At 59.1% G+C, this 57671-nt stretch carries 49 protein-coding genes, 2 rRNA genes, 5 pseudogenes and 1 riboswitch (2 of these 57 cut by a window edge); of the genes and pseudogenes, 27 read left to right on the top strand and 29 right to left on the bottom strand.

Annotated features, from left to right (window positions below):
- Window positions 1-954, bottom strand: the 5' end (the start) of a protein-coding gene (arcB, locus tag WE862_RS07950) for an aerobic respiration two-component sensor histidine kinase ArcB (protein WP_042031791.1). The gene continues 1359 nt to the left of window position 1, outside the view; only the first 954 of its 2313 coding nucleotides appear in the window; it begins with the start codon at window positions 952-954; its stop codon lies beyond the left edge, outside the window.
- Between the two features lie 197 nt (window positions 955-1151).
- Between arcB and WE862_RS07945 the strand changes: the two are divergent.
- Window positions 1152-2151: pseudogene (locus WE862_RS07945) on the top strand (DUF2860 family protein).
- Window positions 2152-2219: 68 nt separating this feature from the next.
- Here WE862_RS07945 and WE862_RS07940 read toward each other — a convergent pair.
- The 4 genes from WE862_RS07940 to WE862_RS07925 all read right to left on the bottom strand — a co-directional run bounded on the left by WE862_RS07940 (window position 2220) and on the right by WE862_RS07925 (window position 5167).
- Window positions 2220-2921, bottom strand: a complete 702-nt coding sequence (locus WE862_RS07940; protein ID WP_033114911.1) for a DUF3334 family protein — start codon at window positions 2919-2921, stop codon at window positions 2220-2222.
- Window positions 2922-3010: 89 nt separating this feature from the next.
- Window positions 3011-3457, bottom strand: coding sequence for an HIT domain-containing protein (locus WE862_RS07935; RefSeq protein WP_042031793.1), 447 nt, complete (start codon window positions 3455-3457; stop codon window positions 3011-3013).
- A gap of 71 nt (window positions 3458-3528) precedes the next feature.
- Window positions 3529-4161, bottom strand: a complete 633-nt coding sequence (locus tag WE862_RS07930; protein ID WP_042031794.1) for a DUF2057 domain-containing protein — start codon at window positions 4159-4161, stop codon at window positions 3529-3531.
- A 106-nt stretch (window positions 4162-4267) separates the two neighbouring features.
- Window positions 4268-5167, bottom strand: a complete 900-nt coding sequence (locus WE862_RS07925; protein WP_042031795.1) for a LysR family transcriptional regulator — start codon at window positions 5165-5167, stop codon at window positions 4268-4270.
- Between the two features lie 97 nt (window positions 5168-5264).
- On the opposite strand from WE862_RS07925, the gene WE862_RS07920 reads away from it, so the two are divergent.
- On the top strand, window positions 5265-5867 hold the full coding sequence (locus tag WE862_RS07920; protein ID WP_042031796.1) for a short chain dehydrogenase: 603 nt from the start codon (window positions 5265-5267) through the stop codon (window positions 5865-5867).
- Window positions 5868-5985: 118 nt separating this feature from the next.
- On the opposite strand, the gene WE862_RS07915 is transcribed toward WE862_RS07920, so the two are convergent.
- From WE862_RS07915 to dapA, 3 genes are all read right to left on the bottom strand, one after another.
- A complete protein-coding gene (locus tag WE862_RS07915) occupies window positions 5986-7089 on the bottom strand; it encodes a phosphoribosylaminoimidazolesuccinocarboxamide synthase (RefSeq protein WP_042031797.1) in 1104 nt (367 codons plus the stop codon).
- A gap of 159 nt (window positions 7090-7248) precedes the next feature.
- A complete protein-coding gene (bamC, locus tag WE862_RS07910) occupies window positions 7249-8373 on the bottom strand; it encodes an outer membrane protein assembly factor BamC (RefSeq protein WP_042031798.1) in 1125 nt (374 codons plus the stop codon).
- Entirely contained in the window at window positions 8366-9253 is an 888-nt protein-coding gene (dapA, locus tag WE862_RS07905; RefSeq protein ID WP_041210403.1) for a 4-hydroxy-tetrahydrodipicolinate synthase, read from the bottom strand. The genes bamC and dapA overlap by 8 nt, the downstream gene beginning before the upstream one ends.
- 204 nt (window positions 9254-9457) lie before the next feature.
- Between dapA and WE862_RS07900 the strand changes: the two genes are divergently transcribed.
- The 3 genes from WE862_RS07900 (at window position 9458) to WE862_RS07890 (ending at window position 11141) form a co-directional block, all read left to right on the top strand.
- The gene (locus tag WE862_RS07900) at window positions 9458-9991 is read left to right on the top strand and encodes a glycine cleavage system protein R (protein WP_041210402.1); all 534 of its coding nucleotides are present in this window, start codon (window positions 9458-9460) and stop codon (window positions 9989-9991) included.
- A gap of 21 nt (window positions 9992-10012) precedes the next feature.
- Window positions 10013-10477: a thioredoxin-dependent thiol peroxidase gene (gene bcp, locus WE862_RS07895; RefSeq protein ID WP_042031799.1), complete on the top strand. Its 465-nt coding sequence runs from the start codon at window positions 10013-10015 to the stop codon at window positions 10475-10477.
- 163 nt (window positions 10478-10640) lie between these two features.
- Window positions 10641-11141, top strand: a complete 501-nt coding sequence (locus WE862_RS07890) for a YfbU family protein (protein ID WP_041210400.1) — start codon at window positions 10641-10643, stop codon at window positions 11139-11141.
- Between the two features lie 60 nt (window positions 11142-11201).
- Here WE862_RS07890 and yfbV read toward each other — a convergent pair whose 3' ends face one another.
- A complete protein-coding gene (yfbV, locus tag WE862_RS07885) occupies window positions 11202-11642 on the bottom strand; it encodes a terminus macrodomain insulation protein YfbV (protein ID WP_042031801.1) in 441 nt (146 codons plus the stop codon).
- A gap of 304 nt (window positions 11643-11946) precedes the next feature.
- Between yfbV and WE862_RS07880 the strand changes: the two genes are divergently transcribed.
- The 5 genes and pseudogenes from WE862_RS07880 to WE862_RS07860 all read left to right on the top strand — a co-directional run bounded on the left by WE862_RS07880 (window position 11947) and on the right by WE862_RS07860 (window position 18663).
- Window positions 11947-13149 carry an acetate kinase gene (locus WE862_RS07880; RefSeq protein ID WP_040065015.1) on the top strand — a complete coding sequence of 401 codons (1203 nt, stop codon included), beginning with the start codon at window positions 11947-11949 and terminating at the stop codon, window positions 13147-13149.
- 55 nt (window positions 13150-13204) lie between these two features.
- A pseudogene (pta, locus tag WE862_RS07875) lies at window positions 13205-15386 on the top strand (phosphate acetyltransferase).
- A 338-nt stretch (window positions 15387-15724) separates the two neighbouring features.
- Entirely contained in the window at window positions 15725-16045 is a 321-nt protein-coding gene (locus tag WE862_RS07870; RefSeq protein WP_042031805.1) for a ComEA family DNA-binding protein, read from the top strand.
- 95 nt (window positions 16046-16140) lie between these two features.
- Window positions 16141-17052: a UTP--glucose-1-phosphate uridylyltransferase GalU gene (gene galU / locus WE862_RS07865; protein WP_033114924.1), complete on the top strand. Its 912-nt coding sequence runs from the start codon at window positions 16141-16143 to the stop codon at window positions 17050-17052.
- 213 nt (window positions 17053-17265) lie between these two features.
- Window positions 17266-18663, top strand: coding sequence for a peptide MFS transporter (locus WE862_RS07860; protein WP_042031806.1), 1398 nt, complete (start codon window positions 17266-17268; stop codon window positions 18661-18663).
- An 88-nt stretch (window positions 18664-18751) separates the two neighbouring features.
- Here WE862_RS07860 and WE862_RS07855 read toward each other — a convergent pair whose 3' ends face one another.
- Window positions 18752-19723: a response regulator gene (locus WE862_RS07855; RefSeq protein ID WP_041210394.1), complete on the bottom strand. Its 972-nt coding sequence runs from the start codon at window positions 19721-19723 to the stop codon at window positions 18752-18754.
- Between the two features lie 239 nt (window positions 19724-19962).
- Between WE862_RS07855 and WE862_RS07850 the strand changes: the two genes are divergently transcribed.
- The 3 genes and pseudogenes from WE862_RS07850 to WE862_RS07840 all read left to right on the top strand — a co-directional run bounded on the left by WE862_RS07850 (window position 19963) and on the right by WE862_RS07840 (window position 22345).
- Entirely contained in the window at window positions 19963-20652 is a 690-nt protein-coding gene (locus WE862_RS07850) for a DnaT-like ssDNA-binding domain-containing protein (RefSeq protein ID WP_042031807.1), read from the top strand.
- 68 nt (window positions 20653-20720) lie between these two features.
- Window positions 20721-21575: a DnaA ATPase domain-containing protein gene (locus tag WE862_RS07845; protein ID WP_041210392.1), complete on the top strand. Its 855-nt coding sequence runs from the start codon at window positions 20721-20723 to the stop codon at window positions 21573-21575.
- 134 nt (window positions 21576-21709) lie between these two features.
- Window positions 21710-22345 (top strand): annotated as a pseudogene (locus WE862_RS07840) (SDR family oxidoreductase).
- Window positions 22346-22455: 110 nt separating this feature from the next.
- Here WE862_RS07840 and WE862_RS07835 read toward each other — a convergent pair.
- The 4 genes from WE862_RS07835 to WE862_RS07820 all read right to left on the bottom strand — a co-directional run bounded on the left by WE862_RS07835 (window position 22456) and on the right by WE862_RS07820 (window position 27305).
- Window positions 22456-23652 carry an ABC transporter permease gene (locus WE862_RS07835; RefSeq protein WP_042031811.1) on the bottom strand — a complete coding sequence of 399 codons (1197 nt, stop codon included), beginning with the start codon at window positions 23650-23652 and terminating at the stop codon, window positions 22456-22458.
- A complete protein-coding gene (locus WE862_RS07830; RefSeq protein WP_042031812.1) occupies window positions 23652-24806 on the bottom strand; it encodes an ABC transporter permease in 1155 nt (384 codons plus the stop codon). The genes WE862_RS07835 and WE862_RS07830 overlap by 1 nt, the downstream gene beginning before the upstream one ends.
- Window positions 24806-25810 (bottom strand): HlyD family secretion protein, encoded by a 1005-nt coding sequence (locus tag WE862_RS07825; RefSeq protein WP_082035484.1) that lies wholly within the window; start codon window positions 25808-25810, stop codon window positions 24806-24808. Before WE862_RS07825 ends, WE862_RS07830 begins: the two co-directional genes overlap by 1 nt.
- 73 nt (window positions 25811-25883) lie before the next feature.
- Window positions 25884-27305, bottom strand: coding sequence for a TolC family protein (locus WE862_RS07820; RefSeq protein ID WP_042031813.1), 1422 nt, complete (start codon window positions 27303-27305; stop codon window positions 25884-25886).
- 290 nt (window positions 27306-27595) lie between these two features.
- Here WE862_RS07820 and dusB point away from each other — a divergent pair, with 290 nt between their 5' ends.
- The 6 genes from dusB (at window position 27596) to WE862_RS07790 (ending at window position 32580) form a co-directional block, all read left to right on the top strand.
- A complete protein-coding gene (dusB, locus tag WE862_RS07815) occupies window positions 27596-28561 on the top strand; it encodes a tRNA dihydrouridine synthase DusB (protein WP_033114933.1) in 966 nt (321 codons plus the stop codon).
- Between the two features lie 25 nt (window positions 28562-28586).
- Window positions 28587-28883, top strand: coding sequence for a DNA-binding transcriptional regulator Fis (gene fis, locus WE862_RS07810; protein ID WP_005309538.1), 297 nt, complete (start codon window positions 28587-28589; stop codon window positions 28881-28883).
- 111 nt (window positions 28884-28994) lie between these two features.
- Window positions 28995-29876, top strand: coding sequence for a DMT family transporter (locus WE862_RS07805; protein ID WP_042031814.1), 882 nt, complete (start codon window positions 28995-28997; stop codon window positions 29874-29876).
- A 258-nt stretch (window positions 29877-30134) separates the two neighbouring features.
- Window positions 30135-30953 carry a DUF3100 domain-containing protein gene (locus tag WE862_RS07800; RefSeq protein WP_005339140.1) on the top strand — a complete coding sequence of 273 codons (819 nt, stop codon included), beginning with the start codon at window positions 30135-30137 and terminating at the stop codon, window positions 30951-30953.
- On the top strand, window positions 30950-31399 hold the full coding sequence (locus WE862_RS07795; RefSeq protein ID WP_042031816.1) for a hypothetical protein: 450 nt from the start codon (window positions 30950-30952) through the stop codon (window positions 31397-31399). The genes WE862_RS07800 and WE862_RS07795 overlap by 4 nt, the downstream gene beginning before the upstream one ends.
- Window positions 31399-32580, top strand: coding sequence for a M20 metallopeptidase family protein (locus WE862_RS07790; protein ID WP_042031818.1), 1182 nt, complete (start codon window positions 31399-31401; stop codon window positions 32578-32580). The genes WE862_RS07795 and WE862_RS07790 overlap by 1 nt, the downstream gene beginning before the upstream one ends.
- A gap of 90 nt (window positions 32581-32670) precedes the next feature.
- On the opposite strand, the gene WE862_RS07785 is transcribed toward WE862_RS07790, so the two are convergent.
- The 8 genes from WE862_RS07785 to WE862_RS07750 all read right to left on the bottom strand — a co-directional run bounded on the left by WE862_RS07785 (window position 32671) and on the right by WE862_RS07750 (window position 39635).
- Window positions 32671-33630: a LysR substrate-binding domain-containing protein gene (locus WE862_RS07785; protein ID WP_042031819.1), complete on the bottom strand. Its 960-nt coding sequence runs from the start codon at window positions 33628-33630 to the stop codon at window positions 32671-32673.
- A 135-nt stretch (window positions 33631-33765) separates the two neighbouring features.
- Window positions 33766-34392, bottom strand: coding sequence for a LysE family translocator (locus tag WE862_RS07780; protein ID WP_042031821.1), 627 nt, complete (start codon window positions 34390-34392; stop codon window positions 33766-33768).
- A gap of 104 nt (window positions 34393-34496) precedes the next feature.
- A complete protein-coding gene (ilvN, locus tag WE862_RS07775) occupies window positions 34497-34991 on the bottom strand; it encodes an acetolactate synthase small subunit (protein WP_005311605.1) in 495 nt (164 codons plus the stop codon).
- Window positions 34991-36709 carry an acetolactate synthase 3 large subunit gene (locus tag WE862_RS07770; protein WP_042031822.1) on the bottom strand — a complete coding sequence of 573 codons (1719 nt, stop codon included), beginning with the start codon at window positions 36707-36709 and terminating at the stop codon, window positions 34991-34993. The genes ilvN and WE862_RS07770 overlap by 1 nt, the downstream gene beginning before the upstream one ends.
- 379 nt (window positions 36710-37088) lie before the next feature.
- Window positions 37089-37241 carry a hypothetical protein gene (locus WE862_RS07765; RefSeq protein WP_104015791.1) on the bottom strand — a complete coding sequence of 51 codons (153 nt, stop codon included), beginning with the start codon at window positions 37239-37241 and terminating at the stop codon, window positions 37089-37091.
- A 37-nt stretch (window positions 37242-37278) separates the two neighbouring features.
- A complete protein-coding gene (locus WE862_RS07760) occupies window positions 37279-38388 on the bottom strand; it encodes an MJ1255/VC2487 family glycosyltransferase (RefSeq protein ID WP_042031823.1) in 1110 nt (369 codons plus the stop codon).
- Window positions 38385-38888: a phosphatase PAP2 family protein gene (locus tag WE862_RS07755; RefSeq protein ID WP_042031824.1), complete on the bottom strand. Its 504-nt coding sequence runs from the start codon at window positions 38886-38888 to the stop codon at window positions 38385-38387. Before WE862_RS07755 ends, WE862_RS07760 begins: the two co-directional genes overlap by 4 nt.
- A gap of 126 nt (window positions 38889-39014) precedes the next feature.
- A complete protein-coding gene (locus tag WE862_RS07750; protein WP_033114941.1) occupies window positions 39015-39635 on the bottom strand; it encodes a TetR/AcrR family transcriptional regulator in 621 nt (206 codons plus the stop codon).
- Window positions 39636-40043: 408 nt separating this feature from the next.
- Between WE862_RS07750 and leuA the strand changes: the two genes are divergently transcribed.
- From leuA to WE862_RS07725, 5 genes are all read left to right on the top strand, one after another.
- Window positions 40044-41606 carry a 2-isopropylmalate synthase gene (leuA, locus tag WE862_RS07745; RefSeq protein WP_042031825.1) on the top strand — a complete coding sequence of 521 codons (1563 nt, stop codon included), beginning with the start codon at window positions 40044-40046 and terminating at the stop codon, window positions 41604-41606.
- Window positions 41603-42688, top strand: a complete 1086-nt coding sequence (gene leuB / locus WE862_RS07740; RefSeq protein WP_042031826.1) for a 3-isopropylmalate dehydrogenase — start codon at window positions 41603-41605, stop codon at window positions 42686-42688. Before leuA ends, leuB begins: the two co-directional genes overlap by 4 nt.
- 33 nt (window positions 42689-42721) lie before the next feature.
- Window positions 42722-44119 (top strand): 3-isopropylmalate dehydratase large subunit, encoded by a 1398-nt coding sequence (gene leuC / locus WE862_RS07735; RefSeq protein ID WP_042031828.1) that lies wholly within the window; start codon window positions 42722-42724, stop codon window positions 44117-44119.
- 12 nt (window positions 44120-44131) lie between these two features.
- Window positions 44132-44731: a 3-isopropylmalate dehydratase small subunit gene (gene leuD, locus WE862_RS07730; protein ID WP_042031829.1), complete on the top strand. Its 600-nt coding sequence runs from the start codon at window positions 44132-44134 to the stop codon at window positions 44729-44731.
- Between the two features lie 118 nt (window positions 44732-44849).
- The gene (locus WE862_RS07725) at window positions 44850-45776 is read left to right on the top strand and encodes a hypothetical protein (protein WP_042031830.1); all 927 of its coding nucleotides are present in this window, start codon (window positions 44850-44852) and stop codon (window positions 45774-45776) included.
- Here WE862_RS07725 and WE862_RS07720 read toward each other — a convergent pair.
- A complete protein-coding gene (locus WE862_RS07720; protein WP_041210374.1) occupies window positions 45761-46051 on the bottom strand; it encodes a PilZ domain-containing protein in 291 nt (96 codons plus the stop codon). The two genes, WE862_RS07725 and WE862_RS07720, sit on opposite strands and share 16 nt — an antisense overlap.
- A gap of 89 nt (window positions 46052-46140) precedes the next feature.
- A riboswitch (TPP riboswitch) is annotated at window positions 46141-46231 on the top strand.
- Window positions 46232-46278: 47 nt separating this feature from the next.
- Between WE862_RS07720 and thiB the strand changes: the two are divergent.
- The 3 genes and pseudogenes from thiB to thiQ all read left to right on the top strand — a co-directional run bounded on the left by thiB (window position 46279) and on the right by thiQ (window position 49559).
- A pseudogene (thiB, locus tag WE862_RS07715) lies at window positions 46279-47257 on the top strand (thiamine ABC transporter substrate binding subunit).
- On the top strand, window positions 47254-48876 hold the full coding sequence (gene thiP / locus WE862_RS07710) for a thiamine/thiamine pyrophosphate ABC transporter permease (RefSeq protein WP_042031832.1): 1623 nt from the start codon (window positions 47254-47256) through the stop codon (window positions 48874-48876). The pseudogene thiB and the gene thiP overlap by 4 nt, the downstream one beginning before the upstream one ends.
- Window positions 48863-49559, top strand: a pseudogene (gene thiQ, locus WE862_RS07705) (thiamine ABC transporter ATP-binding protein). The gene thiP and the pseudogene thiQ overlap by 14 nt, the downstream one beginning before the upstream one ends.
- A gap of 79 nt (window positions 49560-49638) precedes the next feature.
- Here thiQ and WE862_RS07700 read toward each other — a convergent pair.
- The 6 genes from WE862_RS07700 to WE862_RS07675 form a co-directional block, all read right to left on the bottom strand.
- The gene (locus WE862_RS07700) at window positions 49639-51009 is read right to left on the bottom strand and encodes a PhoH family protein (RefSeq protein WP_041210371.1); all 1371 of its coding nucleotides are present in this window, start codon (window positions 51007-51009) and stop codon (window positions 49639-49641) included.
- 206 nt (window positions 51010-51215) lie between these two features.
- Window positions 51216-51899: an NrdJb gene (locus WE862_RS07695; RefSeq protein WP_042031833.1), complete on the bottom strand. Its 684-nt coding sequence runs from the start codon at window positions 51897-51899 to the stop codon at window positions 51216-51218.
- Between the two features lie 10 nt (window positions 51900-51909).
- The gene (locus tag WE862_RS07690) at window positions 51910-54057 is read right to left on the bottom strand and encodes an adenosylcobalamin-dependent ribonucleoside-diphosphate reductase (protein WP_042031834.1); all 2148 of its coding nucleotides are present in this window, start codon (window positions 54055-54057) and stop codon (window positions 51910-51912) included.
- 211 nt (window positions 54058-54268) lie between these two features.
- Window positions 54269-54718 (bottom strand): pullulanase, encoded by a 450-nt coding sequence (locus WE862_RS07685; RefSeq protein ID WP_042031835.1) that lies wholly within the window; start codon window positions 54716-54718, stop codon window positions 54269-54271.
- A gap of 306 nt (window positions 54719-55024) precedes the next feature.
- Window positions 55025-55139: ribosomal RNA gene (rrf, locus tag WE862_RS07680) — 5S ribosomal RNA — on the bottom strand.
- Window positions 55140-55221: 82 nt separating this feature from the next.
- Window positions 55222-57671, bottom strand: a 23S ribosomal RNA gene (locus WE862_RS07675); it runs 439 nt beyond the window's last position.

Genomic DNA, 57671 nt, shown 5'->3' with positions numbered 1-57671 from the left:
GCGCTGGCTCGGGTCGAGTGGGGTATCCATCAGCATCCGGCTCAACCCCACAATGCCGTTGAGCGGGGTACGCAGCTCGTGGCTGATGGTGGAGATGAAGGTGGTCTTGTCGCGGCTCGCCTTCTCCAGCTTGTCCTGATACTGCTTGCGTTCGGTGATGTCACGGCCAAAGCCGAGCAGGCCGAGTCGCTTGCCGAAGCGGTCGAAGAAGGGCACCTTGCGCAGCTCGAAGTAGGCCTTGCGACCATCGGGATACTCCAGCCACTGCTCATAGGTGAGCGGCTCGTTGCTGGCAAAGACCTGGCGGTCGGTCTCCACCACCTTGTTGGCGATCTCCTGCTTGTAGACATCGAACGGGGTAAGGCCAATCAGCTCGCTCTCAGCCTTGCCGGTCAGCTCCTCCATGGCGCGGTTGCAGCCGGAGAACTGCTCATCTTCATTGCGGTAGTAAACCAGATCCGGGGAGCAGTCGATAAAGGAGCGCAGCAGAGCGGTGCGCTCTCCCAGATGAAGCTGGGCCTTTTCCCGCTGGAACACCTCGTTCTCCAGATCCTCGATGGCCTGCAGACGCAGACTCTCGGCCCGGTTGGTCTCGGCGATCTGGCTGTTGAGGCGGCTGATGTTCTCCTGCAGCTGATTGTTGAGCTCGAGATCCCGCTCGCGCATATCCTGCAGCTTGCGCACCATCCGGCTCAGCCGCTGGCGGGAATCCTCCAGCTGATCCACCACGATGGAGAGAAAATAGACCGCCCAGGGGGTGACCAGCAGACCAAAAAACACCGAGCGCACGAAATCGATGACATCGATGCTGCCCCGCAAAAACAGGGTGACCCCCATCTGGATGGCGACCGCCAGCACTATGATGCCGGTGGCCAGAAACATGCTGAAACGCACCAGCCCCAGCTTGGTCATCAGATCGACGTAGTATTGCGCCCAGGATTTAATCTGCTTCATCTTGTTGTTTTCTCCCCGATATTCGCCGGACAGAATACCAGCACAACGCGCTTAACTCTTGTGTGATAAGCCAATAATTGGATATTCCTGTATCATATGTGACCATTGCACTCGCCCGGGCAATATCAAGGTGACATCAGCAGCACGAACATCCCGGGCTTTACACCTCAACAGTTTGATATATCAGGAGTCTTTTGATGCGCAATCTCACCTTGCTGGGCCTCGGCCTGCTTGCGAGCCACGCTGCATATGCCGATCTGGGCGAAATTCCGCGCCAGTCCGGATGGTCCGGCTTCCTGCTGGGCGGCGTCAGCGCCACCAGCTACAAGTCCAACTTCTATGCTGGCGACGACAACCACAGTCGCATCAACGATCTGGGCTCACCGGATAGCGAGAACAAGCTGACTCCGCTGATCAACGCCGATATCCGCTACACCTTTGCCGATACCCGCACCCAGATCTTCCTCGGTAACCTCATTCAGGATGCCATCCGCTTCGACTTCACCCAGCAGTTCGGTCTGCGTCAGGAGATGGGCGACAAGGGGATCGTCGCTACCTCGCTGGTATTCAACGCCATGCCGGTAGAGCTGTGGAGCGATCCTTTTGCCACCGGCGTGGATCGCAGCTCCTCCGACCTGAAATCCAAAGGGGCGCGTTTCGCCTGGGACAAGATCTGGGGCAGCAACTTCAACGGCAGCATCACCGCCCGCAGCATCGATATGGATGATGAGCAGAGCGGCCAGCAGTATGACCGGGTTCATGGCACTCACTACGCATCCATGCTGGTTCGCAATGGCAAGATGTATGACATGCAGCTCTCCTACAAGTGGACCTTCGCCGACGGTCAGGCTCTGGAACCTGCGCTGATCTACAAGCAAGCCAACCTCGATGGCAGCGCCGAGAGCTTCGAAAACACCGGCCTGCAACTGACCTATGCCAAGCGCGGTCCCCAGCTGGTTCATCGTCAGCAACGTCTATGCAGGTAAGCGCAAGTATGACGAAGCCAACCCCATCTTCGGCCAGCGCGCCGATGCGGACGAGTTCGCCATCAACGGCACCTTCTTCTGGCACAGTCTGTTCGGGGTGAAACCGCTCAGCGCGACCTTTACCCTCTCCTATGCCAACGCCAGCTCCGATATCGGCTTCTACGATACCGAAGCGAGTCGCGTCAGCACCGGTCTGCTCTACAACTTCTAACCTCAGCAAAGCAGCGATAAAAAAGGCCACCCCATGGGTGGCCTTATCATTGCTGCCGTAAACCGGCTTCAGATACCGAGCGAGTCGAGCAGATCATCGTGGTCGTTGCTGGCGGCTGGCGCTGCTGCAGGCGCCGGTTTGGCTGCGTCTTGCTTGGCCTGAGCTATCAGGGCATCGGGATCCAGCTCCTCGTGCTCCATCCCCTCATTGTGGATGCGAATGAACTCGGTTTTGTCCATCGCCAGCTCCAGATAGAAGATGTTGTTGCGAGCGGTGAAGAAGGTGACGCGGCGGGACTCCGGGCTGTCGAGATTGGTATCGACGCTCAGCATCACCTGCTTGTTGAGGGCCAGCATCTTCGGCTGGTTCTGGGTGATGTGAGTCTGCAGATCGCGGCCCACCTTCACGGTGAAGCTGCCGACGATCTGGTTCATCAGCTCGCCCATCACGTTGCTCACCTCGTCCGAGGTGTGGGAGATGGCGAGATCCTCCTTGGAGAGCCCCATGCTCAGCATGTAGCTCTCATAGAGCTCCATGGCGGCAGCGGCGGAGAAGTTGATCACCACCAGACCGGAGAAGCCGCCATCGAACAGCACGAAGCAGCCGATATCGGGCTTGAGGCAGGTCTTGCTGATCCGCTGCACCATACCGGAAAAACGTACCTGACTCATGGTCGCGGCACTCAATACGTCGGTTACCGAGTTGCACAGACTGAGCAGTACATCCTCAGTCGTCAACACGACGTCATCATCGGATCTTGTAACTATCATGTGTCCTTCCTGAACATCGAGAATGGGCTTATCTATACCATAACTCTAACAGATGGCGCGGCCAGAAGACTGAAATAGCGACACGCCTCTCAGTTGACTCCGTTATCAGCAACCACAGGGGTGAAACCGCTCAGCTTGGCGAGCCGGGCACGCCATGTATCGGCCTGCTGCGCCAAAACTTGTGGCTCATAAGGAACGACCGGATGAGCTCCCCAGATGGGGCCAGGCCAGGCGGCATCGGTGGCGAAACGGGCGACATGATGAATGTGCAGTTGCGGCACCAGATTGCCGAGCGCGCCGATGTTGATCTTGTCCGGACTGAGGGCCTGCTCCATCAGCGCCGCGACGGCGCAAGACTCCTGCATCAGCTGTTGCTGCTGTTCCGGTGCCAGATGGTGGATCTCGCGCAGGTTGGCCACTCGCGGCACCAGAATCAGCCAGGGGTATTGACTGTCTTTGGCCAGCAGGACGCGGCAGAGCGGCAGATCGCCAAGCCAGCAGGTATCGGCCTGCAGGCGGGAATGCAATTCAAACATGAACACCTCGTTGAGTACGATGAAGAGGGCATCCGACAGGGATGCCCACGTTACTGCAACGGGCGGCAAACTTAAAGCTGCGGCACGGCCCAACTGATAAAGCGCTTGCGAAGGGCCGGGTCTGCCTTGAGGAACAGCTGCTGCAATTGCCCTTCCAGCTCGCCGGCTGCCACAACAGGTTGAGAGCCGCCAGAAACTGCATTGATTGACGGAGCCGCAACCACTCCCGCCGTCAGGGCCGCCTTGCCACCACTGCGGTTGTATTCAGCCAGTTTCCCGTTCCAATCCACCCCAAGCAGCATGCCGCTGGTCACCAGTGCATCCTGCTGGATGGCAAGTCCCCGGCCACTCTCCTGCAACGCCACTGCGGGCGATTTGGCATAGGCCTGCATCCCCTGCTCATCGGCCGGTACGCTCGCCACCAGTTGCAACCGCTGGTTGCTCGCCTGATAGCGCACCACCTGCGGCTCGGAGCGAACCTGCCGATCATTCTCGCTGCTGCTGCGGCTGGGGATGACCCCCTCGAAACGCACCAGCAGTTGCTGCTCCCCATCGCTCAGGGTGGCGTGCTGCTCATCCTGCAGCGTGCCACTACTCACCGCGAGGATGCGGAAATTCTCCGGCACGCTCACCTCGACCGCCGCCTGCACGCTGGCGATGCCGCACAGCAGCGCCAATCCCGCCCATCTCCAATGCTTGTTCATCGCTTCTCGCTTCCTGATGCCGACAATGGGCGCAGGGTAGCAGCCGAAGATGACAGAAAAATAACGAAGCCGGGCCCCATCAGCGCAGCCGGAGCGATACCTCCTCTTACAGCAGATAACGGGGATGATCGGCAAACCACTGGGCCAGCACCTGCTTGAACAAGCGGATCTTGCGTGGCACCCGCCGCTGCTGGGCATGCAACACATGAAGCTGGTGCAGACCGCTCTGCCAGTCATCGAGCACGGTCACCAGCTCTCCCGCCGCCAGCAGGGCATCCACCGCCACCAGCGGGCATTTGGCATAGCCCATGCCTGCCCGGGCCAGCTCAATGACGGTGCTGTATTGATTGGCCCGCACCCTGCCCTGCACCAGAATGTGGGTCTCTTCGCCCTTGCGGCTGAAGTGCCACTGCTCCCAGGCCGGATTGCTCCCCATGGGCAGGCAGGATAGCCCCCCCAACTCATAGGGCGTTGCCGGTTTCCCCTCCCTTGCTACCAGAGCAGGACTGGCCACCACCACATCCTTAAGCCGGCCAAGGGGGAGTGCGACCAGATTGTCCGGCACCTCATTGATGGCGCGCAGGGCGATGTCATTCTCGCCCTGGCTCATGTCGACCACCTGATTGGTGAAGTTGAGCTCGACCGCCACCCCGGGACAGAGCGCGGCAAAGCGAGCGATCAGTTCGCTCACCATGCGATCGCCGGTGCTGATCGGGCAGGTGAAACGCAGTCGTCCGCTATCCTCTTCGGTCAGCGCCTGAATATCCTGCTCCGCCTGCCGCGCCAGCGCGAAGATCTCGCCCGCCTGCAGATAGAGAGTCGACCCCGCTTCGGTCAGACTGAGCCGGCGGGTGGTACGTTGCAGCAGCTGGGCGTTGAGGGAGGACTCCAGCGCGCTGACGTGGCGACTCAGCATCCCCTTGCTGACCCCCAGTGCATCGGCGGCGGCAGAGAAGCTGCCCCGCAAAACCACCTCATAAAAGCTGGCCAGATGGGCGATATCCATTATTAACTCCAATATGGAAACAATGGGTTTATTTTACGCGCTTTTTCTCTTTTTTTGTTGCACTAGAATCAACACATCCCAACCAGGAGTGACAGAGATGAAGATTGTGATTGTGGGTGCGTCCGGCACCATAGGTTCTGCCGTCAGCGAATTGCTTGCCAGGGATCATCAGGTGATCCGGGTCGGCCACAGCCAGGGGGATGCCACGGTCGACATGCGCGATCCCGCCTCAATCAAGGCGCTGTTCGCCGGGCTGGGCCAGTTTGATGCGCTGGTAGTGGCCAGCGGCAACGTGGCCTTCAACGCCCTGACCGAGATGACCGATGAAGAGTGGCAGGTCGGGCTGCAAAGCAAGCTGATGGGCCAGATCAACCTGACCCGTGCCGCTATCCCCCACCTGAGCGACAAGGGCTCCATCACCCTGATCAGCGGTATTCTGAGCGAGGAACCCATCAACTGGGGCACCAGTGTCACCACTATCAATGGCGCGATCGAGCACTTCGTCAAAGCGGCCGCCTGCGAGCTGCCCCGCGGCCTGCGCATCAACGTAGTGAGCCCGACCGTGCTGGCGGAGTCGATGGACAAATACGCCGACTTCTTCCCGGGCTTCGTGCCGGTGCCCGCCGCCAAAGTGGCGCAGGCCTACAAGAAGTCGGTGCTGGGTATCCAGACCGGCCAGGTGTTCAAAGTCATTGGCTGATCGCCACACCCGGACAGAAAATAAAACGGGCCCCGCAATGGGGCCCGTCTGTTTCTCTGGGTCTCTTCTTCATCATCGGCAAACGTTTGTTTCCTGATGGCAAAAAAGAGCGCAACCCTTAGTCGATCAGACCGTACTGCGCACGCAGGATATCAATGATCTCCTGCTTCGGGTTGGCCGACAGCTCCAGCTTGTGGCCGATGATCTTCTCGGCGATCCCGACGTAGGTGCTGGAGATATCCATCATCACTTCGGTCGGCAGCTTGTTGTCGCGGGCCAGGGCGAAGCGTTCCGGCATGCGGTTCTTGTTGAGCAGGATGTCCGGATCCGGGAAGTGGTTGAGCAGCCACTGACGGAAACCCTCTTTCGACTTCTCGACGATCTGGCCGTCGCGCAGGGCGGCGCCATCCCAGATGCGGGAGCTGTCGGGGGTACCCACTTCATCCATGTAGATGAGCTTTTCGTTGCCGGCGGCATCGTGGACGTAGCCAAACTCGAACTTGGTATCGACGAACACCTGATCCAGCTCGGCCAGCGCGTCGCTGATGACGTTGAAGCCCTCTTTGAGCAGCACTTCGTAGCGGTCGATATCGGCCGGCTTGCTGAAGTTGAAGCCCTTGTAGTGGCGTTCGATATCGGCACGGGAGACGTTGACGTCATCGGCTTCCGGCACGCCATCCAGTCCTTTCAGCACGCCCTTGGTGGAGGGGGTGATGAGGATCTCCGGCAGCTTCTGATCCTTCTTGAGCCCTTCCGGCAGGGTGATGCCGCAGAACTCGCGTTCGCCATCCTTGTAGGCACGCCACATGGAACCTGTGATGTACTGGCGGGCGATCGCCTCGATCATCACCGGACGGGCTTTTTGCACGATCCAGACGAAGGGGTGCGGGATGTCGAGAATGTGGCTGTCGGCCAGCCCCTTCTCCTTGAACAGCTTGAACCAGTGGCTGGAGATGGCGTTGAGCGCCGCCCCTTTGCCCGGTACGCCGTTCAGCCCGTTCACACCTTGCCAGATGCAGTCGAAGGCAGAGATCCTGTCGCTGATCACCATGATGGCAAGCGGCGCATCCGCTGGCACGTCATAACCCTTCTCGCGAATGAGACGGGCGCTGTCTGCGGCGGTCAACCAGTAGACGCTACGCACTTTACCGGAATGGACAGGCTTATCGGTACGGATCGGCAAATCGTCATTCACCGCCAATACTTGGTCTGCAAGACTCATGGCTAATAACACTTCCTGTTTGTGGGGGGTAATAAGAGAGAAGCCGCAAGCTCCGCTCTCGTTGGGGGTAATCAATCCATGCCCTGCACGCCGGTATCCACATTGAGTGGCTCGCCAGCTGTGCAGAGATAAAAAAACAGGGGCACAAGGCCCCTGTATTTATTCTGATTTTGCTGCCTGTGCAGCCAGTCCTTTGGCAAACGCCTCGGACATGCTGATGTACATCTGGGAGATAACCCCGGACGACACCGGCTTCTTGTCCTTGTCGAACAGGGTGATGGAGGTCTTGCCTCCGGCCATTTCACCCAGCTGGAAGCGATACTTCTCCTCTTCCAGTTTGAACGGCTCGCTCCCTTTCGCCTTCCAGAACTCGGCGGACGGGGCTTCATACTCGACGTCGATCCAGCCCAGCGACTGCTGGGTATCCTTAATGACGAAGCCGTAGCCCGGCAGCACCTGGTTGAGACGGCGCCATACCTGCTCGAAGGAGCCATCGGCAATCCAGGCGCTCAGCTCGTTGTTGTCCAGACCCAGTTCCAGCCCCATGCCCTCGTTGGACTTGTGCTGTTCGCGGGACTTGAGCTGGCTGTCGTAATAGAGAGAGAACTGGTTGAGCACCCGCACGGCATAACGCTGCGCTTCAGCCGGGCTCAGCTGGGTAGTGGTCTCGCCATCGAAGCTCTCTTCGTGATCCAGTACCCGTACCGACATGTTGACGGCATGGCGCGCCTCGTCGTTGCGAACGGTGAACTGGTAACGCTGACGGATTTTGAAATCATCGTCATCTTCACCCCAGCCATCGAGGGCGACCGTGTTGTCAAACCAGCCGGTCTGCAGCACGCCGGCCTGCTGGTCCAGCTTCTCGGTGGTGACCTTGTACTTGGCCAGGAAGTTCATCAGGAACGACCAGGTGTCGCGCTCCACGCTCTGGCTGGTACTCAGGGCATAGTAGGCGATGGTCGGTTCACTGGCATTCTGTACAACCTGGCTACCCGGCACCACAGTCAGCAGCTGGGCGGGAGGACGCACGTCGATCTTGGCGCCGAGGGCACCGTCACGGCTGCTCTCGGGCAACGGCGGAATATCGAACTGGCTGTTGAAGGCGGGGGCGCTCAATCCTGACGGGATCAGGAATGCACGGCCCTCGAGGCGGGCATCTTCATAACCGAAGTCGCGGTTGGCCATTTTGCGATCCTGGGGCGTGCTGCACGCGGCCAGCACGGCGGCGGTCGCAACAGTCAGCACCAGACGGGCACTATTTCCCTTTCCATTTGATTTAAACACTCGCCATCAACTCCGCAGTGGTCAGTGCTCGCGCCATCTGCTGTTCACCCTCGGGAGAGAGTTCAACCAGCGGCAGACGCAAGGTTGCTGTTGCAATCAATCCCAGCTGGGCACAGGCCCATTTCACCGGGGTGGGGCTCGGTTCGCAGAACAGAGTCTTGTGCAACGGCATCAAGAGATTGTTGATATCGTGGGCCAGACCGGCATCACCGGCCAGCGCAGCACGACACATGTCGGCCATCTGGGCCGCTGCAATATTGGTGGTGACCGAAATGACACCATCACCGCCTTGCAGCATAAAATCACAGCCAGTGGCATCGTCGCCACTGTAGAGCGCAAAATCCGGCCCGCACAGCTCGCGCAGCAGCGGGGTGCGACTCAAATCGCCGGTTGCCTCTTTCAGGCCGATAATACCGGGCACCTTGGCCAGACGGGCCACGGTCTCCGGTTTGAGGTCACAGCAGGTGCGACCGGGCACATTATAAAGAATTTGGGGCAGACCACTAGCCTCGGCGATCGCACAATAGTGGCGATAGAGACCTTCCTGAGTGGGTTTGTTGTAGTAAGGGGTCACCGAGAGACCAGCAACCACGCCGGTTTTGGCCAGGCGTTTGCTCAGTTCGATGGCGTGGGCAGTATTGTTGGAGCCACTGCCTGCAATGACAGGAATGCGACCGGCAGCATATTCAACGGTCTTTTCAACGACGGCAATGTGCTCTTGCTCGCTCAGGGTCACCGACTCCCCTGTGGTACCAACCGCGACAATGGCGCTGGTTCCGGCGCTGACATGATACTCGACCAGCTTGGCCAGACTGGCCCAATCGACTTCACCTGAAGCCAGCATAGGGGTAACGAGGGCAACAATACTACCGCGCAACATGGATATTTCTCCCGATTTTCAGGGCCGTAATGGTAAAGCTGCCCCCTTTGAAAAACAAGGGAGAGAGGGGACAAGCCGTGATACCATCGGCCACAAAAAGCAATAAATGAGAGTCGGGGGAGCACCTCGCGGCGGGCCATCAACAGCCCGAAAATCGGCAATCCTGTGCGGCTTTCAAGATACATAACGGACGAGAGAAGATTTATGACTCACTATCTGGTCGTAACGGCCATCGGCACGGACAGGCCTGGCATCGTCAATGAAGTGACCCGTCACGTCAGTAGCTGTGGTTGCAACATTGTGGACAGCCGTCTTGGCATCTTCGGCAATGAATTCACATTTATCATGCTGCTCTCGGGCGACTGGAACAGCATGATGCAACTCGAGATCAGCCTCCCCCTGCGCAGCCAGGAGTGGGACCTCATCACCATGATGAAGCGCACCGAGCGCCACCAGTCGCTCCAGTATGACGTGAGCGCCAGCGTCGGGATCCTGATCCGTGACGAGCCGGGCATCGTAAGCCAGTGCACCCAGTTCTTCAGCGAACATGGCTGGAACATTCAGGCGATGCAATCCATGACCCTGGAACAGCAGCCGTTCAACCTGCTCAAGATGAGCTTCCAGCTCAATCTGGCCAAAGAGGGAGAGGTTGAACGGTCGCAGACCGCCTTCGCCGGATTCTGTCGTGAACTGGGCGCAGAATCGTTCGAGTTTATCGTCAATCGCAAACACGCCTGAGCACTCACTCAAGGAGACCCCATGCAACCATTACAAGCTGGCAGCCCCGCCCCCGACTTCACTTTGCCCGACCAGAACGGCAATCCGCTGCAACTCTCCTCCCTGCGCGGCAAAAAAGTGCTGGTCTACTTCTATCCCAAGGCGATGACCCCCGGCTGCACCACCCAGGCCTGCAGCTTGCGCGATGTCAACGCCGAGCTGGCTGCCCTCAATGTGGTGGTGCTTGGTATCAGCCCGGATCCGGCCAAGCGCCTGAAAAAGTTCGAAGAGCGCGATCAGCTCAACTTCACCCTGCTGGCCGATGAGGATCACGCCGTCGCCGATGCCTTTGGCGTCTGGGGTCCGAAGAAGTTCATGGGCAAGGAGTATGACGGTATTCACCGCCAGAGCTTCCTGATCGACGAAGAGGGCAAGATTGCCCACCACTTCGACAAGTTCAAGACCAGCGATCACCATCAGGTGGTACTGGATTTCCTCAAGGGATAATCCCCGCCTGTCTTATTGAAAGGCCTGCCACGCAGGCTTTTTTGTTCTGGTAAGCCACCTTTTGCCTGAAGATTTTTCTCACCAACTCCCCCGCCCAGATCAAAAAATTCATTTTATATATGGGTTAACGTGACCTCAGAATCATCTTCCAGCGAGATATCCCATGAACATGAGCAACACAGAGCGTTTGATCCTGAGCAACCAGTACGAAATTCTGGCAAAACTCAATCCGGAGAAAGCGGACTTCTACCAGCGTGCCAGCACCATCATCGAGCGCGGCTATTGCCTGCAAATCCTCGAGCTGGAGAAGAGCTTCGGCCATCTGGATCTGGCGACCTGCCAGGAGGTGATCGATACCCTGGAGCTGCACCACGCGCTGGCCATCTCATGGGGTAATCTGGATGCAGCCGATCAGGGCGAGATCAACGCCAGCCGGCTGGAGTTCAACGGCTACAGCCGCAGTCAGGAGCGGGAGCTGGCCGACTATGTCTGCTTCCTGCTGGAAGTGGACAAGCGCTTCCCCGAGCTCAAGTGCCCGTGCGACGAGCTCTCCAGCGACATCGCCATGCGCGACAAGTACCAGCGGATGCTGACTGTATGGCGCCAATGTCCACGTCAGTACAAGCTCTCCATCCAGGAGATCCGCAAAGTGCTGGCTGCCTGATTGCTGGCCACCAGACAACAAAAAAGGCGCCACTGGCGCCTTTTTTACGTTTGAATCGGGTTATTCGTAGAGAAAGGATTTATCGAGCTGCTGAAACGCAGCCTTGAGGGTATCGGCAAGCTCTTCATAGCGGGGCTGGGAAACCAGCTGACGGCGCACCCCCTGCTCGTTCATCTTGCCGTTGATCTCCCGATACCAGCTCGCCAGCGACGGGGGCAAACGGGTGTCGGCCCGCTGACCAAGCCAGTAGTAACCCTGCAGCGGCAGGCTGAGCAGAAACAGCACGGAAGTGATGACTGAAGGCCAGTAGTGCTGCTCGCCAAACTGGAACTGCAGCATCACGCTCAGCACCGCCAACGCCGGGATCACCTTGAGAGCGAATTCGGTCGCCTTGATCACCCGATTTTCAGGAAACATCGAATTGAGCTCGGGACGGCGCGGCCAAAGCGTCATATAATGGCGGCCTTGCTGTAACTTAGTTCCAAAAATGTTCATGCTCATACTACCTCCGAGCGCTTTTTGAACGTACTAACGGCAAAACCTCGACAAAATTTGATGCAAAGTAACAAAGGTTGAGGATGACTTTGTTATTTTTCAACAATCGGGTTATCCTTTGTACGCCCATTTTTGCGTCAAAAGCTTCTTGCTATTGACCTGTCAGGGACGTCTGGATTTCGGGTCTTGTATCACTATACAAGGGGCAAGCAACAGATTGCCAACCCTCATAAGGATAAGTTGAAAGTTTTTGGACGTCCGGCGTCCAACGCATCCGCCTACACAACCCAATCTGCGATAGGATTTATTCATGAGTAAGCTGGTTCTTGTTCTTAACTGTGGCAGCTCTTCCCTGAAGTTTGCTGTCATTGACGCAACCACCGGTGATGACCTGCTGTCCGGCCTGGCCGAGTGCTTCAACCTCGACGACGCCCGCATCAAGTGGAAACTGAATGGCGAGAAAGGCAGTGCCGATCTGGGCGCTGGTGCCGCTCACCAGGAAGCGCTGGACTTCATCGTCAACAAGATCCTGCCGCTCAACCCGGAACTGTCCAAGAACCTGATCGCCATCGGTCACCGTGTTGTTCACGGCGGCGAGCGCTTCACCTCTTCCGTTGTCATCTGTGACGACGTGATCGCCGGCATCGAAGCCGCCGTTCCGTACGCACCGCTGCACAACCCGGCTCACCTGATCGGTATCCGTGAAGCTCGCCGCGTATTCCCGGCGCTGGCTGACAAGAACGTGGCCGTTTTCGATACCGCGTTCCACCAGACCATGCCGGAAGAAGCCTTCCTGTACGCCCTGCCGTACAAGCTCTACAAAGAGAACGGCATCCGTCGCTACGGCGCTCACGGCACCAGCCACTACTACATCAGCTTGGAAGCTGCCAAGCAGCTGAACAAGCCGGTTGAAGAGCTGAACATCATCAACTGCCACCTGGGCAACGGCGGTTCCGTCTGCGCCATCAAGAACGGCAAATCCGTTGATACCTCTATGGGCCTGACTCCGCTGGAAGGTCTGGTGATGGGTACCCGCTCCGGTGATCTGGACCCGGCCATCATCTTCTTCCTGCACGACAAGCTGGGCATGAGCGTGGCCGATATCAACACCATGCTGACCAAAGAGTCCGGCCTGCAGGGTCTGACCGAAGTCACCTCCGACTGCCGTTTTGTTGAAGACAACTACGACAGCAAAGAAGAAGCCAAGCGTGCTATGGACGTTTACTGCTATCGCCTGGCCAAGTACATCGGCGCCTACGCTGCCGCCATGGACGGTCGTCTGGACGCCGTTGTTTTCACCGGTGGTATCGGTGAAAACTCCGCCCCGATCCGTGAAATCACCCTGAACAAGCTGGGTCTGCTGGGCTTTGACGTCGATCACGACGCCAACCTGAAGGCTCGTTTCGGCAAGGGTGGCGAGATCACCAAGGCTGGTTCTACCAAGGCCCTGGTAATCCCGACCAACGAAGAGTGGGTTATCGCCCACGACGCGCTGGAACTGGTCGGCGCTTAATTGACGCAGTAACTCGAGGCCGCCCACCAGGGCGGCCTTTTCCTGATCCCAAAAAATGAACAAGGGGTATAAAGTGGCACGCACTATTATGCTTATCCCGGTCGGCACTGGTGTCGGCGTAACTTCCGTAAGCCTTGGCGTTGTTCGCGCCATGGAGCGTCACGGTGTCAATGTCAGCTTCTTCAAACCGGTTGCCCAGCCGCGTCCGGGTGAAACCGGTGCCGAGCGCTCAACCGCCGTTATCCGCGCAGCTGCCAACATCAATCCGCCCGAGCCCTTCACCCTCTCCTACGCCGAGAACATGATCAGCTCCAGCAATACCGACATCCTGCTGGAAGAGATCGTTGCCCGTTTCGAAGAGCACGTAAAAGCCAGCGGTGCCGAAGTGCTGGTTGTCGAAGGTATGGTGCCGACCGACAAGCAGCCCTTTGCCAACAAGCTGAACTACGACGTTGCCAAGGCGCTGGATGCCGACATGGTATTCGTGACCCACCCGGGCCATGACTCCAGCCAGAAGCTGAAAGAGCGCATCGAACTGGCCTGCTCCAACTTCGGTGGTGTCAACAACCCCCGCATCGTTGGTTGCGTTATCAACAAGGTTGGCGCACCGGTTGACGAGCATGGCGTAACCCGCCCTGACCTGACCGAGATGTTCGAAGCCCATCACCACGCTTCCGACGCTGCCCACAACCTGGAAGTGCTGCAAGTGTTTGGCAAGAGCCCGCTGCGCATCCTGGGTTGCATCCCCTGGAACACCCAGCTGATCGCCCCGCGCGCCAAGGATCTCGCCAAGCATCTGGCCGCCAAGATCCTGCACAAGGGTGAGCTGGACAGCCGTCGCCTGCAGACCGTGACCTTCTGTGCCCGCTCCATCCACAACATGGTCGAGCACTTCCGTCCGGGCAGCCTGCTGGTCACCTCTGGCGATCGCTCTGACGTCATCGTCTCTGCCTGCCTCTCCGCCATGAACGGCGTCAAGCTGGGCGCCCTGCTGCTGACCGGTAACTATCATCCGGAGCCGCAGGTAATGGCGCTGTGCCAACAGGCCATGGCCACCGGCCTGCCGATCATGATGACCGGTACCAACACCTGGCAGACCGCCGTCAGCCTGCAGAACTTCAACGTCGATATTCCGGAAGATGACCGCGAGCGTATCGAACTGGTACAGGACTACGTCGCTGGCCACATCGACAAACACTGGATCGAGTCGCTGACCATCAGCTCTACCCGTTCCCGTCGTCTGAGCCCGCCGGCATTCCGTTATCAGCTGACCGAGCTGGCCCGTCAGGCCAACAAACGTGTCGTGCTGCCGGAAGGCGACGAGCCGCGCACCATCAAGGCTGCCGCCATCTGTGCCGAGCGTGGCATTGCCCGTCCGGTTAGTGCTGGGCAACCCGGAAGAGATCCGTCGTGTTGCCGAACAGCAGGGTGTTGTTCTGACCGATCGCGTCGAGATCATCGATCCGGCCGTTGTGCGCGAGCGCTATGTGCCGCGTCTGGTCGAGCTGCGCAAGAACAAGGGCATGACCGAAGTGGTTGCCCGCGAGCAGCTGGAAGACAACGTGGTACTGGGCACCATGATGCTGGAGCGCAATGAAGTTGACGGCCTGGTATCCGGCGCGGTGCACACCACTGCCAACACCATCCGTCCGCCGATGCAGATCATCAAGACCGCTCCGGGCTCTTCCCTGATCTCCTCCATCTTCTTCATGCTGCTGCCTGACCAGGTGCTGGTCTACGGTGACTGCGCGATCAACCCGGATCCGACTGCCGAACAGCTGGCCGAGATCGCCATCCAGTCCGCCGACTCCGCAGCCGCGTTCGGCATCGAGCCGCGCGTCGCCATGATCTCCTATTCTACCGGTACCTCTGGCGCCGGTGCCGATGTAGAGAAAGTGCGTGAAGCGACCGAGCTGGCCAAGGCCAAGCGCCCCGACCTCATCATCGACGGCCCGCTGCAGTACGACGCGGCCATCATGGAGAACGTGGCCAAGTCCAAAGCACCGAACTCACCGGTTGCCGGTAAAGCTACCGTGTTCGTCTTCCCTGACCTGAACACCGGTAACACCACCTACAAGGCGGTACAGCGTTCCGCGGACCTGGTCTCCATCGGCCCGATGCTGCAAGGCATGCGCAAGCCGGTCAACGACCTCTCCCGCGGCGCCCTGGTTGACGACATCGTCTACACCATCGCCCTGACCGGTATCCAGGCTGCTCAGGCTGACGAACAAGCCTAATCAGCATCCACCTGAAAAAACCGATCACAAAGGCTGCTCACCCAAGGTGAGCAGCCTTTTTTGTTGGGAATTTGTCTGAAGGCAGCATAAGCAACCGAAGATTCAGGAGCAGACAGATAAAAGTGTGAGAACACGATGAGCGCTACGCTCCCTGTCACACAATACTTTCCATTTTGTATGTACCAATAAAAGTCTTTATATATCTTATCGTTAGTCGAAAACTGCCATCTCTTATAGCAAAGCAACCCACTAGCAATACCTGTAAAAAATGACAGCCGTCACACCTTCCAAATCTGGTTAATCATCCATACGAATCCCCCACCACAAGGAAGTGTGAAATGCGTAAAAACAGCTTGTCCATCATCATGTTGTTGTCCGCCCTCCCGTTGTTCACCCTGCCCTCACTGGCCGCAGACAAGGTCGCACCGAAGCAGGCCACCACGGTTGCCGCCAAGCAGGAGATCGGCAAAGTGGATATCAATACGGCAACCCTTGCCGAGCTCACCAACCTCAAGGGGATTGGCGACAAAAAGGCACAAGCCATCGTCGACTATCGCGAAAAACAGGGAAAATTTACCTCGGTTGATCAACTGGTTGATGTAAACGGCATCGGCCCGGCCACGCTGGAAGCCAACCGTGACATGATCATCGTCAAATAACGTCCGAGCACTGCATGTGCAAATGGGGCAGCCTGTGGCTGCCCCATTTTTCTTCGGGTATCATGGGCCCACTTTGTATCTCTGGATCTATCTCCATGAAAAAGACACCTCTCGTTGTTCGCAAGGCCGTGCTCCCGGTAGCCGGTCTGGGTACCCGCATGCTTCCCGCCACCAAGGCCATTCCGAAAGAGATGCTGCCAGTGGTCGACAAACCCCTGATCCAGTACGTAGTGCGCGAAGCCATCGCCGCCGGTATCAAAGAGATCATTCTGGTCACCCACTCCAGTAAGAACTCCATCGAAAACCACTTCGACAAAAGCTTCGAACTGGAAGCGACCCTCGAGAAGCGGGTCAAGCGTCAGCTGCTGGAAGAGGTGCAACAGATCTGCCCGAAAGACGTCACCATCATGCACGTCCGTCAGGGTGAGGCCAAAGGTCTGGGCCACGCAGTGCTCTGCGCCCGCCCGCTGATCGGTGACAACCCGTTTGCCGTGCTGCTGCCGGATGTACTAATCGATGAAGTGGCCAGCGACCCGAAAAAAGACAACCTGGCCGAAATGGTGCACATGTTTGAAGAAGACCAGATCAGCCAGATCATGGTGGAAGCTGTGCCCGAGAGTGAAGTGGACAAATATGGCATCGCCGACATCAAGGGTGAAGCGCTGACCGAAGGGATGTCCCTGCCGATGCAGGCGATCGTCGAAAAACCACCACGCGATGAAGCCCCCTCCAATCTGGCGGTAGTGGGCCGTTATGTGCTCTCTTCCAATATCTGGCCGCTACTGGAAAAAACCCCGGCCGGTGCCGGGGACGAGATCCAGCTGACCGATGCCATCGCCATGCTGATGGAGCAGGAGCAGGTCAACGCCTACTTCATGAAGGGCAAGAGCCACGACTGCGGCAGCAAGATCGGTTATATGAAAGCGAATGTGGAGTATGCCGTGCGTCACCGCGAGCTGAACGGCGAATTCATCGGCTGGCTGAAGCAGTTCGTCAAGCAGTTGTAATAGCTGAAAATTCCGTTTTTCATAGTGGTATTCAAGGAGCATCAAATGATGCTCCTTTTTCATTTGCGCAACAAAAAATCAATCAATAATAAATAAATCCTCAGCAAATCATAATGTTGTAATTTATTCACACATGCTCTATAAGGATTGAGGCGTGTTTCTCGCCCTTGCATAAAAAACTCAAAAAAATATAAGACACAGGTGGAAGTTCCAATGAATAACCCGTCAAAAGGGACCTTTTTAGGTCACCCTAAAGGGCTTTTTTTGCTCTTTAGTACCGAACTCTGGGAGAGATTCTCCTATTACGGCATGCGTGCCGTACTGGTGCTCTATCTGACCGACCTGACTGCCAATGGCGGTCTGGGCTGGAGTCAGGCAGACGCCCTCAAACTCTACGGTATCTATACCGGTCTGGTTTACATCACTCCGCTGATCGGCGGCTGGCTGGCTGACACCTTCCTGGGTCAACGCCGTGCCATCCTGATCGGCGCCGTGCTGATGGCCGCGGGCCAATTCACTCTGGCTCTGCCCCACGCCATGTTCCCGGATATGGTCAACAGCGTCTTCTATACCGGGCTGGCTCTGCTGATCGTGGGTAACGGTCTGTTCAAGCCAAACATCTCCACCATGGTTGGCGACCTCTATGCAGAGGGTGACCACCGTCGTGACGGTGCCTTCACCATCTTCTACATGGGTATCAACCTGGGCTCCCTGCTGGCAGGTGTGATCTGTGGTGCTGCCGCGACCGCCTACGGCTGGCAAGCTGCCTTCGTCGGTGCCGGTATCGGTATGCTGCTCTCTCTGGTGATCCAGGCGACTCTGGCCCAGCGTTTCCTCGGCGACATCGGCCGTGTGACTGCCGCTCAGCGTGCAGCCGCTCTGCGCACTACCGAGCAGAAAGCGCCGCTGACCAAGCAGGAAGTGGATCGCATCAAGGTCATTCTGGTGCTGGGTCTGTTCACCATCATCTTCTGGGCTGGTTTCGAACAGGCCGGTGGTCTGATGAACCTCTATACTCAGGAGTACACCGACCGCATGATCGGCTCTTTTGAAGTGCCGACAGCCTGGTTCCAGTCCCTGAACCCCTTCTTCATCATCACTCTGGCGCCGGTCGTTGCGGCCATCTGGATCAAGCTCGGCAAAAAAGAGCCAAACTCTCCGGTGAAATTCGCCATGGGTCTGCTGTTCCTGGCCGTTGGTTTCCTGTTCATGGTCGGTGCCGTGCTGCAGCAGGGTGGTGACAACACCGTCAAGACCTCCATGTTCTGGCTGGTTGGCGCGTACCTGTTCCACACCCTGGGCGAACTCTGCCTCTCCCCGATCGGTCTCTCCATGGTGACCAAGCTGGCTCCGCTGCGCCTGGCCTCCCTGATGATGGGTGCTTGGTTCGGCTTCGTGGCTCTGGCCAACTACGCTGCGGGCTTTATCGGCTCCTTCGTGGGTGAAGCCGGCCCCATCGCCATCTTCGGCGGTATCGCTCTGGCTGCCGTGATCAGTGCCGTGATCCTGCTGACCATGGCCAACCGTCTGGTCTACTGGATGCATGGTGCCGAAGGCCCAGCCAAATCCACTGACCATCAGGATGAAAAACTGCAGTCCGCTACCGCATAAGCGAGTTGGACAAGCAGACATAAGAGAGGGCGCCCATGGGCGCCCTCTCTTTTTATCTGACTGATATTCAACTGTGGCACCATGGCCGTCAGTGGTAACGCACCTGAACATGAAGGGCGCTGCCGCTATCGCTGCAAAACTGCAGGTCAAAGGGCTCGTGCCAGCTGCGTTTATGCAGGGCATAGTGGCTGCTGCGCATCAAGCCCAGGGGCAAGCCACCCGAGCGCATCAGCCAGTGGGGAGAAGTGAGCCCCGCATTGGCAAACACCAGCCCATCCTCCTGATCAAACAGCAGTGCCGCCATGGCAAAAGAGCTGCGCAGCCCCGACTCCATCAACTGATGATTGAGGTAGTCGAGCAACCGGTGTGGCTGACTTAACAGCTGACTCTCTTTGCGCTGGAACTGGCGATAAGGAACATTCATCAGCGAGCGCACCAGCGCCCCGCAGAAGGCGGCATCCGTCCCCATGATGGGCAACTCCATCACCAATACCAGTAACTTGTCCCCCACCTTGAAGGTGTCGGGAATAAAGAGCTGGCCCAACCCCTTGAACGTAATCTGCCAGGGGCCCCACTCCTGCAATCCCGGCGGTTTCAGTCCGGCCAGCAAACGGCTGGCGGCCCGATCGTGGGCACTGAAGTACTCCATATGATCCATCAGCTCCAGCTGCTGACTACGTGTCCCCTGGCTCTTGAGGCACTGCTCTATGCTGCGCTCGACCAGCGCGTAATCTTCCAGCGGCTTGAGCAGGTAATCGCGCGCACCGGCGCGCAGGGCACCAGCCACTGCCTCCATGGTGCTCTGGGCCGAGATGACGATAACCGGGATATCGGGGTAGCGAGCAGAGAGGCAGGCGATCACTTCGTGACCATCCATATTGGGCATGTTGAGATCGCAGAGCACCACATCGGGATGGTAGAGAGCTGCGGCCGACAGACCCTCAATCCCGTCTTCGGCCTGAAAAACCGTTGCCCCGTCCCGTGCGAGGTAACTCACTAGCGAGTGGCGAAAAACGGCTTCGTCCTCCACCACCAGGATCCGTAGCCCGGCTCTTAACATCTTGATAAAGCTCTTATTAGTCAATTGGTTATTTAGGTATTAAGACTAGTTCAAAAGTGAGGTATCCGCGGAAACGATGTGTCAAAAATAGACCTTGGTCAGGTTCTGAACGACAGATTGCTCTATTAACAACCACATAGCAGCACAACCTCTCCCCACAATGTCGCTACCTCCATGCGAATTGTGCAAGCTCCTGCCATAGGGGATAATGGCCGCCACACAAGCGCATAAAGAAGACCATGACTCCAGCCGAATACAGTGCCCTCGCCCACCCCAGATTGTCCCATCCGGCCCGCAGTCTCTATACACTGCAGCTGCGCCGACTGGTGCTGGAAAATCAGCTGGCCCGGCTCAACTATCCCGAGCTGGGTCGCGCACTGGCGGTGGTTGACCCGGGCGATCCCTGTGGCTTCTCGTTTCAGGTCAACGCCCGCCAGCTCACCGAACTGTTCGATGAACTGATGGAGGCGGGCTTGCTGCAGGTCGAGGCTCAGCCCGAGAGTGAGCACTACCATCAGTGCACGTTCCAGTTGCCGCTACTGACCCAGAAATTGCGCAGCCCGCTGCCAGAACGCCCTTTCCAGATGCATCTGCAATGGCGCCCGGACGAAGAGCTGCCCGCCCTCGCCCGTCTGTGCGGGGTGATCGATGCCAGCTATAGCGAAGAGGATCTGGGAGAATTTATCGCCTACTGGCTGGGGCGCCCCGAGGTATTCGACTCCCAGCATCAATGGATGCTCAAGTTTATTCGCACCCTCAAGACCCGCCGCTATACCCGTCGCAAGCCGATGGAGGTGCAGGGCTATCAGCAGGTGACGCCGGCCCCGGCAGAGTCGGGCCCGAGCAAACGGGCCCAACAGATGATTGAAGAGGCAAAGCGGCTGGCAGAGAGTCAGCAGATGCCTGCCCAGACACCGGATAATGATTGATACCATCTGCCTGCTGCAGGCAGAATCAGACCCCTGTCCCATCCCTGATCAAGCAGAAGGAGCATTCCATGACTGACCCGCAAGATCCCCTGCGCCAGGAGCTGGAAGAGATCGAAGCCAAGCGCCAGAAGATCGCCAAGGCCAAGCAGGACCACCGTGTTCACGACCCGGAATTGAGCCGCCATGTAGGTGGCCTGCTGGAGCGCATTCGTCGCCTGCAGCAAGAGACCGGCGGCGGCCAGTATGACTACGAGACCCTGCGCAAGGAGTACGACGCCAAGGCCAACGCCGAGGTGCGCGAGCTGCAGAAGGCGGCCCGTCAGGAGCGGATCCAGAAGCTAATCGCCCAGGCCGACCTCAACCCCGACTGGGTGTTCGACAAGATGGATGCCACAGATCCGGCGCTGCAATATCCCATCGAGACCGCCCGTTACTTTATCAGCGGTTTCGAGCACTGGGAGAAGAGCGGTGGCGGCTGCATGCTCATCTACGGCGATTACGGCACCGGCAAGTCAACGCTGGCGGGGGCGGTGGCACACGAGCTGATCGAGCGTCACCAGAAATCGGTGATCTTCCAGCAGTGGGCCTCCATCGTCGATCGCCTCTTCTTCAACGTCATCCCCGATCAGGACGAGCGCAACCAGTACCGCCGCGCATTGGAAGAGGTGGATCTGCTGATCATCGACGAGGTATCGGCCAACCGAGCCAAGATGGCGGAGAGCCAGTCCAGCTTCCTAGGCCACCTGCTGCGCCGTCGCCGCAACCTGTCAAAAAGCGTCATCATCATTACCAACCACACGCCCCAGACCCTGCATCAGGCGATCGGTGATTTCAGCTATGAGGCGATCAAGGCGTTCAATCCGGTGGATATCCACCTGAGCGGCCCCAGCCGTCGCCCCAGCATCGGCAACTACAACGGCTGATCCCCTCTCAGCGGGTGCGAGCCGCCAGCGGCTCGCACCCTCGCCTCTCTGCTGGCCCACAAATAGAAACAACTCTCATTTACAGCAAGCGAACAAGCCACTAGGCTAACCCCTTTTGCCAAGGGAGCTCAGCTATGCCAACCACACTGATTTTCGGAGCCAGCCGCGGGCTGGGCCGCGCCTTTACTCACCACGCTCTCGCTGAGGGTCATCGGGTGGTTGCGCTGGTGCGCAGCCCCGAGATGGCCACGGAGCTGGGTGCGCTGGGAGTAGACGTCATCGAAGGGGATGCACTGGATCCGGCTGCGGTGCAGCAGGCGTGTGCCCGGGCGGGGCAAGATGCCCAGGTTGTCTCCACCCTCGGCAGCTTCCGTCAGGCAGCTCCAGTGGACTATCAGGGCAACCGTCATGTGATCGATGCAATGGAGCAGGCAGGTCTGAAACGGCTACTGCTGGTCACCTCTCTCGGCTGCGGCGACAGCTGGCAATATTTGCCGCAGCGGGCCCGCGCCGCCTTCGGCCACGAGGTGCGCCTCAAGAGTCTGGCGGAGAGCTGGCTACAGACCAGCTCCCTCGCGTGAACCATTCTGCGCCCGGCGGGCCTGCAGGATGGCGACGCTACCGGCCGTGCCGAACTGAGTCAGGGCAAGGAGGTTCATGGACTGGTACGCCGCACCGATGTGACCACCCAAGGGCTGCGCCTGCTGGCGGATGAGACGGCGGTGGGGCAGATCTACGCCATCAGCGATCCCGAACTCCAGCGCGGCTAAAGCCGCAGTAAAACTGCTCATATCCATCACATAACAAAACGGTCAGCCCTTGGGCTGACCGTTTTCGCTTTACCGCACACGCTATCTCACGGGCGCTTGCCCTATCCCGCTTAACCGGCGGTCGTCTCACTCTGTACGACCGGCTGACTGGCCACCGGCAGTGACTGCTGCCGCCAACGCAGCAGCAGGCAGGCCAGCACGCCGTAGAGCAGCGCCAGTCCCCACAACTGCCACCAGTAACGGGCAACCTGGGCGAAGTCAGCCCCCATCTGGTTAAGGCGCAGAAAACCCTCGATAGCGGGGATAGTGGGCACCCACTGAGCCAGCCAGTTGAGTGGGGCCGGGATCAGCTCGAGCGGCCAGATAAAGCCCGCCAGAAAGACCAGCGGCAGGGAGGAGATCAGCACCACCTGGGTTGGCAGATCCCGCCGGGTAAATATCGCGCCGAGCACCACGCCAAACCAGCAGGTCGCCAGCAGGAACGGCAGGGCAAACAGCCAAAGCTGCACCGGATCTGCATGACGAGCGATATTGTAGTGATCGAAGCAGAAGCCGAGGAAGTAGCTCACCGGCAGCAGGAACAACACCGCCAGCACCAGAGTTCTGGCCAGCAACAGCGGCAACACCGGCGCGCTTTGCCAGTAACCCTGCTCGCCGCGACAGCTGCGCTGGTTCTGGGTCGCCCCCAGGATCCCCGCCCCCATCAGCAACACCTGATGGAGGATCAGCACGAACACCGCCGGCACCACGTAGTTGACGTAACCCATGGTGGGGTTAAACACCGGCACCACGTTGAGGGCCACCGCATTCCAGCCCATCGCCGCTTGTGGCAGCGCCTCGCCGTGGCTCAACAGCCGCGCCACCTTCACCTGCGCGGCGAGGGTGCCACCGGCCTGCGCCAGCCCCTCGGCAATGGTACCGTAGACCAGAAAGTAGGAGGCATCACCGGCATAGCTCAGGGTGACGCTCTTGCCCAGCATCAGATCCCGATAGAAGTGGTTGGGGATATGCAGGATCCCGCTCGCCTTCCCGGCCATCATCAGCTGCCGCGCTTCATCCAGCGAATTGGCCCGCGCTACCAGCTTCACCTGTGGCGTAGCATCGGCCATAAATTCCAGCTGGCGCGAGAGTTGACTGCCATCTTCGTTGACCACCACTACCGCCTCTTCCCGCGGCAGTTGATGCAGATAGGGTTGGGGGTAGAGGAAGGAGTAGAAGAACACCCCGCCAAACAGGGTGAGCATGATGGCGCGATCCGCCAGCAGGGTGCGCAACTCGAGGCGCAAAAGATCGACAAATCCCAGCATCACTCAGGCTCCTTTTCGGCGACTGCCACTGCGGCTGATTGACGGGCCAGCTCGGCCTGCTGCTTGTAACGGCGTACCACCAGCAGCAAGGGGAGCAGAAACAGCAGCAGCGCCCCCAGTTGCGGCAGGGCGGATGCGAGCGGCAGACCGTAGTTGCTCTGGCCAATCTGCAGCTCGACATAGTGAGAGACCGGCAACAGGCTGCGCCAGAAGCGGGCAAAATCCCCCATGGCACTCACCGGAAAGGTGACCCCCATAAAGGCGAAACCGGGCGCAGTGTAAGCCCCCGCCAGCGACAGGGCGCGCGCCGGATCCCGGATGATGCCGTAGAAAAAAGCCCCCATGGTGACGCAGGCGGCCGAGGCAAGCCCCAGCCCCACCAGCAATACCAGCCAGCTACCGTGCATGGGGTAGGAGAAGCCCTTGAACAGCAGCAGCGTCCAGACAATCCCCCAGCCCCAGCCAATCAGCACGTGAGGCAGCAGGGTGCGCCAGAGGCCAAACCAGACACCGCGAGTGGTCCAGTCCAGCCCCAGTCGATCGGTACGGGCCAGCGCATTGAGGCCGAACAGCACCACCAGGATCTGCCATACCGCGGGCAGAATGGCGCTCAGCAGAAACTGGGCGTAGCTGGAGTTGAGGTTATAGAGCGCAGTGACCTGACTGCTGATGGGCACCGACTGCCCGAGTGCGCCGGGTAGCGCCTTGCCGCCAGCCATCGCCTCCAGCACGCCCACCTGACCATTGAGAGTGCCGACCACCTGCGCCAGCGCAGAGTTGACCAGCTTGGCGATGAGGATGAACTGGCCGTTGTTGAACACCGTCACCTGCGGCTGGGTGCCCTGACGGGCATCCCGCTCCAGATGGTTGGGGATCACCACCAGCGCATAGATGTCGCCACCGCGCAGGGCGTGCGCCCCGGCGTCGATGGAGTCAAACTGTTGCGCGACCTTGAGCCCGGCCGAGCCATCCAGCGAGAAGGCGAGCTGGCGCGAGAGCATGCTGTGGTCGAGATCCACCAGCCCCACCTTGAGGTCGCGGGCCAGCCCTGCCGAGAAGATCCAGCAGAGGATCCCCATCAGCAGCAGCGGCACCCAGCTCATCAGGGCACGACTGAATGGATCCTGCCACAGCAGCCGAAATTCACGTCCCATCAGAGTTCAACCAGCACACTCATGCCAACCCGCAGCCCCTCAACCGGTTGCAGCGGGCGAGCCTCCACCTGGAAGCTCTTCATGTCGAAGCCCTGACGGGTATCGGTGGCACGCCAGGTAGCAAAATCCCCCATCACGGCCACATGGGTCACCTTGAAGCGCACCATCTGATCGCCAAGGCCCGGGATGCGGGCATCGAACTCGGTACCAACCGGGAAGCGGGGCAGCAGATCTTCGCGAACGTGGAACTGGGCCCAGGCATCGCTCATGTCGAGCAGGGTCACCACCGGGAAGCCCTGCGGCGCCAGCTCGCCGCTGTGCAGCAGCACCTGACTAACCTCACCGGTGTGGGGGCTGACGATACGGGTATCGGCCAGATAGGCCTCAACCTCGGCCACCGAACCGGCCGCCATCTTGGCCTTCTCGCGAGCAGCGATCTTGGTCTCTTCCCGCGCCCCCTCAAGAGCCATCTGGTACTGCTGCCATGCCATCCCTTCGCTGTAGCGGGCGGCTTGCCAGGCGGTCCAGGCCTCATCGCGTTTTTGCAGCGGCATCACGCCGTCGCGGTGCAGGCTGGCAACCCGCTCATAGGTCTTGCCGCGCAGGGCTGCGGCGGCCTTGGCTTTTTGCCACTGATCCTTGGCCGCAGCGATCTGCTGGGCACGGGCTCCTTTCTCCGCCTCTTGCGCCAGCGCGCCCGCAGCCGCTTCGCCAGCCTTGGCCTGGCTCAGCTTGGCTTCAATCTCGGGGCTCGCCAGAGTAAAGACCAGCTGATCCTTGGTCAGCTGATCGCCCTTTTTCACCAGCACTTCGTCGATGCGCCCCGGCACCTTGGAGGAGACCGAATACTGCTGTGCTTCAATCTGCCCTTGCAGATGCACCGGCTCCGGCTGATAGGCGAGCCAGAAGCGCCAGCCGAGCCAGACCACCAGGATCACCAGCACCAGCGGCAACAACAGCGGTTTACCCTGGCTCATCTTCTTTTTGATGGGGGGATGGCTCATCACTTCACCTCGACAAACGGGCGACCCTTGGCGGTCGAAACAGAGATAGAAAAAGGCACGGACTGAAGTGCGATCATGAGTTCACCTCGATCACCTGACCGTGCTGATATTGATTGAAACTGTTCATCTGGCCGGAGAGGGCCAGCAGACGGGCCAGCGACACCACATATTGATAAGCCGCCGCCGCGCGCTGGGTCTTGACCCCTGCCAGCTGGTTCTGGGCATCCACTACATCGAGTGACGTAGAGAGCCCCTGTCCGAAGGCTTTGTCACGCAGCAGCACGTTCTCCTCGGCCAGCGCCTGGGTGGAAGAGAGGGATTGATACTCCTCCAGCCCCTGCGCCGCTTCACGCCAGGTCTTTTCCACCAGCAGCTTCAGATCCTCGCGGGTTTTGGCCTGCAGCAGATTGACCTGCAGCTCGGCACTCTTGGCAGCCTGCACCGTCTCGGAGCGGCCATCGCGGCTCACCAGCGGCATGCTGACGCCCACCCCCACCAGCCAGTCCGGCGCTGTCTTGGAAGCTATCGAATCATCTTCATAGAGGTTGTAGTTACCGAACAGGAACACCTCGGGGGCATATTTGCCCTGCTCGACCCGGATCATCCCCTTGGCCTGCTCCTTCTTGGCGCTGAGCAACTTGAGGCCGGGGTGAACTTCCAGGGTCTGTTGCACCAGCCCATCGAGGCGCGGCAGCTCACTGTTGACGAACAGGCCGCTGCCCGGCTGGGCATCTGGCAACTTCAGCATGCGGCCAAGGGCCAGTTCGGCGATCTCGAGACTGCGACGCGCCTTCTGGGTATCGATGCGGGCGCGGTCATAGGCAGACTGGGCAGAGAGACGCTCCACCTTGGCTATCTGCCCCTGCGCTTCAAGCTTCCTGGCGTGATCCAGATGACGGGCCAGCCCCTCCTCAATATCCTGCTTGGTCTGTACCACCTGACCTGCCAGCACCACACCGAAATAGGCCTGGGAGAGGCTCTCGAAAGTGGACTGCTCCTTGAGCACCAGCAGTTGCTGCGCCTCGCTCACCTGCGCCTGGCGGATATCCTGCGCCGCATCGATGCGACCGCCGGTAAAGAGCGGCCAGAGCATCTTGACCGAGCTGGTCACGACATTCTGCTTGGTGAGAGGTGTAACGAAGTCGTCGGGCGAGAGCTGAGGAAGAGGTACTGTCGATTGGCTCAATATGCCCTGCAGCGCCTTGATCATCTCCGGATGGCTGGCGATGGGGTTGAGATCCATCATGTCGAGTTCCATCGGCTGATCGAGGTGGGTATAGCTGGCCCCCACATCTACCTTGGGCAGATACATGGATTTGGCAGCCTCGCGCAACTGCTTGGCGCGATCCACCCCTGCCTGTTCGGCAGCCAGCCCCTCATCCTGCTGGATGACCCGGGTCCAGGCCTCGCTGAAACTGATGGTCTGTGCCTGCGCCGACCCCAGCACGGCACCCAGCAGACACGGCCAGAGTGATGTAATGAACCTTGACGTCATAGATCCCCAATCCGCATTGTTGCAAAAATGTTTGGAGCTTTTGCTCGCATAAGCCCGCCATCATAACGCAAACGAGGCCGACAAGTGGACAGACAATTATGCAAGGGGCTGGCCCGAATGGTACAGCACTCCCTGACGGTCAATCTGGCCGTTTTTCAATAACTCCAGAATTTGCAAGCCTTGGCGCGACGTTTTTTTCAGAAAAAAATGGCTGACGCTCAAATACTAACCTTTTCTCCTGCCTAAAAAATGCGTAATATACGCCGCCCTAAGCCGATGGTAACCGTGGAATGCAGATAGGTCCCCACACGCTTGAAACTCCCTTGATCGTGGCTCCCATGGCCGGTGTAACTGACCGACCATTCCGTGAACTTTGTTTGCGACTGGGGGCCGGCATGGCCGTTTCCGAGATGCTGCTGGCCAACCCGGATGTCTGGGATACCCAGAAAACCCGGATGAGAATGGATCACTCTGCAGAAGGCGGTTTGCGATCGGTCCAGATTGCCGGAGCCGACCCCGAGATGATGGCGTTTGCTGCCCGCTACAACGTGGAGCAGGGCGCACAGATCGTCGACATCAACATGGGATGTCCGGCAAAAAAAGTGAATAAGAAGCTGGCAGGTTCAGCCCTGCTGCGATACCCCGATCAGGTCAAAGCAATTTGCCGGGCCGTGGTGGATGCAGTGGAGGTGCCTGTCACCTTGAAGATCCGCACAGGATGGGATCCGGATAACCGCAATGGCGTGGAGATCGCCCGAATCGCCGAAGATTGCGGTATCGCGGCCCTCGCCGTGCATGGTCGTACCCGTGCCTGCCTCTACAAGGGCGAAGCGGAATACGACACTATCAGGGCGATTAAGCAGGCCGTATCGATTCCTGTTGTCGCCAATGGCGACATCAACAGCCCGGAAAAGGCCCGGTATGTCCTCGACTATACCGGCGTCGACGCCGTGATGATCGGCCGCGCTGCGCAAGGACGACCCTGGATTTTCCGGGAAATCCGTCATTTTCTTGAGACGGGCACCAAGCTGCCGCCTCCCGAAAGGGAAGAGGTTCGCACCCTGATGAACGAGCATGTAACCAACCTGCACCAGTTTTATGGTGCATATCTGGGAGCGCGCATAGCCCGTAAACACGTGGGCTGGTATCTGGATGAAGAAGAGACGGGCCGAGAATTCCGTAAGCACTTCAATGCCCTGGATTGTGCAGACGCACAACTTGAGGCACTCGAAGCGTATTTCGATGGATTAGGTTAACGCATAACTAAAGAGCCGACCGAATATGTTCGAACAAACCCTGACTTCTGATGCATTGGTAACAACTACTCACAATCACGCTGCCGAGCCGACCCAGCGCCCCCTGCGTGACTCTGTGCAACAGGCCCTGCGTAACTACCTGGCCCAGTTGAACGGTCAGGAAGTGATTGATCTGTACGATATGGTTCTTTCCGAAGTCGAAGCGCCGATGCTGGACGTGATCATGCAGTACACCCGCGGTAACCAGACTCGCGCCGCCGTGATGATGGGCATCAACCGTGGTACCCTGCGCAAGAAGCTCAAGCGTTACGGCATGAACTGATTGCTGGCCTGATGCCGCGCAAGCGGAACAGGGCAAAGATGAAAGGCGCCGGGTAGCAATACCCGGCGCCTTTCTTTATGCTCCCCTTCCCACTTCCCCACTACAAGCGCTATGAACCGCACGCCCCTGCTGCTGATGGTACTGGTCACCCTGCTGGCCGCCGCCGGCTGGCTCTTCTCGAAAGAGGCGATCCGCGAACTGCCGCCCGCCGCCTTTATCGGTAGCCGCTTCCTGCTGGCCGCCCTGCTTTTGCTCCCCCTGGCCTGGCTGCGTGAACCACCGCCGACCCGACCCCAGATAGTGCGCGCTGCCGGTTGTGGCACCCTGCTCGGTGCCAGCCTGCTGCTGTGGGTCACCGCCATCAGCCAGAGCGATGCGCTCGGCAGCGGCGCCTTTATCATGAGCGTTGCGACCCTGATGGCCCCGCTGGCCGCCTGGGCAGCCTTTCGGGCCAAACCCGGCCGCCACTACTGGCTCACCCTGCCCATCGCTATCGCCGGTTTGCTGCTGCTCTCCAGCAGCACCCACTGGGGCGTGTCGCTCTCGCTGTTCTGGTTTCTGGCGGCTGCCACCACTCTCGGCATCCAGCTTGCCGTCCATCGCCACTTCGCCCAATCCATCGCCCCCACCTGGCTCACCTGCATTCAGCTGGCGATGACCGGCCTGCTCGGCACCCTGCTCTCCCTGCTGACCGAACAGTGGCCCGAGGCCGGTGTCAGCCACGGCATCTGGGGCTGGTTTGCTGCGAGCGTCTTGATCGCCACCACATTGCGCTACTGGCTGCTCACTCATGCGTTGAGCAAGATGACTACCGCTCACGCCGCCCTGATGATGCTGCTGGAACCGGTCTGGACCCTGATCCTGAGCACCCTCTTCTATAGCGAACCCCTCGGCGGCGCCAAACTGGCCGGAGCCGGACTGGTGCTCGGCGCCCTGGTGCTCTACCAACTACCCCTGCTGCTGCGCAGTGCCCGCCTCAAAACGCCCGTCTGATACGCGTCACCGCCCTGCAGGGCGGTGTCACCATCTCCCTCCTGTTTGCGTATCTTGTCCTGCCAATGCTGACGTTCTGTTAACGGCATTTAACCCTTGGTATCCATAGGGTTAAAGGGCATACCCCATGAAAAAATGCCATATGGCCAGCTTGATGAAGGTCACATTCCTCCCCCGCGACCCTCCCTATCATGCCCCCATCATCGGTCTGGACAATCCTGACGATGGCCACACATGGGAATAACAAGAGAAAAAACTATGCAGCAAACCAGCCCCCTCAAGACGGTCACGGTCAGCATATTGGCAACCGCCATGCTGATCTTTGTGGCCCAGTACCTGATAGGCAAACAGGAGATCAAGATCGGCATCGCCATCATCCCGATCCTGCCAATGCTCTTTGCCGTGATCATCGGCATGATTGTCTCCGCCAAACCGGTCAAGGATCGCATCCCCGGCTGGAAGCAGCTCTTCACCGAAAAAGAAGAGGGCTTCTGCGGCAAGATGGTGGGTTTCAGCCTGCTGATCCTGGGCACCCAGTATGCGGGGATGATCATCCCCAACCTGAAGATGATCCTGAGCGTCGGCGTGCCGCTGTTCCTGCAGGAGATTGGCAACCTGCTGCCGATCCTGATCGCCATCCCGCTGGCGGTGAAGTTCGGCTTTGGCCGTCGCGCCATCGGGGCCTGCTCCTCCATCAGCCGTGAGCCGTCCGTTGCGGTAATTCAGGGCAAGTTCGGCACCGGCTCCCAGGAGTACATCGGCGTGCTGGCCATCTACCTGTGCGGCTCCGTCATCGGCACCCTCTGGTTCAGCGTGCTGGGCAGCATCGCCCCGCTCACCGGTCTGCACCCGCTGGCGCTGGCTGCCGGCTCCGGTGTGGGCTCAGGCTCCATGCTGAGTGCCGCTTCCGGCGCCCTGATCAACGGTCTCGACGAAGCACTGGCTCAGCAGGTGCTGAGTATCGCGGCAGCCTCGAACCTGCTCTCGTCTGCCCTCGGCGCCCTCTCCCTCACCTATCTGGGTCTGCCGCTCGCTGAAAAAATCTATGCCCTGACTGCCAAAGGAGAGAAAGCATGAAAAGCATCGTAATGGATATGCGGTTCGTCTTTCTGGCGATCCTGCTGGCCATGTTTACCCAGACCCTGACCACCGGCACCCCGCTCTGGCAGATGGGTGACAGCTTCATTGCCATGTCGCTGGTGGTGTTCGCTTCGCTGATTGCCAAGCGCTATCTGCCCTCCTCCCTGCCGGCGTTTGCCTATGCCACCATCATCGGCATTCTCATCTGCCTGCCGGAGACCCCGGTGCGCGGCCTCTTTATCGACGCCGTCGCCAAGATCTCCTTCCTCTCCTGCTGCGTACCGCTGCTGGCCTTTGCCGGTCTCTCGGTGGGCGGTCAGCTGGAAGAGCTGAAGAAGATGTCCTGGAAAGTGATCCTGATCTTCATGATCGTCTCCACCTGCTGCTTCTTCGGCGCCTCGCTGGTGGCCCAACTCGGCTTCTCCATTCAAGGGATCATCTGATGAACAACATCCATATTGAACCGGCCCTGCTGGCCCTGCGCGACTTCAGCCACGAAGTGCGCCACCATCTGCACACCATTCCGGAAGCCTCCGGCGTCGAGTTCAAGACCTCGGCCTACTGCCGCGAGCTGATGGCAAGCTTCGGCTACCGTCTAACCGACTACCCGGGCTTCACCGGTTTCCACGGCGATCTGGTGGTTGACCCGGTACTGCCGACTATCGCCTTCCGTGCCGACATGGATGGCCTCGAGATGCACGACATGAGCGACGTTGCGTTCAAGTCGACCCACGAGGGGATGGCTCACAACTGCGGTCACGACTCCCATATGGCGATCGCCCTGACCGCAGCCAAATTCCTCTCAGAACAGCGCTCCCGCTTGCAGTACAACGTCCGCTTTATCTTCCAGATGGCGGAAGAGGATATGCGGGTGCCGGGCGCCGAGAAGATGGTCGAACTGGGCTGCATGAAGGGGGTGGACGAGGTCTATGCCCTCCATAACGACGGTGCCATGGAGACCGGCACCATCAAGTTCAACCACGGTGTCATGTCCTCCTGGGGCTCCGCCTGGACGCTGGATGTGCACGGTATCTCCGCCCACGGCTCCACCCCTCACAAGGGGCTGGATGCCATCCGTGAAGCGGTGCGGATCATCGAGGACATGGACTACATCGTCGCCAAGCGCACCAGTCCGTTCAGCCCGGCGGTGTTTGGCTGCGGCATGATCAGCGGCGGCACCATCCCCAACGCCATCGCCGACCATGTGCAGGCGCGCGGTACCATCCGTGCCATGGATGCCGAGACCGACCAGATCCTGAAGAACAGCTTCAAGGAGATCGTGGCCCAGAGCGAACTGCGCGGCTTCAAGACCAAGATGGTCTATGCCGGGTATCCGGCGGTCGAGAACCACGCCGATGCCTGCGCCCGTCTGCTGCAAGCGGCCGCCGACGTATTGCCCTCCGAGGGGATCAACGCTCAGGGTCAGCCGATGACCGGCAGCGAAGATTTCAGCTATATGGTCAACGCCTGCCGTGGCCGCAAGGGGGCCATGTTCTTCCTCGGCAGCGGCTGTCAGGCCAAAGGGATCTGCAACTACCTGCATGCCAACCCCTACTACCTCGATGACGACTGCCTGCTGGTCGGAGCCCAGATTTTTATCAATCTGGCGACCCGCAGCGCTTAATCCCGCATACCGATAAAATCAGAAGAGAGGCCAAGGCCTCTCTTTTTTTGTCTCTGTATTTTTGCTCTGTGTACGACAAACAACCCGCGGCTAGAGCCACGGCAACTCCGCCATATTGGCAGTCGGCGGCTGATTGATCAGATGAAGTTGCACCGTCTCCCGGCTGATATGGGGGGCGTAGAGGTGGATAAAGTCGTACATGTAGTCGCGCAGATGGGCATGCTTGCGCAGGCAGATATGGGTGGCGCTCGAGGCGATCAGGTGGTCGATGTTGAGACTCACAAGATCCTCCCTGTCCCCCTCGTCGAAGGCCACGCTGGCAATCACCCCGACCCCCATCCCGAGCCGGACGTAGTGCTTGATCACGTCGGTGTCGGTGGCGGTCAGCACGGTTTTCGGCGACAGGCCGTGGCGGCTGAAGGCCTTGTCCATCTTGGAGCGGCCGGTAAAGCCAAATACATAGGTGATGAGGGGATAGCGAGCCAGATCGGCCATCGACAGCGGCTGGCAGTCGATCAGCGGATGACCGTGGGGTACCACCACGCTGCGTCCCCAGCGATAACAGGGCACCGCAGCTAGCTCGTCGAACAGATACATGGACTCGGTGGCGATCGCCATATCCACATCGCCGCTTTGCACCATCTGGGCCAGCTGGGCAGGCGCCCCCTGATGGAGCTGGATCGCCACATCGGGATAACGACGGCTGAACTCGGTAATCACCGCGGGCAGCTTGTAGCGCGCCTGGGTATGGGTGGTGGCGATACGCAGCACCCCGCTGGTGGCCAGCTGCTCACCCAGCGAGAGCTGGTTGATCTGCTCCACCTGCGCCACTACCCCCTTGGCCAGCTCCATCACCTGCTCGCCTGCGCTGGTCAAGCCGACCAGATTTTTCCCCTTGCGGGTAAAGAGGGCGAGCCCGAGCTCATCTTCCAGCATCTTCATCTGCTTGCTGAGGGTTGGCTGGGAGGTGTAAAGCTTCTCCGCCGTCGCCGAGATGTTGAAGTTGTTCTTCACGATCTCGGTAAAGTTCTTGAGCCGGGCGATGTTCATCTGGGCAAGGGATCTCGCTGCTACGGCCAGTGGGGCTGGCCTGAAAAAGAGAGAGCGGGGCTGGCCCCGCAGCTGACAGCCGACCATAGCACAGCGCCGCGCGCGATAACCTGCCCCAGGTCAGAAAGCGGCGAGCTAGTCGCAGGCGAGCTTGATCCCGAGCCCGACAAACAGGGTGCCGATGCCCCGGTTGAGCCAGCGGCCGAGACGCTGTGACAACCGTACCCTGTGGCTGGCATAGACGGTGGTAAAGACCAGCAGGTGACACCAGATGATACCGCCCAGATTGAAGATGCAGCCGAGCAGGATAAAGGCGAGCGCCTTGTCGGGGGCATCCGGTGCGATGAACTGGGGCACGAAGGCGAGAAAAAATAGCGCCACCTTGGGGTTGAGCACATTGGTCAGCACTCCCTGCCGGTAAATCTGGCCATAGGAGAGGGCAGGCAGGGTGGCCCCTCTCTCCATGGCACCCGTAGCCTGCTGGCGCAGCAGGGAGAACCCCAGATAGATGAGGTAGATAGCGCCAGCCAGCTTGATAAGGGCAAACAGTTCGGCCGACGCGCTGAGCAGGGCCGACAGACCGAGGGCCGCCGCCAGCACATGCACCATGACACCGGTGCCGATGCCCAACGTCGCAACCGAACCGGCACGCCACCCTTGCGAGCCACTGCGCAGCATGACCAGCAGGGAGTCGGGCCCCGGCATGATATTGAGCAGCAACCCCGAGACCATAAACAGTGCAAGATCATGAATACCGAACATCCCCCCTCCCCTCGTAAAGAAAAACCAAACAAAAAGGGCTCCGCAGAGCCCTCTTTTCTTTCACTCTGCGGCAGCTGACGCATCATCAGCTGTCCCGCCAGCCATCAGGGCCGCAGCGCCTTGTCCGCCCGCGAGATGCCGCAGACGCCGGAGCGCACCACTTCGATGATCTCGTTGGTCTGGGCAGCAGTCTTGATAAAGGCATCCAGCTTCTCGCTGGTGCCCACCAGCTGTACCGTGTACTGCTCCGGGGTGACGTCGACAATCTGGCCGCGGAAGATATCCGCCAACCGTTTCAGCTCATCACGAGCGCCACCGGCGGCGCGTGCCTTGACCAGCGCGATCTCCCGCTCGATATGCTCCCCTTCGCTCAGGTCGCACACCTTGAGCACATCCACCAGCTTGTGCAGTTGCTTCTGGATCTGCTCCAGCACCCGCTCGTCACCCATGGTGACTATGGTCATGCGTGACAGGGTGGGATCCTCGGTCGGCGCTACCGTCAGGGTCTCGATGTTGTAGCCGCGCTGGGAGAAGAGACCCACCACGCGGCTCAGGGCGCCGGATTCGTTCTCCAGCAGAACGGAAATTATATGTCTCATCAGGTTCTCTCCGTCTTGCTCAGCCACATCTCATCCATGGCACCAAACTTGATCTGCATCGGATAGACATGCTCGTCCGGGTCGACCGAGATATCCATGAACACCAGCCGATCCTTCATGGCGAAGGCTTTCTCCATGGCGCTCTCCAGCTCGGCCGGATCGCTCACCGCGATGCCGACGTGGCCGTAGGCTTCCGCCAGTTTGACGAAGTCCGGCAGGGACTCCATGTAGGAGTGGCTGTGACGACCGCCGTAGAACATCTTCTGCCACTGCTTGACCATGCCCAGCGCACGGTTGTTGATGGAGATGATCTTGATGGGCACCCCGTACTGCATGCAGGTCGAGAGCTCCTGAATGTTCATCTGCACCGAGCCGTCGCCGGTGACGCAGCAGACCACCGCATCCGGGTTGGCAAACTGGGCCCCCATGGCGGCCGGAATACCGAAGCCCATGGTGCCGAGGCCACCGGAGTTGATCCACTGGCGCGGTTTGGCAAACGGGTAGTAGAGGGCGGCAAACATCTGGTGCTGGCCGACGTCGGAGGCGACGAACGCCTCACCCTGAGTCACCTTGTAGAGGGTCTCGATCACCTGTTGCGGCTTGATCTGGCTGGCCGACTTTTCGTAGGCCAGACAGTGACGGGAGCGCCACTGGTTGATCTGGCTCCACCAGTCCGCCAGCGCCTCCTTGTCGTTATCGAAGCCACACTCGCGGATCACCTCCAGCATCTGCTCCAGCACGGTTTCCACCGAGCCGACGATGGGCACATGGGCCTGCACCGTCTTGGAGATGGAGGTGGGGTCGATGTCGATATGGACCACGGTGGCATTGGGGCAGAACTTGGCCACGTTGTTGGTGACGCGGTCATCGAAGCGGGCACCCACGGCGAAGATGAGATCCGAGTTGTGCATGGTCTTGTTGGCTTCGAAGGTACCGTGCATCCCCAGCATGCCGATGGATTGCGGATGGGTGCCCGGGAAGGCGCCCAACCCCATCAGGGTGGTGGTCACCGGCAGGTTCAGCAGCTCCGCCAGCTTGATCACCAGATGATCCGCGTTGGCGTTGATGGCGCCGCCACCCACGTACATGACCGGGCGCTGGGCATCCACCAGCAGTTTGGCGGCCCGCTTGATCTGGCCCTTGTGGCCCGACTTGGTCGGGTTGTAGGAGCGCAGGGAGACCGTCTCGGGGTATTCGTAGGGGAATTTCTCTTTCGGATTCTGCACATCTTTGGGCAGATCCACCACCACCGGCCCCGGGCGGCCGCTGGCGGCAATGTAATAGGCCTTCTTGATGGCGGCCGGAATGTCGCTGGCTTTCTTGCACAGGAAGCTGTGCTTCACCACCGGACGGGAGATACCGATCATGTCGGTCTCCTGGAATGCATCCTCACCGATCATGCTGGTCGGCACTTGGCCGGAGAGGATCACCAGCGGAATGGAATCCATATAGGCGGTGGCAATACCGGTAATGCAGTTGGTTGCTCCCGGGCCGGAAGTAACCAGCACGGTTCCCACCTTGCCGGTGGAACGGGCGTAACCGTCAGCCATGTGCACCGCGGCCTGCTCGTGCCGCACCAAGACATGCTCCATCTTGCCGTTTTCGAAGAGAGCGTCATAGATGTCGAGCACCGAGCCACCAGGGTAGCCAAAGACGTGCTCAACTCCCTGATCCTCCAGCGCTCTAACCACCATCTGGGCGCCTGATAACATCTCCATGATAAAGCCCTCCAGGCTTTGCTCCGTTTAGCGAATCCCGCCGACGATGCCGTGCTTCCCGGCACGGCCCGATCCGTTTCTTGTTGTTATCTGAAGGCAGATCGGCCCAATTCAGCCCCGTCGGCAGCAGAAAAAAAGGATTTTTCCATCATTGACCCGAAAATCGGGTGAAAAACCAACTTAACCCGCCAATGAACGCTTGTCCACGGCTTTGTCGGCGGGTTCCAGTCAGACATTTCAGACAGTGCCCAGCCATAAGAGCGGCGGTAACAGAAAGGGGAAGCTGTCACGCTGATAGGCAGAGAATTGTGCTGGCCGGTGAAAAAACGGCAATAAAAAAGCCCGCCGACAGGGGCGGGCTTTGTGGCAGCAGTGCGACCTAGTGGTCATCTTCCGGCTCGGCCAACCAGATCTGCTGATCCGGATCGGTCTCTTCACTGACCGAGATGCTGACACCCATATCGAGCAACTCGTGCAGGGTGAGATTGTCAGCCAGGTTCATGACTTCGCCGTTTTCATTGGTAAAGCGCATTTGCTCCATCCTCTCCTTGGTGGGATCGCCTTTCAGTCTAGTCAACCGCGCTCACTTGCGATAACCAGCAGCCAGACAAACCTTCACCACCCTCCAGCTCGCTCAGGCGATCGCTCACCTCTTCGGGAAAAAGCGTCCTCCCCCAGAGCCGACGTGACAGAGAGGAGACGCTCTCCTCGGCCCCTGCAGCCAGCCAGCTGGCCAGCTCCCGCGCCACATCGGGGTAGCAGACCATCCCCGGCGAGGCGCTGTCGAGCCAGCTGCGCACCAGATTGGCATCGAGGTAATCCATCAGGGTCGCCAGTCCCATCATCTCCAGAGTCTTGCCGTTGGTCAGCTGTTCGAACTGGCCGCCAAGGGGCTTGACCAACAGCTTCTTGCCGAGGCTGAGCGCCTCGGAGGCGAGCTCGAAACCGGCGTTGGAGATGACGCCGCGACATCCTGCCAGCACCGTCAGAAAAGCGGGGCGCGAGGGGGGCTCAAAGCGCAGGTTGCGCCACTGGCTCGGGCTGCGAATGGCGGGGTGAAAGCAGACAAAGCGCTGCTGGCCAAAGCGGGACAACAGGGCCGCGATCGCCTCGGTCTGCTCGAACGGCAGATAAACCAGGATCTCGCCGTTATCCGGCATCACCCGAACAGGATCGATCACCGGTGGCAAAATCGGTTGACCGAAGTGAAACCAGTGCAGCCCGAGCGGCTGATTGACCGGCGCAAAGTGGCGCATCAGCTGGCGACTCAAGCCATCTTCACCCCAGCGGGGGATCGGCCAGTTGAAGCTGGCCTGATGGCTGACGGTAAGGCTCGGGATACCGCAGCGGCGGGCGGCATGGGCAGTCAGCGGCTCAAAATCGCTCACCACCAAATCGTATCCGTGACAGTCGAGCCTTTGCAGATCCCGCCAGAAGGTGAGCGGTGACGCCGCCTGCAGGGTACGCCACGGCGAGACTCGCCCCTCATGGCTGACGAAAGTGAGCCCAGCAAAAGTGCGGTACTCCCCGAACTCCTCCATATCGAAGTAACGGTCGGCGGGTCGCCCGCTGAAGAGATAATCCACCTCGACCCCGGCCGCTCGCAGCGCCCGGGCCAAGGTGCGGCTGCGGCTGATATGGCCGTTGCCGGTGCCTTGCACGCCAAAGAGTATCTTCATCCCTGACTCCAGCAGAGGGCCATCAGGGCGCAGCCGCCACCCAGCAGGGCGCCGGCCACCAGATCGCTCAGGTAGTGAACCCCGAGCAGCAGCCGGGATGCCCCGACCAGCGCTGCCCAGCCAAATAGCAGCGGCGCCCAGAGCGGAAAACCGGTCGCCAGTATGGTGGCCATCAAGAAGGCGGCGGCAGTGTGGCCAGAGGGAAGGCTGTAACGATCGGAGGGGGTGATAAAGACCGGCAAACCGACTGGCCGTTGCCGTTTCAGGCTGTTTTTCAGTAGCAGATAGAGCGGCAACTCGATGGCAAAGGCGAGCAACGCCAGCTTCACCAGCTCGCGTTCACTCTCCCCCTGCCACCAGAGCAGAGCGGCCAGCACAGCGTAAAGCGGGCCGTCACCGGTACGGGAGACAAGGCGACTCACCCTCGCTTGCTGCCGGTTATAGGTGTGCAGCAGACAGACCCGGCATACCTGCAGGTCCCATTGCTGGATCTTGTTCATAACCCCTCCTTCCCCGAGATCTCGTTGCAGAGTAGGGAGGCGGGATGACAGGGTGTTGAACGGGGGATAACAGATTTATGAAAAAAGGGCCAAACGGCCCTTTTTAATCGATGGGGTGTGCGGTTATCAGTGATTGCCGCGCAAACCGGTCTCCATCAGGCGGCAGTTGTGATCCGCCAGACGAGCCATGAACTGTTCGTCCACTTTCAGGCCAAATACCTGTTCGTAGAGATCTTTCATCACGAACGGCTGCCACATCATGCTGAGGAAGGAGATCTTCAGCATCTCGGGATCCAGATTGTCACCCAGCTCGCCGTTGGTTTTCATGGTTTCCAGCAGGGCGTCGAACTGCGGCAGTTGACGCTCCAGCAGGCGGCTCAGCACAAAATCCCGCCCCGGGCTCTTCTCGGTCGACAATGCGCTGGAGATAGCGGAGGTCAGCTCGCTGTTTGGCGCCATCACCTGATAGTAGGTGTTGAGCAGCTCGTTGAGGCTGTGGTTGCTGTGCTCATCTTGCCAGGCATGGTCAAGCGGCTCGGCGACATCACCCAGCACCGCCTTGTAAAGACCCTCTTTACTGCCGAAGTAGTAGTGGATCATCGCCAAGTTGGAGCCAGCCAGCTCCGCGATTTCGCGTGTAGTTACCTTGCTATAGGGAGTATTGAGAAAACGCTCACGGGCGGCAGCAAGCAACTTGTCACGAATGTCAGAACGTCCGACCGGACGACCTGGTCTACGTTTTTCCATTTAACACCTCAGAAAATTCAGCCAATGCTGATAAGTCGATCTGGTTGTGCAGAGATAGAGAGCACAGCAGGAATGACCAGATAATCCGTCATGGGCCGAATATGGGACAAGGAAATTTGCAATCCTTTACAATCCGATTAAATATCCCAGCAGATTTCCCCTGACTGCGCGTGTTGACACAGCATAAAAATCTCGATATTGGTAAAGGCGTTATCGACTGCAAGGACAACAACGTCATGCGTATTGCCACCCCGCTACTACTAATCTCCCTAATCGCGTTAACTCGCGCGGGATCCTTGTAGCCGGGCTAAGGCATAGCCGGAATTTACAAAAACCCGTGCACCCTGCACGGGTTTTTTTATGCCGCCGCAGGATGCACGTCACCGAACTTAGGAAGAGGGAAGTCACATGTCAGATCGGGTCATCATATTCGATACTACCTTGCGTGATGGTGAGCAGGCCCTGGCGGCCAGTTTGACAGTCAAGGAGAAGCTGCAGATTGCCCAGGCGCTGGAGCGGCTCGGTGTCGACGTCATGGAGGTAGGCTTCCCGGTCTCCTCTCCCGGCGATTTTCACTCGGTGCAGACCATCGCCCGCCATATCAAGAACAGCCGGGTCTGTGCCCTGGCCCGCGCCCTGCCCAAGGATATCGATGCCGCCGGTGAAGCCTTGCGGGTCGCCGACGCCTTTCGTATCCACACCTTCATCTCCACCTCCTCCATCCATGTGGAGAGCAAGCTGAAAAAGAGCTTCGAGGATGTGCTGGAGATGGGCATCAGCGCCATCAAGCATGCGCTGCGCTACACCGATGATGTGGAGTTCTCCTGCGAGGATGCGGGCCGCACCCCCATCGATAACCTCTGCCGCATGGTGGAGGCCGCCATCAAGGCGGGCGCCCGCACCATCAATATCCCGGATACCGTCGGCTACACGGTGCCGACCGAGTTCTCCGGCATCATCCATACCCTGTTCAACCGGGTGCCCAACATCGACAAGGCCATCATCTCGGTTCACTGCCACGATGATCTGGGGCTCTCGGTGGCCAACTCCATCGGCGCAGTGCAGATGGGAGCTCGCCAGATTGAGTGCACCATCAACGGTATCGGCGAGCGGGCCGGCAACTGCTCGCTGGAAGAGGTGGCGATGATCCTCAAAACCCGCGCCGATCTGCTCGGGGTGCACACCAACATCCGTCACAACGAAATTCATCGCACCAGCACCCTGGTCAGCCAGCTCTGCAACATGCCGGTGCAGCCCAACAAGGCGATCGTCGGGGCCAATGCCTTCTCCCACAGCTCCGGCATCCATCAGGATGGGGTACTCAAGGCGAAAAACACCTATGAAATCATCACCCCCGAGAGCATTGGCCTGACCCAGAACAACCTCAACATGACCTCCCGCTCCGGCCGCCACGTCATCAAGCACCGGATGGAGTCCATGGGCTACGCCGAGAGCAGCTACGACCTCGACCATCTCTACGCCAAGTTCCTGACGCTGGCCGACAAGAAGGGGCAGGTGTTCGACTACGACCTCGAAGCGCTGGCCTTCTTCAGCCAGATCCACGAGGAGCCGGAGCACTTCAAGCTGGAGTACCTCGGGGTGCAGAGCGGCAGCTCGGTGCTGGCGACAGCCTCGGTCAAGCTCAAGGTGGGTGGCGAGGTAGTGAGTGAAGCCGCCACCGGCAACGGTCCGGTGGATGCGGTCTACCAGTGCATCAACCGCATCACCGGCTACGAGATCCGCATCGACAAATATGCCCTCAAGAGCAAGGGCGAAGGGGAAGATGCTCTCGGTCAGGTCGATATCGTCGCCGAGTACAAAGGGCGCAAATTCCACGGCATGGGGCTGGCCACCGACATCATCGAATCCTCAGCCCATGCCCTGCTGCATGTGATCAACAGCATCTGGCGCGCCGATCAGGTGGCCGAACAGATGGAACGCAATAACACAATCAAGACGGAGACAGTATGAGCAGTTATCGGATCGCAGTATTGCCGGGTGACGGCATTGGCCCGGAAGTGATGGCCGAGGCCGTCAAGGTACTGGCAAAAGTACAGGCAAAATTCGGCTTCTCCCTCGACTATCAGCACTTTGATGTGGGCGGCATTGCAATCGACAACCATGGCACCCCGCTGCCGCAGAGCACCATCGCGGGTTGCGAAGCAGCCGATGCCGTGCTGTTCGGCTCGGTGGGCGGCCCGAAATGGGAACATCTGCCCCCCAACGATCAGCCTGAGCGTGGCGCCCTGCTGCCCCTGCGTGCTCACTTCAAGCTGTTCTGCAACCTGCGTCCGGCCCGCATCTACACCGGTCTGGAGCAGTTCTCTCCGCTGCGTGCCGATATCTCCGACCGCGGTTTTGACATCGCCTGCGTGCGCGAGCTGACCGGCGGCATCTACTTCGGGCAGCCCAAAGGGCGTGAGGGAGAAGGGGCGAACGAGAAGGCGTTCGACACCGAGGTGTACCACCGCTTCGAAATCGAGCGCATCGCCAAGATAGCGTTCGAATCGGCTCGCGTACGCCGTGGCAAGGTCACCTCCATCGACAAGGCCAACGTGCTCGCCTCCTCCATTCTGTGGCGCGAGGTGGTAACGCAAGTGGCCAAGGATTATCCCGATGTCGAACTGAATCATATGTATATCGACAACGCCACCATGCAGCTCATCAAGGATCCCTCCCAGTTCGACGTGCTGCTCTGCTCCAACCTGTTTGGCGACATTCTCTCTGACGAGTGCGCCATGATCACCGGCTCCATGGGGCTGCTCCCCTCCGCCAGCCTCAACGAATCGGGTTTCGGCCTGTTCGAACCGGCCGGCGGCTCGGCCCCGGATATCGCCGGCAAGGGTATTGCCAACCCCATCGCCCAGATCCTCTCCGCCGCCCTGATGCTGCGCTACAGCCTGGGTCAGGAAGCTGCCGCCCAGGCCATCGAGCAGGCCGTGGCCCAGACCCTGGCCGAAGGTTACTTCACCGCCGATCTGCATCAGGCCAGCGCCCGCCATCCGGTACAGAGCACAGCCACCATGGGCGACCAGATCGCCGCCCGGATCTGAGCTGAAGAACAGATAACAAGGAAGAGAGAAGCAATGGCCAAGACCCTCTATCAGAAAGTATTCGACGCCCACGTGGTCCGGGAAGTGGAAGGGGAAACGCCCCTCATCTACATCGACCGCCATCTGGTGCATGAAGTGACCAGTCCGCAGGCATTTGACGGCCTGCGCGCCATGAATCGCCAGCTGCGCCGCCCGGATCTGACCTGGGCCACCATGGATCACAACGTCTCCACCACCACCAAGGACATCGCCGCCTCCGGCGAGATGGCCCGCATCCAGATGGAGACGCTGGCCGCCAACTGCAAGGAGTTCGGGGTTCGCCTCTACGATCTCAACCACAAATATCAGGGGATCGTCCATGTGATGGGCCCCGAGCTCGGCATCACCCTGCCCGGCACCACCATCGTCTGCGGCGACTCTCACACCGCCACTCACGGCGCCTTCGGTTCGCTGGCGTTCGGTATCGGCACCTCAGAAGTGGAACATGTGATGGCCACCCAGACCCTGAAACAGGGCCGCGCCAAGACCATGCGCATTTCGGTCAACGGCAAACTGGCCGAGGGGATCAGCGCCAAGGATGTGGTGCTGGCCATCATCGGCAAGGTCGGCCACGCCGGTGGTACTGGCTACGTGGTGGAGTTCGCTGGCGAAGCCATCGAAGGGCTCACCATGGAAGGGCGGATGACAGTGTGCAACATGGCCATCGAGCTCGGCGCCAAGGCGGGGATGATTGCCCCCGACCAGACCACCATCGACTACATCCGTGGCAAGGAGTTTGCTCCCAAGGGCGAGGCGCTGGAGCAGGCTATCGCCTACTGGCAGAGCCTCAAGAGCGATGAAGGTGCCCGTTTCGATGCCGAGGTAGTGCTGGACGCAGCCGATATCGCCCCGCAGGTCACTTGGGGAACCAACCCGGGGCAGGTGATTGCTGTCAATGAACCGATTCCGGCACCGGAATCCTTCAGCGATCTGATGGAGCAGCAGTCCGCCCGCAAGGCGCTCGCCTACATGGACTTGCAGCCGGGCCAGAAGCTCTCCGACGTTGCCATCGACAAGGTGTTTATCGGCTCGTGTACCAATAGCCGCATCGAGGATCTGCGCGCTGCCGCCGCCATCGCCCGCGGTCGCAAAGTCGCGGCCGGGGTGCAGGCGCTGGTGGTGCCGGGCTCCGAACAGGTGAAGGCACAGGCCGAAGCTGAGGGCTTGGACAAGATCTTCATCGAGGCTGGCTTTGAGTGGCGCCTGCCCGGCTGCTCCATGTGTCTGGCCATGAACAACGACCGGCTGCAACCGGGAGAGCGCTGCGCCTCCACCAGCAACCGCAACTTCGAAGGGCGTCAGGGCCGCGCCGGCCGCACTCATCTGGTGAGCCCGGCCATGGCCGCTGCTGCCGCCGTCACCGGCCGCTTCGCCGACATTCGCGCACTGTAAGAGGAAAGAGTGATGACAGGATTCAAACAGCATAAAGGGATCGTCGTCCCCCTCGACAGCGCCAACGTCGACACCGACGCCATCATTCCCAAGCAGTTTTTGCAGAAGGTCAACCGCATCGGTTTTGGCAAGCACCTGTTCCACGACTGGCGCTTCCTCGATGATGCCGGCCAGCAGCCCAACCCCGAGTTCGTACTCAACCAGCCGCAGTTTGCTGGCGCCAGCATCCTGCTGGCCCGCGAGAACTTCGGCTGTGGCTCGAGCCGCGAGCACGCCCCCTGGGCGCTGGCCGACTACGGCTTCAAGACCATCATAGCCCCGAGCTTTGCCGACATTTTCTACGGCAATGCCATCAACAATGGCATGGTACCGGTGCGCCTGAAGGAGGAGGAGGTCGACGCCCTGTTCCAGCTGGTGGCCGCCAAACCGGGCATCGAGATCGAAGTGGATCTGGAGGCCAATCAGGTGCGCGCCGGTGAGCTCAGCTTCGGTTTCGAGATCGATGAGTTCCGCCGTTACTGCCTGCTCAACGGCTTGGATGCCATCGGTCTGACCCTGCAGCACGAGGCAGCCATCAGCGCTTTTGAAGCGAAGCAGCCGAGCTGGATTTAACGCGCCAGTTGCAAAAAAACGAGTAGAATCAACAGGGAGCTTCGGCTCCCTCTTTTATTTCCGCCAATGCACTTCACCCAGCAGGCCAGGGATGCGGCCTCAAGACAGGATAAGGACGATGAAGAGAACGACGGCGATGCTTTTGCTCTGCACTTTGCTGGCGCTGCCGGTTGCAGCTGCCCAGACCTACTTCACCAACAGCCTCGGCCAGATCAATGTCGGCTGGCAAGATAGCACTGGCAAACCCCGCCAGCTCACCTATCGGCTGGAGCCGGGCAAACTGCCGCCCCTTATCGCCTATCGTCCGGCACGAATGGAAGAAGAGGTACTGCAAACCCTGCTGCGCGGGGTACGCGAGAACTACCCCGAGGTGCAGTTTACCCTCTCCCGCCCCTCCCTCGAGCTGCATCTGAAAAGTCACAATCAGGATAAAGCCAAAGAGGCCATGGCCTGGCTGGAAACGCAACGGGGCAAAGAGGAGCAGGCGTGGCTGACCAAGCACTACTTTCAGTACTTCACGCCACCGGATGGCCAGCTGGCGGTGAAGCAGGACCATGTTCGTATTGCGTTGGAGAGCCGCAGCGCGGTGGCGCCGCTGGCTGAGCAGTTGAAACAGCAGGGGAGCAGCGAGCCGGAAGCGCGCCAGAAAACCGTGGCCGAGATGCTCGCTTTTATCCAGAGCATCCCCTACAAACAGCTGGACAGTCTGAACGGACGGCAGGGCAAGGGGTTTCTCACCCCCCGTCAGGTACTGGAACAGAACCGCGGCGATTGCGACAGCAAGGTGACCCTGATGGCCGCCATGCTGGCCCAGCTCTTTCCCGAATTGAAGCAGGCCATGGTCTTTATCCCGGGCCACGCGATGCTGGCGGTCGACCTGCCAGCCAAACCGGGTGATGCCACCATCAGCTGGCAGGGACAATCCTATCTGCTGCTCGAACCTACCGGTCCTGCCGCATTACCGGCTGGCCAAATAGCATCGACCAGCAAAACGCTGGTCGATGGCAAGCAGTTGAGTGTGCAACCGGTTCAGCCCAAAGGCTGAAACTCCACCGCCAGCAGCAATCCTGTCTCCTCCTCCAGCACCCGAATGATCCGGGCATGGGCTTCGAAAGGGGGAAGCAGGTTGTTGTTGGTTGCGAGGCTAATCCGGATCGGCTGGGTTGTATCAAGCTGGTGTTCCGCTACCGAGATCCCCATGCCGTTGGCACTGAGATCCCGACAGATGCCCTCCAGTACCTGATGCTGCTGATAAACGGTAACCGGAGCATTGATGACCATACGTGCAAAGGCACGTCTTTCCTTGGTACTGGTAAGCACGCGAAGATCCTCTGTTGAGTGGGAATCATCTCATGGGCAGCGCACAATTGTGCTGGTCTACCCAAAAGAACGTTAATACAATGCGGTGCGTTTCTCAAACGGGGTGCGGTTTACCGCTGAGATTATACCCGTGAACCTGATCCAGATAATGCTGGCGGAGGAATTTGAGGCACGGCGCTCATTTTTTGCGCCCTCACCCGCTGGCACCTCATAATGGAGTGCCCTTGATGAAAACCCTGCTGCTGGTCGCCACCAGCCTGCTCTCGGCTCAGGCTTTCGCCGCCGACACCCTCACCGTCTACACCTACAGCTCCTTCACTGCCGACTGGGGCCCAGCACAAGATCAAGCAAGCCTTCGAGAAGGAGTGCGGCTGTACCCTCAATCTGGTTCCCCTCGAAGATGGCGTCGCCATCCTCAACCGGCTGCGACTGGAGGGCAACCACAGCAAGGCCGACCTGGTGCTGGGGCTGGATGATGCACTCATCAGTGAAGCCAAGCAGAGCGGCCTGTTCGCCCCCCATCCCGCCAAGCTGGATGGCATCAAAGTGCCGGGTGGCTGGCAGGATGACACCTTTATCCCCTACGACTACGGCTACTTCGCCTTCGTCTACGACAAGAGCAAGCTCAAGACTCCGCCCAAGAGCCTGAAAGAGCTGGTGGAGCGCCCCGATCTCAAGGTTATCTATCAGGATCCCCGTACCTCGACCCCGGGGCAGGGGCTGATGCTGTGGATGAAGTCTGTCTATGGTGACAAGGCACCTGCCGCCTGGGCCACGCTTGCCAAGAAAACGGTCACCGTCACCAAGGGGTGGTCCGAGGCCTATGGCATGTTCCTCGATGGCGAAGCGGACATGGTGCTCTCCTACACTACCTCCCCTGCTTACCACCTTATTGCCGAGAACAAGCCCCAGTATCAGGCTGCCGCCTTTGAGGAGGGGCACTACCGTCAAGTAGAAGTGGCCGCCAAGCTGAAGAGCGCCAAACAGGAGAAGCTGGCTGACCAGTTCCTGCAGTTTATGGTGAGCCCCGCCTTCCAGAACGAGATCCCGACCGGCAACTGGATGTATCCGGTTATCGACACGCCGCTACCCAAGGGCTTCGAGCAGATGATCACTGTATCCAAGCCGCTCGCCTTCAGCAGCGATGAGGTGGCCGCCAATCGCAAAGGGTGGATCCGCGAGTGGCTGCAAGCCGTCGCCCAGTGAGTCAGCTCGCGCTGAAGCAACAGGATCGCCCCCTCTGGTGGCTGCCGGGCAGTGCAGCCACCCTGCTGATCCTGCTGTTGTCCCTCGGGCCGCTGGCGGCCCTGCTGTGGCAGGCCGGTTCACTGGCGCCGCGCACTTTGCTGGCAGACCCCTATCTGCGCCATGTGCTGGGCTTCAGCCTCTGGCAGGCGCTGCTCTCCACCCTGCTGAGCCTGGGACTGGCCATTCCGGTGGCCCGCGCGCTGGCACGGCGCCGCTTCATTGGCCGAACCCTGCTGATCAAGCTGTTCGGTCTCTCGCTGGTACTGCCGGTCATCATCGCCATCTTCGGCATCGTGGCGGTACATGGCAAACAGGGGTGGCTGCCGCAACTGCTGCGCAGCTTGGGACTGGATCCCGGCAACTATCTCTACGGCCTGTTCGGCATTCTGCTGGCCCATGTCTTCTTCAACATGCCGCTGGCGGCGCGTCTCATCCTGCAGAGCATCGAGAGCATTCCCGAATCGAGCTGGCGCCTCGCCAGCCAGCTCGGCATGCGCTCATCCCATATATTCCGGCTGCTGGAGTGGCCGCTCATTCGCGGCATATTGCCCGGGCTGGCCAGCCTCATCTTTATGCTCTGCTTCACCAGCTTCACTACCGTGCTGGCGCTGGGCGGCGGCCCCAAATCGACCACCCTGGAGGTGGCCGTCTATCAGGCGCTGCGCTTTGACTTCGATCTCGCCACCGCTGGCGGCTTGGCGCTGGTGCAGCTCATCCTGACCGCCACCCTGCTGCTCCTGCAGCACAAACTGCAGACTACGCCAGCCAGTCGGGTGACTCCCCGTCGTCCCTGTCTGCGGCCGGATCGCCATCAGCCGGGCACGGCTGTGGTGGATCTCTTCTCGCTCTGCATCGGTCTCGCCATCTTTCTGCCGCCGCTGCTGGCCATCGTCGTCGCCGGCCTCCACCCCGGCCTGCTGACTGCGCTCACTTCCGCCAAGCTGTGGCAGGCGAGCGGTCAGTCGCTGTTGATTGCATTGGCAGCCGGTGCCTTGGCCACCCTGCTCGGCGGCGCGCTGCTGCTCACCAGCCGTCATCTGCGGGTACGGGCTCGCAAGCGACGGGCTGCCGCCTTGTGGGAGGCCAGCGGTTCGGTGATCCTGATGATCCCGGCCGTGGTGCTCTCTACCGGCCTGTTCATCCTGTTTATGCCCTTTGCCGACGTGTTCGCCCTCGGCCCCTGGCTGGTAGTGCTGGTCAACGCCCTGATGGCGCTACCCTATGTGCTGCGCACCCTCTCCGCCCCCATGCAGCTGGTGGTGCGCCAGTATGACCGGCTGGCGGACAGCCTGGGGGTACGCGGCCTGCATCGTCTGCGGCTGGTGGAGTGGCCGCTGCTGCGCCGTCCGCTGGCACTGGCGATGGCACTGTCGATGATCCTCTCGCTAGGGGATCTTGGCGCCATCGCCATGTTTGGCAGCCAGGAGCTCACCACCCTGCCCTGGCTGCTCTACCAGCAGCTCGGCAGTTACCGGCTGACCGAGGCGGCCGCCACCGCCCTGCTGCTGCTGACACTCTGTTTCTCCCTGTTCTGGCTGGTGGAACGGGGGCTTGGAGGAAAACATGCTGAACATTGATACGCTGGTGACCAGCTACCCCGACTGGCGCGTCAGCTTCAGCGCGAAGCTGCCCAAGGGGGAGATCACTGCACTGATTGGCCCAAGCGGCGCAGGCAAGTCGACCCTGCTCGGGATGATCGCCGGTTTCGTGCCGGTGGAGTCAGGCAGCCTCAGCTTCGAGGGCGAAGATCTGTTGCCGCTTCGGTCCGGCCGAGCGACCAGTTACCACCCTGTTTCAGGATCACAACCTGTTCCTGCACCTGTCGGTGTTCGACAATATCGCTATCGGCTTGCACCCGGGTCTGCGCCTGAGTGCCGCCCAGCGGGCACAGGTGATCGATGCAGCCACGCGGGTTGGTCTCGGTGAGATGCTAAGCCGCCTGCCGGAGCAGCTCTCCGGCGGCCAGCAGCAGCGGGTCGGGCTGGCCCGCGCACTGGTGCGGGGCAAACCACTGCTGCTGCTGGATGAACCCTTCTCGGCCCTCGATCCGGCCCTGCGTCGGGAGATGCTGGCCGAAGTGGCACGCCTCGCCTGCGAGCAGGGCATTACCGTACTGATGGTCTCCCACAATCCGGAGGATGCCCAGCTTATCGCCGATAAGGTACTGTTTGTCGACGAGGGGTGCATCGCCCTGCAAGGCAAGCCGGATATTCTGCAAAATAGCAACCACCCGGGGCTGCTGCGCTATCTGGGTCAATAGCCTCGGCACAAGACTGCGCCGGGATCAAAAAGGGGAAGCCAATCGGCCTCCCCTTTTAATGCAAACATATCGGGTGAAATCAGAGGTTCTCCTCGGCAAAGGAGGCCAACCGGCTGCGCACCACCCCGTTGAGGAAGATGTTGGCACTGCCGTCGAAATCCTTGAAACGCTCGACTATGTAGGTCAGACCCGAAGTCACCGGGCTCAGGTAGTTGGAGTCGATCTGGGCCAGGTTACCGGAACAGACGATCTTGGTGCCCTCCCCGCAACGGGTAATGATGGTCTTGATCTGGGAAGCCGTCAGGTTCTGGCACTCATCCAGCAATACGAAGGTGTTCTGGATGCTGCGCCCGCGCATGAAGTTGACCGATTTGAACTGGATATTGGCCTTCTCCATGATGTAGCTGAGCGAGCCACTCATGTTCTCATCCTGCTTGTGCAGCACCTCCAGAGTGTCGGTTACCGCCGCCAGCCAGGGCATCATCTTCTCCTCCTCGGTACCGGGCAGGAAGCCGATGCTTTCGGCAATTTCCGGGGTATTTCGAGTGACGATCACCTTCTCGTAGATCCCCTTCTCGATCACCAGCTCCAGCGCAGCAGCCATGGCCAGCAAGGTTTTGCCGCAACCGGCCGGGCCGGTCAGGATCACCAGGTCGATGTGCGGATCCAGCAGAGCATCCAGCGCCATCCCCTGATAGACGTTCTTGGGATGTACACCCCACGCCTTGCGGGACATCAGTCGCTCACGGCCCAGATCCTTGATGCGGATCTTCTGGCCATCGTGGCTGAGCACCCGGGCAGCAAAGAAATTCTCTTCATCCACCAGATACTGGTTTACGTGAACCCCCTCCAGCAGGTTGGCATCGATCACATGGATTGTGTCGCGGCCATGGGTCTCGCTCTCGCACTCGCCGACGCGCTCCCAGAAGCTGCCGGGCACCACCTGAAAGCCCTTGGCCAGCAGGCGGATATCGTCGATCAGCTGGTCGCTGCGATAATCCTCGACGTGGGCAAGTCCGGCCCCCTTGGCCTTGAGGCGCATGTTGATGTCTTTGGTGACCAGCACCACCTGACGCTTCAACTCATGCTTTTGCAGATAGAGGGCCGCGTTGATGATGCGGTTGTCGGCCTCCTTGTCGGTGAACACCTCGGCATCCTGCGGCAGATGGTGATCGCTGAAGATGCAGATATGGCCGCTCGCCTCGCCGGCCAGCGGTACTCCTTGCGCAATCTGCTCCGGAGTCGCATCGCGGAACACATCTTCCAGCGCACGGATGGCTACCCGCGCATCGCGGCTGACATCCTTGTGGCGATCCTTGATGTTATCGAGCTCTTCCAGCACCGTCATGGGGATGAGCACGTCGTGCTCTTTGAAGGAGTAGATAGCGAGGGGTTCGTGAAGCAGAACGTTGGTATCCAGGATAAACAGCTTTCGGTCCGTATTGTCCATAAGCATCCTCCTTGGCACTGAAGGGCCACGTGTGTGAATCTCGGATGTCATTGAAACCACACGGCCGTGACAGTTTTATTACCTTCAACGCTACGCCCGATTTTACCATCACGCAACAAATGACTTGCAGCACCAGAATCGTTCGAACAGAAAAGCAGCAATAAAAAGACCGGCCATCGGGCCGGTCTTTTTATTTATCTAGCGGATTAACCACATTTGGAGTCGCCACAATTGAGGCAAGTCATGCAGCCATCCTTAAGCACCAGCGCCTTGGTATGGCACTTGTAGCAGAGCGCGGCATTGGCCGGGAAACCACTGCCAGCCTGCTGCTCTTCGGCCTCCTGAGCGGCTTTCAACTCGGCTTGCTTCTCGGCCAGAAACGCCTGCTGATGCTCGTCCAGCCCCGGCGCCTTGAGCATGCCGATCTCGGTGAGATGGCTCTCGATCACGTTGCCAATTTCGGCGATCAGCGATGGAACGTACTTGCCCTTGTTCCAGTAGCCGCCCTTGGGATCAAACACCGAGCGCAGTTCCTCCACCAGAAAGGTGACATCCCCACCCTTGCGGAATACGGCGGAGATAATGCGGGTCAGCGCCACGATCCACTGGTAGTGTTCCAGGCTCTTTGAGTTAATGAAGATCTCGAACGGGCGGCGGGTTTCGTGAACAGTACCCTCGTTGAGAATGATGTCGTTGATGGTGATGAACAGCGAGTGTTCGGAGACATGCTCCGGCGTCTTCAGCTTGTAGGTGGTTCCCATCAATCGCTCCGGGCGCAGCACGGTTTCGTGCATGTGCACCACGTCATCCTGCGGGGCCAGCTCTTCTTGCGGCTCATCCTTGGTACGCACCTTGTAGGCGACGATTTTCTTGTCGATCTTTTTGGCCATAATGTCGTTCTCAGAATTTACCGTAATAGCCTTCTTTCAAGGCGTCGTAGAGGTTGGCGGCAGTGTGCAGCTCACCATCGTATTCAATCTCTTCGTTCCCCTTGACTGAGATGACGGAGCCATCCTCCAGGGTGAAATCGTACAGGGTGTTCTCCAGATCCTTCTCCTTCACCAGCACGCCCTGGAAGGCCTCCGGATTGAAGCGGAAGGTGGTGCAGCCCTTGAGGCCGGAGTCCGAGGCATACATGTAGATGTCCTTGAACTGCTCGAACGGGAAATCAGTCGGCACGTTGGCAGTCTTGGAGATGGAGGAGTCGATCCAGCGCTGGGCCGCCGCCTGAATGTCCACATGCTGCGCCGGGGTGATGTCATCAGCAGTAATGAAGTAGTCCGGCAGACGGCTCGCCTCATCATCGGCATAGGGCATGGCGGACGGGTTCACCAGCTCGCGATAGGCCAGCAGCTCGAAGGAGTAGACATCCACGCTCTCCTTGCTCTTCTTGCCCGGCTTGATGACGTTGCGGCTGTAGTGGTGAGCAAAGCTCGGCTCAATGCCGTTGCTGGCGTTGTTGGCCAGTGACAGCGAGATGGTGCCGGTGGGCGCAATACTGCTGTGGTGAGTGAAACGCCCACCCACTTCGGCCAGCTCGGCGACCAGCGCAGGATCCACTTCGGCAACCTGCTGCATATAGCGGCTATAACGCGCATGCAGCACCTTGCCCTTCACCTTGTCACCCACCTTGATGCCATCAGCCGCCATTTCCGGGCGCAGACGCAGCATCTTGCCAGTCACTTCGAATTCCTGCTCCATGATGGGGGCAGAGCCTTTCTCCTTGGCCAGACGCAGGGACTCCTGCCAGCCGGTCATCGCCAGCTCCTGGGATACCTGCTCGGTAAAGGCGACGGACGCGGCAGAACCGTACTTGATCTGTAGCATGGTCAGGGTAGAGCCAAGCCCCAGGAAGCCCATGCCGTGGCGGCGCTTGTTGATGATCTCCTCGCGCTGCTTGGCCAGCGGCAGCTGATTGATCTCCACCACGTTGTCGAGCATGCGGGTAAAGATGGCCACCACCTTGCGAAACGCCTGCCAGTCGAACGCCGCGTTTTCGGTAAAAGGGTCGCGTACAAACTTGGTCAGATTGACCGAGCCAAGCAGGCAGGCGCCATAAGGCGGCAAAGGCTGCTCACCACAGGGGTTGGTCGCACGGATCTCCTCACAGAACCAGTTGTTGTTCATCTGGTTGACCTTGTCGATCAGGATGAAACCGGGTTCTGCATAGTCGTAGGTGGAGGTCATGATGACATTCCAGAGCTTACGGGCTGGCAGGGTCTTGTAGACCTTGCAGGCGACCTGCCCCAGTTCGTTAAAGACAACCCCCTCTTTGTTGGGCCAGTCTGCCCAGAGCACCTGAGCAGGATCGTCCAGCGCAATACCGTCCTGCTCCACCTCTTTGGCGGTGTAGGGGAAGATCAGCGACCAGGGCGCATCCTCTTTCACTGCCTTGACGAAATCCTCGGTGATCAGCAGGGAGAGGTTGAACTGGCGCAGGCGACCATCTTCACGCTTGGCCTGAATAAACTCGATCACATCAGGATGACGGATATCCATGGTGCCCATCTGGGCGCCACGACGGCCACCGGCTGACGAGACGGTGAAACACATCTTGTCGTAGATATCCATGAACGAGAGCGGGCCTGAGGTATAAGCACCGGCACCGGAGACAAAAGCACCGCGTGGGCGCAAGGTCGAAAAATCATAACCGATGCCACAGCCAGCCTTCAGGGTCAGCCCCGCCTCGTGCACCTTGCCGAGAATATCATCCATCGAATCTTCGATGGTGCCGGAGACGGTACAGTTGATGGTCGAAGTGGCAGGCTTGTGCTCAAAAGCCCCGGCGTTGGAGGTGATCCGGCCCGCCGGAATGGCGCCATTGCGCAGTGCCCACAGGAAAGGCTCATACCAAGCCTCCGGTTCCCGCTCCTGCTCCGCCAGAGCCCGAGCAACGCGCTGGTAGGTCTCATCGATAGTGCCATCGACAGGATGCCCATCCTTGCTCTTGAGGCGATATTTACTATCCCAGATCTCGAGGGAGGTTTCCTGGAGGGGGATGAGGCGGGAGCCAGTTTCGCTCTCCAGCACCGGGTTGGATTTAGCCATTTTCAATCAACCTTATGTGAATGCATCAACATCATGACAACAGCAGAAAACACAACTAATGGTGTCATCCAAAATTAATGACACAACATATAGTACACCTAATGCCATGAGGGCGCCGATTCTAACCTAAAAAAATGCCCCGGCCAGCAGGTTTCTGCGCCAGGGCACTTAACTGATTAATTTACTGAGAGATTTAACACTCAGACATGGATCAGGGCTTCTTGACGTAAACGGTCGGCGTATCACCCGCCATATTCAGATAGAACTCATAAACCCCGTCAGCATCTGGTGAGAACTTCATATCCTCATATTTGGAACAGGGATTGACCGGCACCGCCTCGCCACCGAGTACGGCAACGCCATCGCTCGGGCTCTTGTAGCCAAAGTTGGTGCCACAGCTCCAACCGGAGTCAGCAAACTTGAACTTGTAGGGGGCCCACTCTTTCTTGAGGGTGCCTTTCGCCATGTAGAGCTTGTCGGCCACCTTGACCACCTTGCTCGCATCGGTCGCCATCCAGTCGTTCATCTCACCGCGCAGATAGATGGACTTGCCGCCAAAATCGCTATTGTCAGTAGCCTGCTCCGCTCCACCGTGGGATGCACAACCACCTAATACCAGGGTTCCCGCCGCCAGTATCATCGTTACTGTTCTTTTGAACATGTCTCTATTCCTTAATTTATTGTGATTCCTTGGTCCATCCATGTGGACGAAGGCATTAAAGCAGAGCGGGAATCACAAGAAAGGTAGAATCATCACATTCTGTACTTTTTATGCCCAAACCCGGATGAGCGAGTCAAAAGGCGAGAGCAAGATCACTCCGGTTTTGGTGCAACAGAATTGAATAGAAAAGGATTAAAAAGCGAAGTGATTGAATGGATTAGTGGAAATAGAGGCTTTTCGGGAAGGTGGCGTAATTTTCAGGCAATAAAAAACCCCGCTCGATGAGCGGGGTTTCTTGTATTGGGTGCCTGGCAGTGTCCTACTCTCGCATGGCGAATGCCACACTACCATCGGCGCTACCGCGTTTCACTTCTGAGTTCGGCATGGGATCAGGTGGTTCCACGGCGCTATTGCCGCCAGGCAAAATCTTCAATCTGAGAAAGCTGATGTAAGTAGTTCGCTTCGTATTTGCTACAAGCCTTAGAACACTTCTTGGGTGTTGTATGGTTAAGCCTCACGGGTAATTAGTATGGGTTAGCTCAACACGTCGCCGCGCTTACACACCCCACCTATCAACGTTGTGGTCTCCAACGGCCCTTTAGGACCCTCAAGGGGTCAGGGATGACTCATCTCAGGGCTCGCTTCCCGCTTAGATGCTTTCAGCGGTTATCGATTCCGAACTTAGCTACCGGGCAGTGCCACTGGCGTGACAACCCGAACACCAGAGGTTCGTTCACTCCGGTCCTCTCGTACTAGGAGCAACTCCCTTCAATCATCCAACGCCCACGGCAGATAGGGACCGAACTGTCTCACGACGTTCTGAACCCAGCTCGCGTACCACTTTAAATGGCGAACAGCCATACCCTTGGGACCGACTTCAGCCCCAGGATGTGATGAGCCGACATCGAGGTGCCAAACACCGCCGTCGATATGAACTCTTGGGCGGTATCAGCCTGTTATCCCCGGAGTACCTTTTATCCGTTGAGCGATGGCCCTTCCATTCAGAACCACCGGATCACTATGACCTACTTTCGTACCTGCTCGACCTGTCCGTCTCGCAGTTAAGCTGGCTTATGCCATTGCACTAACCTCCTGATGTCCGACCAGGATTAGCCAACCTTCGTGCTCCTCCGTTACTCTTTGGGAGGAGACCGCCCCAGTCAAACTACCCACCAGGCACTGTCCGCGAGCCCGATTCAGGGTCCTGCGTTAGAACATCAAACATACAAGGGTGGTATTTCAAGGACGGCTCCAGCGCAACTGGCGTCACGCCTTCAAAGCCTCCCACCTATCCTACACATGTAGGTTCAATGTTCAGTGCCAAGCTGTAGTAAAGGTTCACGGGGTCTTTCCGTCTAGCCGCGGGTACACCGCATCTTCACGGCGAATTCGATTTCACTGAGTCTCGGGTGGAGACAGCATGGCCATGGTTACACCATTCGTGCAGGTCGGAACTTACCCGACAAGGAATTTCGCTACCTTAGGACCGTTATAGTTACGGCCGCCGTTTACCGGGGCTTCGATCAAGAGCTTCGCTTGCGCTAACCCCATCAATTAACCTTCCGGCACCGGGCAGGTGTCACACCCTATACGTCCACTTTCGTGTTTGCAGAGTGCTGTGTTTTTGATAAACAGTCCCAGCCATCTGGTCACTGCGACTCCCGTCAGCTCCATCCGCAAGGGACTTCACCAACAAGAGCGTACCTTCTCCCGAAGTTACGGTACTATTTTGCCTAGTTCCTTCACCCGAGTTCTCTCAAGCGCCTTGGTATTCTCTACCCGACCACCTGTGTCGGTTTGGGGTACGATGACTTGTAATCTGAAGCTTAGAGGCTTTTCCTGGAAGCAGGGCATCAATGGCTTCCACACCGTAGTGTGTTCGTCTCGTGTCTCAGCGTTGCACCTCCGGATTTACCTAAAGGTACCGCCTACGCACTTTCACCAGGACAACCGTCGCCTGGCCCACCTAGCCTTCTCCGTCCCCCCATCGCAATTACAAGTCGTGCAGGAATATTAACCTGCTTCCCATCGATTACGCCTTTCGGCCTCACCTTAGGGGTCGACTCACCCTGCCCCGATTAACGTTGGACAGGAACCCTTGGTCTTCCGGCGAGGAGGCTTTTCACCCCCTTTATCGTTACTTACGTCAGCATTCGCACTTCTGATATCTCCAGCATACCTCTCGATACACCTTCGCAGACTTACAGAACGCTCCCCTACCACTTGCACTAAGTGCAAATCCGCGGCTTCGGTGCCTGGTTTGAGCCCCGTTACATCTTCCGCGCAGGCCGACTCGACTAGTGAGCTATTACGCTTTCTTTAAATGATGGCTGCTTCTAAGCCAACATCCTAGCTGTCTGAGCCTTCCCACATCGTTTCCCACTTAACCAGAACTTTGGGACCTTAGCCGGCGGTCTGGGTTGTTTCCCTCTTCACGACGGACGTTAGCACCCGCCGTGTGTCTCCCGGATAGTACTTACTGGTATTCGGAGTTTGCATGGGGTTGGTAAGTCGGGATGACCCCCTAGCCCAAACAGTGCTCTACCCCCAGTAGTATTCGTCCGAGGCGCTACCTAAATAGCTTTCGGGGAGAACCAGCTATCTCCGAGTTTGATTGGCCTTTCACCCCCAGCCACAGGTCATCCCCTAACTTTGCAACGTTAGTGGGTTCGGTCCTCCAGTTGATGTTACTCAACCTTCAACCTGCCCATGGCTAGATCACCCGGTTTCGGGTCTACACCTTGCAACTAGACGCCCAGTTAAGACTCGGTTTCCCTACGGCTCCCCTATACGGTTAACCTCGCTACAAAATGTAAGTCGCTGACCCATTATACAAAAGGTACGCAGTCACCCCGAAGGGCTCCCACTGCTTGTACGTACACGGTTTCAGGTTCTATTTCACTCCCCTCACAGGGGTTCTTTTCGCCTTTCCCTCACGGTACTGGTTCACTAT

The organism is Aeromonas jandaei (assembly GCF_037890695.1).
GTDB lineage: Bacteria > Pseudomonadota > Gammaproteobacteria > Enterobacterales > Aeromonadaceae > Aeromonas > Aeromonas jandaei.
Note: the sequence above shows the minus strand (reverse complement) of the source record. Positions and strands in the feature narration are given on the sequence as shown.

Coding starts and splice junctions, on each gene's coding strand:
- WE862_RS07940 (WP_033114911.1), bottom strand. CDS start 2,921: ATGATAGTTACAAGATCCGATGATGACGTCGTGTTGACGACTGAGGAT.
- WE862_RS07935 (WP_042031793.1), bottom strand. CDS start 3,457: ATGTTTGAATTGCATTCCCGCCTGCAGGCCGATACCTGCTGGCTTGGC.
- WE862_RS07930 (WP_042031794.1), bottom strand. CDS start 4,161: ATGAACAAGCATTGGAGATGGGCGGGATTGGCGCTGCTGTGCGGCATC.
- WE862_RS07925 (WP_042031795.1), bottom strand. CDS start 5,167: ATGGATATCGCCCATCTGGCCAGCTTTTATGAGGTGGTTTTGCGGGGC.
- WE862_RS07920 (WP_042031796.1), top strand. CDS start 5,265: ATGAAGATTGTGATTGTGGGTGCGTCCGGCACCATAGGTTCTGCCGTC.
- WE862_RS07915 (WP_042031797.1), bottom strand. CDS start 7,089: ATGAGTCTTGCAGACCAAGTATTGGCGGTGAATGACGATTTGCCGATC.
- dapA (WP_041210403.1), bottom strand. CDS start 9,253: ATGTTGCGCGGTAGTATTGTTGCCCTCGTTACCCCTATGCTGGCTTCA.
- WE862_RS07900 (WP_041210402.1), top strand. CDS start 9,458: ATGACTCACTATCTGGTCGTAACGGCCATCGGCACGGACAGGCCTGGC.
- bcp (WP_042031799.1), top strand. CDS start 10,013: ATGCAACCATTACAAGCTGGCAGCCCCGCCCCCGACTTCACTTTGCCC.
- WE862_RS07890 (WP_041210400.1), top strand. CDS start 10,641: ATGAACATGAGCAACACAGAGCGTTTGATCCTGAGCAACCAGTACGAA.
- yfbV (WP_042031801.1), bottom strand. CDS start 11,642: ATGAGCATGAACATTTTTGGAACTAAGTTACAGCAAGGCCGCCATTAT.
- WE862_RS07880 (WP_040065015.1), top strand. CDS start 11,947: ATGAGTAAGCTGGTTCTTGTTCTTAACTGTGGCAGCTCTTCCCTGAAG.
- WE862_RS07870 (WP_042031805.1), top strand. CDS start 15,725: ATGCGTAAAAACAGCTTGTCCATCATCATGTTGTTGTCCGCCCTCCCG.
- galU (WP_033114924.1), top strand. CDS start 16,141: ATGAAAAAGACACCTCTCGTTGTTCGCAAGGCCGTGCTCCCGGTAGCC.
- WE862_RS07860 (WP_042031806.1), top strand. CDS start 17,266: ATGAATAACCCGTCAAAAGGGACCTTTTTAGGTCACCCTAAAGGGCTT.
- WE862_RS07855 (WP_041210394.1), bottom strand. CDS start 19,723: ATGTTAAGAGCCGGGCTACGGATCCTGGTGGTGGAGGACGAAGCCGTT.
- WE862_RS07850 (WP_042031807.1), top strand. CDS start 19,963: ATGACTCCAGCCGAATACAGTGCCCTCGCCCACCCCAGATTGTCCCAT.
- WE862_RS07845 (WP_041210392.1), top strand. CDS start 20,721: ATGACTGACCCGCAAGATCCCCTGCGCCAGGAGCTGGAAGAGATCGAA.
- WE862_RS07835 (WP_042031811.1), bottom strand. CDS start 23,652: ATGCTGGGATTTGTCGATCTTTTGCGCCTCGAGTTGCGCACCCTGCTG.
- WE862_RS07830 (WP_042031812.1), bottom strand. CDS start 24,806: ATGGGACGTGAATTTCGGCTGCTGTGGCAGGATCCATTCAGTCGTGCC.
- WE862_RS07825 (WP_082035484.1), bottom strand. CDS start 25,810: ATGAGCCATCCCCCCATCAAAAAGAAGATGAGCCAGGGTAAACCGCTG.
- WE862_RS07820 (WP_042031813.1), bottom strand. CDS start 27,305: ATGACGTCAAGGTTCATTACATCACTCTGGCCGTGTCTGCTGGGTGCC.
- dusB (WP_033114933.1), top strand. CDS start 27,596: ATGCAGATAGGTCCCCACACGCTTGAAACTCCCTTGATCGTGGCTCCC.
- fis (WP_005309538.1), top strand. CDS start 28,587: ATGTTCGAACAAACCCTGACTTCTGATGCATTGGTAACAACTACTCAC.
- WE862_RS07805 (WP_042031814.1), top strand. CDS start 28,995: ATGAACCGCACGCCCCTGCTGCTGATGGTACTGGTCACCCTGCTGGCC.
- WE862_RS07800 (WP_005339140.1), top strand. CDS start 30,135: ATGCAGCAAACCAGCCCCCTCAAGACGGTCACGGTCAGCATATTGGCA.
- WE862_RS07795 (WP_042031816.1), top strand. CDS start 30,950: ATGAAAAGCATCGTAATGGATATGCGGTTCGTCTTTCTGGCGATCCTG.
- WE862_RS07790 (WP_042031818.1), top strand. CDS start 31,399: ATGAACAACATCCATATTGAACCGGCCCTGCTGGCCCTGCGCGACTTC.
- WE862_RS07785 (WP_042031819.1), bottom strand. CDS start 33,630: ATGAACATCGCCCGGCTCAAGAACTTTACCGAGATCGTGAAGAACAAC.
- WE862_RS07780 (WP_042031821.1), bottom strand. CDS start 34,392: ATGTTCGGTATTCATGATCTTGCACTGTTTATGGTCTCGGGGTTGCTG.
- ilvN (WP_005311605.1), bottom strand. CDS start 34,991: ATGAGACATATAATTTCCGTTCTGCTGGAGAACGAATCCGGCGCCCTG.
- WE862_RS07770 (WP_042031822.1), bottom strand. CDS start 36,709: ATGGAGATGTTATCAGGCGCCCAGATGGTGGTTAGAGCGCTGGAGGAT.
- WE862_RS07765 (WP_104015791.1), bottom strand. CDS start 37,241: ATGCGCTTTACCAATGAAAACGGCGAAGTCATGAACCTGGCTGACAAT.
- WE862_RS07760 (WP_042031823.1), bottom strand. CDS start 38,388: ATGAAGATACTCTTTGGCGTGCAAGGCACCGGCAACGGCCATATCAGC.
- WE862_RS07755 (WP_042031824.1), bottom strand. CDS start 38,888: ATGAACAAGATCCAGCAATGGGACCTGCAGGTATGCCGGGTCTGTCTG.
- WE862_RS07750 (WP_033114941.1), bottom strand. CDS start 39,635: ATGGAAAAACGTAGACCAGGTCGTCCGGTCGGACGTTCTGACATTCGT.
- leuA (WP_042031825.1), top strand. CDS start 40,044: ATGTCAGATCGGGTCATCATATTCGATACTACCTTGCGTGATGGTGAG.
- leuB (WP_042031826.1), top strand. CDS start 41,603: ATGAGCAGTTATCGGATCGCAGTATTGCCGGGTGACGGCATTGGCCCG.
- leuC (WP_042031828.1), top strand. CDS start 42,722: ATGGCCAAGACCCTCTATCAGAAAGTATTCGACGCCCACGTGGTCCGG.
- leuD (WP_042031829.1), top strand. CDS start 44,132: ATGACAGGATTCAAACAGCATAAAGGGATCGTCGTCCCCCTCGACAGC.
- WE862_RS07725 (WP_042031830.1), top strand. CDS start 44,850: ATGAAGAGAACGACGGCGATGCTTTTGCTCTGCACTTTGCTGGCGCTG.
- WE862_RS07700 (WP_041210371.1), bottom strand. CDS start 51,009: ATGGACAATACGGACCGAAAGCTGTTTATCCTGGATACCAACGTTCTG.
- WE862_RS07695 (WP_042031833.1), bottom strand. CDS start 51,899: ATGGCCAAAAAGATCGACAAGAAAATCGTCGCCTACAAGGTGCGTACC.
- WE862_RS07690 (WP_042031834.1), bottom strand. CDS start 54,057: ATGGCTAAATCCAACCCGGTGCTGGAGAGCGAAACTGGCTCCCGCCTC.
- WE862_RS07685 (WP_042031835.1), bottom strand. CDS start 54,718: ATGTTCAAAAGAACAGTAACGATGATACTGGCGGCGGGAACCCTGGTA.